The 57,474-nt window shown below is 62.1% G+C and carries 59 protein-coding genes (2 of these 59 only partly in view); 25 read left to right on the top strand and 34 right to left on the bottom strand.

The genetic code is table 11. The annotated features are described in order from the left end of the window. The 3 genes from mgtE to yaaA all read right to left on the bottom strand — a co-directional run. Positions 1-362: the 5' portion of a magnesium transporter gene (gene mgtE / locus ABIB36_RS10525; RefSeq protein WP_354559546.1), read on the bottom strand. Its footprint begins 985 nt before the window's first position; the window shows 362 of its 1,347 coding nt (coding positions 1-362); its start codon is at positions 360-362; its stop codon lies off the left edge, out of view. Positions 363-466: 104 nt separating this feature from the next. After that, positions 467-1,690 (bottom strand): DUF2786 domain-containing protein, encoded by a 1,224-nt coding sequence (locus ABIB36_RS10520; RefSeq protein ID WP_084348633.1) that lies wholly within the window; start codon positions 1,688-1,690, stop codon positions 467-469. After that, positions 1,687-2,430: a peroxide stress protein YaaA gene (gene yaaA, locus ABIB36_RS10515; protein ID WP_084348634.1), complete on the bottom strand. Its 744-nt coding sequence runs from the start codon at positions 2,428-2,430 to the stop codon at positions 1,687-1,689. The genes ABIB36_RS10520 and yaaA overlap by 4 nt, the downstream gene beginning before the upstream one ends. A 48-nt stretch (positions 2,431-2,478) precedes the next feature. On the opposite strand from yaaA, the gene ABIB36_RS10510 reads away from it, so the two are divergent. Together ABIB36_RS10510 and ABIB36_RS10505 are read left to right on the top strand one after the other, a co-directional pair. Beyond that, the gene (locus ABIB36_RS10510; protein ID WP_084348635.1) at positions 2,479-4,230 is read left to right on the top strand and encodes a proline--tRNA ligase; all 1,752 of its coding nucleotides are present in this window, start codon (positions 2,479-2,481) and stop codon (positions 4,228-4,230) included. A gap of 72 nt (positions 4,231-4,302) precedes the next feature. Continuing rightward, positions 4,303-6,024, top strand: a complete 1,722-nt coding sequence (locus tag ABIB36_RS10505; RefSeq protein WP_354559548.1) for an acyl-CoA dehydrogenase family protein — start codon at positions 4,303-4,305, stop codon at positions 6,022-6,024. Between the two features lie 21 nt (positions 6,025-6,045). Here the strand turns inward: ABIB36_RS10505 and ABIB36_RS10500 are convergent, their stop codons facing one another. Further along, a complete protein-coding gene (locus ABIB36_RS10500; protein ID WP_354559550.1) occupies positions 6,046-6,486 on the bottom strand; it encodes a ferritin-like domain-containing protein in 441 nt (146 codons plus the stop codon). Continuing rightward, positions 6,483-7,037: a hypothetical protein gene (locus tag ABIB36_RS10495; RefSeq protein ID WP_256895914.1), complete on the bottom strand. Its 555-nt coding sequence runs from the start codon at positions 7,035-7,037 to the stop codon at positions 6,483-6,485. The genes ABIB36_RS10500 and ABIB36_RS10495 overlap by 4 nt, the downstream gene beginning before the upstream one ends. A gap of 101 nt (positions 7,038-7,138) precedes the next feature. Here ABIB36_RS10495 and rimP point away from each other — a divergent pair, with 101 nt between their 5' ends. The 8 genes from rimP to ABIB36_RS10455 all read left to right on the top strand — a co-directional run bounded on the left by rimP (position 7,139) and on the right by ABIB36_RS10455 (position 15,408). Next, positions 7,139-7,714, top strand: a complete 576-nt coding sequence (rimP, locus tag ABIB36_RS10490) for a ribosome maturation factor RimP (RefSeq protein WP_084348638.1) — start codon at positions 7,139-7,141, stop codon at positions 7,712-7,714. Continuing rightward, entirely contained in the window at positions 7,711-8,721 is a 1,011-nt protein-coding gene (gene nusA / locus ABIB36_RS10485; protein WP_084348639.1) for a transcription termination factor NusA, read from the top strand. Before rimP ends, nusA begins: the two co-directional genes overlap by 4 nt. Before the next feature lie 44 nt (positions 8,722-8,765). After that, a complete protein-coding gene (locus ABIB36_RS10480) occupies positions 8,766-9,128 on the top strand; it encodes a YlxR family protein (protein WP_179142408.1) in 363 nt (120 codons plus the stop codon). Between the two features lie 97 nt (positions 9,129-9,225). Then, positions 9,226-12,144 carry a translation initiation factor IF-2 gene (infB, locus tag ABIB36_RS10475; protein WP_354559552.1) on the top strand — a complete coding sequence of 973 codons (2,919 nt, stop codon included), beginning with the start codon at positions 9,226-9,228 and terminating at the stop codon, positions 12,142-12,144. Positions 12,145-12,269: 125 nt separating this feature from the next. Then, a complete protein-coding gene (locus tag ABIB36_RS10470; protein WP_084348950.1) occupies positions 12,270-12,560 on the top strand; it encodes a DUF503 domain-containing protein in 291 nt (96 codons plus the stop codon). A gap of 29 nt (positions 12,561-12,589) precedes the next feature. Then, positions 12,590-13,057, top strand: coding sequence for a 30S ribosome-binding factor RbfA (gene rbfA, locus ABIB36_RS10465; RefSeq protein WP_084348641.1), 468 nt, complete (start codon positions 12,590-12,592; stop codon positions 13,055-13,057). 5 nt (positions 13,058-13,062) lie between these two features. Next, entirely contained in the window at positions 13,063-14,058 is a 996-nt protein-coding gene (locus ABIB36_RS10460; RefSeq protein WP_354559554.1) for a DHH family phosphoesterase, read from the top strand. A 27-nt stretch (positions 14,059-14,085) separates the two neighbouring features. After that, on the top strand, positions 14,086-15,408 hold the full coding sequence (locus tag ABIB36_RS10455; RefSeq protein WP_354559556.1) for an MATE family efflux transporter: 1,323 nt from the start codon (positions 14,086-14,088) through the stop codon (positions 15,406-15,408). On the opposite strand, the gene ABIB36_RS10450 is transcribed toward ABIB36_RS10455, so the two are convergent. The 4 genes from ABIB36_RS10450 to ABIB36_RS10435 are packed head-to-tail and all read right to left on the bottom strand — an operon-like array spanning position 15,390 to position 17,945. Continuing rightward, the gene (locus tag ABIB36_RS10450; RefSeq protein WP_354559558.1) at positions 15,390-16,457 is read right to left on the bottom strand and encodes a sulfate/molybdate ABC transporter ATP-binding protein; all 1,068 of its coding nucleotides are present in this window, start codon (positions 16,455-16,457) and stop codon (positions 15,390-15,392) included. The genes ABIB36_RS10455 and ABIB36_RS10450 overlap by 19 nt on opposite strands. Further along, a complete protein-coding gene (locus ABIB36_RS10445) occupies positions 16,454-17,299 on the bottom strand; it encodes an ABC transporter permease (RefSeq protein WP_084348645.1) in 846 nt (281 codons plus the stop codon). The genes ABIB36_RS10450 and ABIB36_RS10445 overlap by 4 nt, the downstream gene beginning before the upstream one ends. Then, positions 17,296-17,706 (bottom strand): TOBE domain-containing protein, encoded by a 411-nt coding sequence (locus ABIB36_RS10440; RefSeq protein WP_084348646.1) that lies wholly within the window; start codon positions 17,704-17,706, stop codon positions 17,296-17,298. Before ABIB36_RS10440 ends, ABIB36_RS10445 begins: the two co-directional genes overlap by 4 nt. Before the next feature lie 44 nt (positions 17,707-17,750). Further along, a complete protein-coding gene (locus tag ABIB36_RS10435) occupies positions 17,751-17,945 on the bottom strand; it encodes a hypothetical protein (RefSeq protein WP_084348647.1) in 195 nt (64 codons plus the stop codon). 128 nt (positions 17,946-18,073) lie between these two features. Here ABIB36_RS10435 and ABIB36_RS10430 point away from each other — a divergent pair, with 128 nt between their 5' ends. The 3 genes from ABIB36_RS10430 to truB are packed head-to-tail and all read left to right on the top strand — an operon-like array spanning position 18,074 to position 20,631. Beyond that, on the top strand, positions 18,074-18,997 hold the full coding sequence (locus ABIB36_RS10430) for a metallophosphoesterase family protein (RefSeq protein WP_354559561.1): 924 nt from the start codon (positions 18,074-18,076) through the stop codon (positions 18,995-18,997). Continuing rightward, complete coding sequence (gene npt, locus ABIB36_RS10425) at positions 18,994-19,662, top strand: 4'-phosphopantetheinyl transferase Npt (protein WP_354559562.1); 669 nt, start codon at positions 18,994-18,996, stop codon at positions 19,660-19,662. The genes ABIB36_RS10430 and npt overlap by 4 nt, the downstream gene beginning before the upstream one ends. A 42-nt stretch (positions 19,663-19,704) precedes the next feature. After that, the gene (gene truB, locus ABIB36_RS10420) at positions 19,705-20,631 is read left to right on the top strand and encodes a tRNA pseudouridine(55) synthase TruB (RefSeq protein ID WP_084348650.1); all 927 of its coding nucleotides are present in this window, start codon (positions 19,705-19,707) and stop codon (positions 20,629-20,631) included. Here truB and ABIB36_RS10415 read toward each other — a convergent pair. The 4 genes from ABIB36_RS10415 to ABIB36_RS10400 all read right to left on the bottom strand — a co-directional run bounded on the left by ABIB36_RS10415 (position 20,628) and on the right by ABIB36_RS10400 (position 24,030). Further along, positions 20,628-21,305 carry a metal-dependent transcriptional regulator gene (locus ABIB36_RS10415; protein WP_179142438.1) on the bottom strand — a complete coding sequence of 226 codons (678 nt, stop codon included), beginning with the start codon at positions 21,303-21,305 and terminating at the stop codon, positions 20,628-20,630. The genes truB and ABIB36_RS10415 overlap by 4 nt on opposite strands. Before the next feature lie 156 nt (positions 21,306-21,461). After that, positions 21,462-22,340 carry a metal ABC transporter permease gene (locus ABIB36_RS10410; RefSeq protein WP_354559564.1) on the bottom strand — a complete coding sequence of 293 codons (879 nt, stop codon included), beginning with the start codon at positions 22,338-22,340 and terminating at the stop codon, positions 21,462-21,464. Between the two features lie 2 nt (positions 22,341-22,342). Next, positions 22,343-23,107: a metal ABC transporter ATP-binding protein gene (locus tag ABIB36_RS10405; RefSeq protein WP_354559566.1), complete on the bottom strand. Its 765-nt coding sequence runs from the start codon at positions 23,105-23,107 to the stop codon at positions 22,343-22,345. Beyond that, the gene (locus ABIB36_RS10400) at positions 23,104-24,030 is read right to left on the bottom strand and encodes a metal ABC transporter substrate-binding protein (protein WP_502944880.1); all 927 of its coding nucleotides are present in this window, start codon (positions 24,028-24,030) and stop codon (positions 23,104-23,106) included. Before ABIB36_RS10400 ends, ABIB36_RS10405 begins: the two co-directional genes overlap by 4 nt. Before the next feature lie 142 nt (positions 24,031-24,172). On the opposite strand from ABIB36_RS10400, the gene ABIB36_RS10395 reads away from it, so the two are divergent. The 6 genes from ABIB36_RS10395 (at position 24,173) to ABIB36_RS10370 (ending at position 30,851) form a co-directional block, all read left to right on the top strand. Beyond that, positions 24,173-25,144, top strand: coding sequence for a bifunctional riboflavin kinase/FAD synthetase (locus ABIB36_RS10395; protein WP_084348654.1), 972 nt, complete (start codon positions 24,173-24,175; stop codon positions 25,142-25,144). A 115-nt stretch (positions 25,145-25,259) separates the two neighbouring features. Then, positions 25,260-25,529, top strand: a complete 270-nt coding sequence (gene rpsO / locus ABIB36_RS10390; protein ID WP_084348655.1) for a 30S ribosomal protein S15 — start codon at positions 25,260-25,262, stop codon at positions 25,527-25,529. 355 nt (positions 25,530-25,884) lie between these two features. Continuing rightward, complete coding sequence (locus ABIB36_RS10385) at positions 25,885-28,137, top strand: polyribonucleotide nucleotidyltransferase (protein ID WP_354559569.1); 2,253 nt, start codon at positions 25,885-25,887, stop codon at positions 28,135-28,137. Then, a complete protein-coding gene (locus ABIB36_RS10380) occupies positions 28,091-29,491 on the top strand; it encodes a M16 family metallopeptidase (protein WP_179142409.1) in 1,401 nt (466 codons plus the stop codon). Before ABIB36_RS10385 ends, ABIB36_RS10380 begins: the two co-directional genes overlap by 47 nt. Before the next feature lie 102 nt (positions 29,492-29,593). Then, on the top strand, positions 29,594-30,265 hold the full coding sequence (locus tag ABIB36_RS10375) for a lysophospholipid acyltransferase family protein (RefSeq protein WP_084348954.1): 672 nt from the start codon (positions 29,594-29,596) through the stop codon (positions 30,263-30,265). Positions 30,266-30,365: 100 nt separating this feature from the next. Further along, a complete protein-coding gene (locus ABIB36_RS10370; protein WP_354559571.1) occupies positions 30,366-30,851 on the top strand; it encodes a WKL family lipoprotein in 486 nt (161 codons plus the stop codon). Here ABIB36_RS10370 and ABIB36_RS10365 read toward each other — a convergent pair. From ABIB36_RS10365 to ABIB36_RS10280, 18 genes are all read right to left on the bottom strand, one after another. Beyond that, positions 30,825-31,568 carry a polyprenol monophosphomannose synthase gene (locus ABIB36_RS10365; protein ID WP_084348955.1) on the bottom strand — a complete coding sequence of 248 codons (744 nt, stop codon included), beginning with the start codon at positions 31,566-31,568 and terminating at the stop codon, positions 30,825-30,827. The genes ABIB36_RS10370 and ABIB36_RS10365 overlap by 27 nt on opposite strands. A gap of 215 nt (positions 31,569-31,783) precedes the next feature. Continuing rightward, positions 31,784-31,981, bottom strand: coding sequence for a hypothetical protein (locus tag ABIB36_RS10360; RefSeq protein WP_354559573.1), 198 nt, complete (start codon positions 31,979-31,981; stop codon positions 31,784-31,786). Positions 31,982-32,045: 64 nt separating this feature from the next. Continuing rightward, complete coding sequence (locus ABIB36_RS10355; RefSeq protein WP_354559575.1) at positions 32,046-33,008, bottom strand: endonuclease/exonuclease/phosphatase family protein; 963 nt, start codon at positions 33,006-33,008, stop codon at positions 32,046-32,048. Between the two features lie 39 nt (positions 33,009-33,047). After that, positions 33,048-34,655, bottom strand: a complete 1,608-nt coding sequence (gene nuoN, locus ABIB36_RS10350; protein ID WP_354559577.1) for an NADH-quinone oxidoreductase subunit NuoN — start codon at positions 34,653-34,655, stop codon at positions 33,048-33,050. Next, complete coding sequence (locus tag ABIB36_RS10345) at positions 34,652-36,217, bottom strand: NADH-quinone oxidoreductase subunit M (RefSeq protein ID WP_084348956.1); 1,566 nt, start codon at positions 36,215-36,217, stop codon at positions 34,652-34,654. The genes nuoN and ABIB36_RS10345 overlap by 4 nt, the downstream gene beginning before the upstream one ends. Then, positions 36,214-38,085 (bottom strand): NADH-quinone oxidoreductase subunit L, encoded by a 1,872-nt coding sequence (gene nuoL / locus ABIB36_RS10340; protein WP_354559580.1) that lies wholly within the window; start codon positions 38,083-38,085, stop codon positions 36,214-36,216. Before nuoL ends, ABIB36_RS10345 begins: the two co-directional genes overlap by 4 nt. Before the next feature lies 1 nt (position 38,086). Beyond that, on the bottom strand, positions 38,087-38,386 hold the full coding sequence (gene nuoK / locus ABIB36_RS10335) for an NADH-quinone oxidoreductase subunit NuoK (protein ID WP_084348661.1): 300 nt from the start codon (positions 38,384-38,386) through the stop codon (positions 38,087-38,089). Beyond that, positions 38,383-39,102: an NADH-quinone oxidoreductase subunit J gene (locus ABIB36_RS10330; RefSeq protein WP_084348662.1), complete on the bottom strand. Its 720-nt coding sequence runs from the start codon at positions 39,100-39,102 to the stop codon at positions 38,383-38,385. Before ABIB36_RS10330 ends, nuoK begins: the two co-directional genes overlap by 4 nt. Beyond that, positions 39,099-39,602, bottom strand: coding sequence for an NADH-quinone oxidoreductase subunit NuoI (nuoI, locus tag ABIB36_RS10325; RefSeq protein WP_084348663.1), 504 nt, complete (start codon positions 39,600-39,602; stop codon positions 39,099-39,101). The genes ABIB36_RS10330 and nuoI overlap by 4 nt, the downstream gene beginning before the upstream one ends. Next, the gene (gene nuoH, locus ABIB36_RS10320) at positions 39,595-40,848 is read right to left on the bottom strand and encodes an NADH-quinone oxidoreductase subunit NuoH (RefSeq protein WP_354559582.1); all 1,254 of its coding nucleotides are present in this window, start codon (positions 40,846-40,848) and stop codon (positions 39,595-39,597) included. Before nuoH ends, nuoI begins: the two co-directional genes overlap by 8 nt. Then, positions 40,849-43,239: an NADH-quinone oxidoreductase subunit G gene (locus ABIB36_RS10315; RefSeq protein ID WP_354559584.1), complete on the bottom strand. Its 2,391-nt coding sequence runs from the start codon at positions 43,237-43,239 to the stop codon at positions 40,849-40,851. Next, complete coding sequence (gene nuoF, locus ABIB36_RS10310) at positions 43,236-44,534, bottom strand: NADH-quinone oxidoreductase subunit NuoF (protein WP_354559586.1); 1,299 nt, start codon at positions 44,532-44,534, stop codon at positions 43,236-43,238. Before nuoF ends, ABIB36_RS10315 begins: the two co-directional genes overlap by 4 nt. 1 nt (position 44,535) lies before the next feature. Then, positions 44,536-45,363, bottom strand: coding sequence for an NADH-quinone oxidoreductase subunit NuoE (nuoE, locus tag ABIB36_RS10305; RefSeq protein WP_084348667.1), 828 nt, complete (start codon positions 45,361-45,363; stop codon positions 44,536-44,538). Further along, positions 45,360-46,661 carry an NADH dehydrogenase (quinone) subunit D gene (nuoD, locus tag ABIB36_RS10300; RefSeq protein WP_084348668.1) on the bottom strand — a complete coding sequence of 434 codons (1,302 nt, stop codon included), beginning with the start codon at positions 46,659-46,661 and terminating at the stop codon, positions 45,360-45,362. The genes nuoE and nuoD overlap by 4 nt, the downstream gene beginning before the upstream one ends. Further along, positions 46,661-47,293, bottom strand: coding sequence for an NADH-quinone oxidoreductase subunit C (locus ABIB36_RS10295; protein WP_256895951.1), 633 nt, complete (start codon positions 47,291-47,293; stop codon positions 46,661-46,663). Before ABIB36_RS10295 ends, nuoD begins: the two co-directional genes overlap by 1 nt. Positions 47,294-47,310: 17 nt before the next feature. Continuing rightward, positions 47,311-47,865, bottom strand: coding sequence for a NuoB/complex I 20 kDa subunit family protein (locus tag ABIB36_RS10290; RefSeq protein ID WP_084348670.1), 555 nt, complete (start codon positions 47,863-47,865; stop codon positions 47,311-47,313). A gap of 61 nt (positions 47,866-47,926) precedes the next feature. Further along, on the bottom strand, positions 47,927-48,286 hold the full coding sequence (locus ABIB36_RS10285; protein WP_084348671.1) for an NADH-quinone oxidoreductase subunit A: 360 nt from the start codon (positions 48,284-48,286) through the stop codon (positions 47,927-47,929). A gap of 124 nt (positions 48,287-48,410) precedes the next feature. Beyond that, on the bottom strand, positions 48,411-48,830 hold the full coding sequence (locus ABIB36_RS10280; RefSeq protein ID WP_084348672.1) for a response regulator: 420 nt from the start codon (positions 48,828-48,830) through the stop codon (positions 48,411-48,413). Positions 48,831-48,987: 157 nt separating this feature from the next. Here ABIB36_RS10280 and ABIB36_RS10275 point away from each other — a divergent pair, with 157 nt between their 5' ends. Further along, complete coding sequence (locus tag ABIB36_RS10275) at positions 48,988-49,173, top strand: hypothetical protein (protein WP_084348673.1); 186 nt, start codon at positions 48,988-48,990, stop codon at positions 49,171-49,173. 3 nt (positions 49,174-49,176) lie between these two features. On the opposite strand, the gene ABIB36_RS10270 is transcribed toward ABIB36_RS10275, so the two are convergent. Continuing rightward, a complete protein-coding gene (locus tag ABIB36_RS10270) occupies positions 49,177-49,722 on the bottom strand; it encodes a dihydrofolate reductase family protein (protein WP_084348674.1) in 546 nt (181 codons plus the stop codon). A gap of 104 nt (positions 49,723-49,826) precedes the next feature. Here ABIB36_RS10270 and ABIB36_RS10265 point away from each other — a divergent pair, with 104 nt between their 5' ends. Next, positions 49,827-52,505 carry an MGH1-like glycoside hydrolase domain-containing protein gene (locus ABIB36_RS10265; protein WP_354559589.1) on the top strand — a complete coding sequence of 893 codons (2,679 nt, stop codon included), beginning with the start codon at positions 49,827-49,829 and terminating at the stop codon, positions 52,503-52,505. Positions 52,506-52,530: 25 nt separating this feature from the next. After that, entirely contained in the window at positions 52,531-53,643 is a 1,113-nt protein-coding gene (locus ABIB36_RS10260) for a zinc-binding dehydrogenase (protein WP_084348676.1), read from the top strand. Here the strand turns inward: ABIB36_RS10260 and ABIB36_RS10255 are convergent. Beyond that, a complete protein-coding gene (locus tag ABIB36_RS10255; RefSeq protein WP_354559591.1) occupies positions 53,624-54,415 on the bottom strand; it encodes an ABC transporter ATP-binding protein in 792 nt (263 codons plus the stop codon). The genes ABIB36_RS10260 and ABIB36_RS10255 overlap by 20 nt on opposite strands. Positions 54,416-54,571: 156 nt before the next feature. Here ABIB36_RS10255 and dapB point away from each other — a divergent pair, with 156 nt between their 5' ends. Genes dapB through ABIB36_RS10240 form a run of 3 tightly spaced genes read left to right on the top strand, consistent with a single transcriptional unit; the run spans position 54,572 to position 56,257 of the window. Next, the gene (gene dapB, locus ABIB36_RS10250) at positions 54,572-55,330 is read left to right on the top strand and encodes a 4-hydroxy-tetrahydrodipicolinate reductase (protein WP_084348957.1); all 759 of its coding nucleotides are present in this window, start codon (positions 54,572-54,574) and stop codon (positions 55,328-55,330) included. 10 nt (positions 55,331-55,340) lie between these two features. After that, positions 55,341-55,808, top strand: a complete 468-nt coding sequence (locus ABIB36_RS10245) for a tetratricopeptide repeat protein (protein WP_084348678.1) — start codon at positions 55,341-55,343, stop codon at positions 55,806-55,808. After that, positions 55,805-56,257, top strand: coding sequence for a flavodoxin family protein (locus ABIB36_RS10240; RefSeq protein WP_354559594.1), 453 nt, complete (start codon positions 55,805-55,807; stop codon positions 56,255-56,257). The genes ABIB36_RS10245 and ABIB36_RS10240 overlap by 4 nt, the downstream gene beginning before the upstream one ends. Positions 56,258-56,269: 12 nt before the next feature. Here ABIB36_RS10240 and ABIB36_RS10235 read toward each other — a convergent pair whose 3' ends face one another. Further along, a protein-coding gene (locus ABIB36_RS10235) for an HNH endonuclease signature motif containing protein (protein WP_354559596.1) crosses the window boundary here: on the bottom strand, positions 56,270-57,474 show its 3' portion. 610 nt of this gene lie beyond the right edge of the window; 1,205 of the gene's 1,815 nt are visible here — the last part of the coding sequence; its start codon lies beyond the right edge, outside the window; its stop codon occupies positions 56,270-56,272.

The following is a 57,474-nucleotide window of genomic DNA, read 5'->3' as shown; positions in this document are numbered from 1 at the left end:
TCTCGTTCGCCGGCAGACAACCCTTGCATGAGTCTTCGTGCGACATTGGATGGCAGTTCGTCGACCAGTTCGACTCGGTTCTCGGGGCCGAGTTCCTCGAACAGGGTGATCACATCGTTTTCGCGTAGACCGCCGAAGAGCTCTCCGCGAACCGAGGCATCGAATCGGTCGAATACGTCGAGCGCCAGATCCTTCGGAAGCAATCGATACAGCACTGCTCGTTCGGCTGGATCTGCTCGTTCGAGTATTCGTGTGGCATCCGAAGGCGACAACCCCGACACCAGTGCGGACATCCCGGCAAGATCCTTGTGTCGAAGCAGTTCGGATGCGCGGTTGATCGTATGGTCGAAGTTCGAGAGCACCAGGCCATTCTGCCTGCCGGAACCTGCCAACCGAGCCGAGGCGGTACACGCTGCTCGGCACAACCGGTTTTTCCACGAGACTCGTGAGATGAAACATCGGGCCGCTACGACAGTTTCGCGTCGTCCGCTGCCGCGTGCCCCGATTCCCATCCTTCGGCATCCAACCTCGGACCCCGCATGGTCCGCACTCGTGGGAAGAGTCGGTCGAATTCTTGCTCCACAGCTACGGTCTGAGCCGCCAACATCGGTAGTAGGTTGCCGGACTGTTCCGACGCTTCCTCCACCGCGTGGGCATCGGCCTCGCCGAGCCGTTCGCCGATCCTGACTGCGTACGCATAGAGGAACGCCTTGCCGAATGCCGCCGAAGCAGAACCCTTACGTCGCTTGGCTGTGGGGGAGTGCGACAGTGAGCGCGTCGCCTGGATCAGCAACGAGGTGAACATGATCTCCGTCTGCTCGATGTCGACGGGTGAACCGACGAGCGTTGCGATCGCGTACTCCGGATCCCAGATACTCTTGACTCGGTTGACCGTGCTCACCGCATGCAGCAGTTGGGCTTTGGGCGGAGCGTGGGGGTTGTCGACATGCAGACGTCTGCTGATCACATCGACATTTCCTTCGGTCAGCAACAGCGAATCGATGGAATATCTGGTCATCAACTCCTGCGCCTTGGCGGTGAGTGTCTCCGCCTCTTCCTCGAAATCGGTAGCGTCGGCCTTGGCGAGCAGGCCACGAATCTTACCGAGCATCTTGGTGTTCGGAGATCCGCTCACCGGCCCGGACTTCGCAGTTCGGCCGGCCCGCCGAACCGGCCACTGCGACGGAAAGGGTCCGATCCGGGGCCACCGCGGAAGCGTCTGCCATTGGCCCAGCAACGCAAGTACCGCAATCCACTGATCGTTGGAGGCGATGTAATCCGTTTTGCCACTCGACTTCAGCAGTGCAGCAAGAAAATTCGGTGAGGCTGTCAGTGGCCCTGCAGCTTTCGGGTATGCGGCACAGATGTCGGAGAGCTGGTCGACCCAGTTCTCGGGCGCCCGTTCGTGTGCGCTCGTCAGATCCGATTGATGAAGCAGGACCGCAGCGGCGAGCGAGGTTACCGCGAGCGTCTGCTGACGCTTGACGATATGCAGAAGGTCGAACGGTTGCCAGCCCGCCTCGTACATCGTCTCGATCATGTTCGTCAGCGCCAACGATGCCAGTGCCGAGGCGTCGTGGTCTTCCAACGCGATCAGCCGATCGACGACTTCGTCCACGCGCCGCAGATCCCGACTCTTGCCATAGGACACGTCGGCGCCTTGCCGGAGTAGATCCGGGACCGGGTTCACTTGGTGAGGACGATCAGTTCGGTCGCCGAGGCGACTTCCACGCTCAAGCCGGCTCGCGATGCGACTCGGGCCACCGCACGCACGTCCTTCGGCTCGGCGGTCGTCAGGGTCAGCGCACGCGCCAGCACGCCCTTGTGATGCTTGTTGAAGTGGCTCACGACCGATCTGCTGCCATCGGGTTTCTCGGTCAGCACCGTTGCCGTGACGGCGCCGGGGACCGGGCCGAGTTGCTGGTACGTCCCCGAGCGCAGGTCGACGACCAGTTCATCGGACTGCGCAGCCACGGCGTCCGCCAACTCGGGCTTCCAATGCGAACGTAGGGTGCCGAAGCCAGGGATCGTCGATCCACCGGACAGCCGGTAGTACGGAATCGGATCGTATGCACGTACTGCTCCGAACAATGCAGATCCGATCCATAACCTCGCCGCCGCCCGTGCTCGACCGGCCTTCGTGAACGAACGCGCGTCGAGAGCGTCGTAGAGAACCCCGGTGTAGCGGCTCAGCGCGGGTGTCGTGGGTGAACTCCACAGGGCGGCGTTGCGTTCGACTTCTTCGGTCTGGGTCGGTCCGAGACCCAGCGCGGTCGCCGATGCCTCGCGATCGCCGGCCAGCTCCACGAGCGCGTCCGCCAGCTTGTGTCGGAGGGGATTGAGCTCGGGGAGGGACAGAACTTCCAGATCCAGGGGAGAGCCGTCGCCGCCGCCCGACTTCGTCTCGGATGGGGGCAGCAGAATCAGCACGGGGAGCAACGTTACCCACCCGCAGAGCACCGACTACGCTTGTACCCCGTGATCACCCGTCTTTCGCAGCTCTTCCTCCGCACTCTTCGTGACGACCCCGCCGACGCCGAAGTCGACAGCCACAAGCTGTTGGTTCGTGCGGGTTACGTTCGTCGTATCGCGCCGGGTGTGTACTCCTGGCTGCCGCTCGGCCTGAGAGTGCTGCGCCAGATCGAACGAGTCGTTCGTGAAGAGATGAACGCGATCGGTGCGCAGGAGATCTCGCTACCGGCGTTGCTGCCCCGCGAGCCGTACGAGACCACCAATCGATGGACCGATTACGGCGACGCGCTGTTCAAGCTGAAGGACCGCAAGGGCAACGACATGTTGCTCGGTCCCACCCACGAGGAACTGTTCGCACTGACGGTGAAGGGTGAGTACAACTCGTACAAGGACCTGCCGGTCACGCTCTATCAGATCCAGACCAAGTATCGCGACGAGGAACGCCCGCGCGCGGGCATTCTGCGCGGACGCGAGTTCGTCATGAAGGACTCCTACTCGTTCGACATGGACGAGGACGGGCTGAAGCGGTCCTATGCGGCACACCGTGAGGCCTACCAGAAGATCTTTGCTCGGCTCGGGGTCAAGTACGTCATCGTGGCGGCGACGTCCGGCGCGATGGGTGGAAGTGCGTCCGAGGAATTCCTTGCCGAGAGCGACATCGGGGAGGACACCTACGTGCGGTGCATCGAATCGGGATACGCGGCGAACGTCGAAGCCGTCACGACTCCCGCGCCGCCGTCGTTGCCGATCGAGGGGCAGCCTGCTGCCGTCGATCACGAGACGGGCGACACACCCACCATTGCCACGTTGGTCGAGTGGGCCAATTCGATCGACCTGGGCCGCACCGTCACCGCCGCGGACACGTTGAAGAACCTTCTGCTCAAGGTGCGCAACGCAGACGGGGAGTGGGAGTTGCTCGCTGTAGGTCTGCCCGGCGACCGTGAGGTCGACGAGAAGCGCCTCGAAGCGTCTCTCGAGCCGGCCGAATTCGCGCTGCTCACCGACGCCGACTTCGAGGCCTACCCGTTCCTGGTGAAGGGCTACATCGGACCACGTGCGCTGCAGGCCAACGGAGTTCGCTACCTCGTCGACCCTCGTGTCGTCGAGGGGACGTCGTGGATCACCGGAGCAGACGTCACCGGCAAGCATGTGGTGAACCTGGTAGCCGGCCGCGATTTCACTCCTGATGGCACCATCGAAGCTGCCCAGGTACGGGACGGCGATCTCTCCCCGGACGGTCGCGGCGCGCTCGTCAGCGCGCGCGGTATCGAGATCGGTCACATCTTCCAACTCGGTTACAAGTACACGGACGCGTTCAGTGTCGACGTGCTCGGTGAAAGCGGAAAACCCGTGCGCCTCGTGCAGGGTTCGTACGGCGTCGGTGTCTCTCGCCTGGTCGCCGTCGTCGCCGAGCAGATGCACGACGACAAGGGTCTGCGTTGGCCGAGTGAAGTATCGCCTGCAGATGTACACCTGGTCATCGCCAACAAAGACGAAGCTGCACGTGCCGGCGCCGAGTCCATTGCGGCAGCACTCGACTCGCAGGGTCTCGACGTGCTGTTCGACGATCGGAAGGCGTCGCCGGGCGTCAAGTTCAAGGACTCCGAACTCATCGGAGTGCCGGTCGTCGTCGTCGTCGGTAGGGGATGGGCCGAGGGCAAGGTCGAACTCCGTGACCGCTTCACCGGTGAGAGCCGTGACCTCGATACCGAGACCGCTGTCGCCGACATCGTCGAAACGGTACGTGGGAAAGTGTGATCGCGTGGTTTGGCGGTTCGGGTCGGTTACCCACTGGTAGCTTCGGGGCAGCCGACTAGGAAAGGTGACAACATGGCCCACCTCACGTTGTTCGATCCCGCGACGTACGATCCGACCCAGTTCGACGACGAAACGCGGCGCCAGTTGCGATCGCTGATCGACTGGTTCGAGGATCGAGGCAAGGCCAGATTGCTCGCCGACGACCTCGAAGCAGTCTGGACCAGCGACTTTCTCGACTTCGTTGCCAAGGAGAAGCTGTTCGCGACGTTTTCGACACCGGCAGCCTATGCCGATGGCGACGCCGACAAGCGCTGGGATGCGTCCCGCAATGCTGCTCTGAGCGAGATCCTCGGCTTTTACGGACTGTCCTACTGGTACGCCTGGCAGGTCACCGTACTCGGACTCGGGCCGATCTGGATGAGCGAGAACGAGGAGGCCAAGCGCCGTGCAGCGCGGGCGCTGAACGGCGGGTCCGTGATGGCGTTCGGGCTGTCCGAGCGCGCCCATGGTGCCGACGTCTACTCGACGGATATGTTGCTCCGGCCGTCCGAGGAAGAGGGCGTCGAGTTTCTGGCGTCGGGGGAGAAGTACTACATCGGCAACGGCAACGTCGCGGGCATGGTCTCGGTGTTCGGTCGCCGCACCGACCGCGATGGGACGGATGCCTACGTGTTCTTCGTCGCCGACAGTAGTCATTCCCGATATGTGCTACGTGACAACGTGATTCACGGCCAGATGTTCGTCAGTACGTTCACCCTCGAGGACTACCCGGTCCGAGCCGAGGACATTCTGCACACTGGTGCAGACGCGTTTTCCGCCGCACTCAACACCGTCAACGTCGGTAAGTTCAACCTCTGCACGGGTTCGATCGGAATCACCGAGCATGCGTTCTACGAGTCGATCACGCACGCGCACAACAGGATTCTCTATGGCAACCGGGTCACCGAATTTCCGCATGTGCGTGCAAGTTTCGTCGACGCCTATTCGCGACTGATCGCGATGAAGCTCTTCAGTGGGCGGGCAGTCGACTACTTCAGGTCCGCAAGCCTCGAGGATCGGCGCTACCTGCTGTTCAATCCGATGACCAAGGCCAAGGTGACCTCCGAAGGCGAGACCGTGGTTCGGTTGCTGCACGATGTGATCGCAGCGAAGGGGTACGAGAAGAACACGTACTTTCGTGAGGCCGCGCAGATGATCGGAACCCTGCCCAAGCTCGAAGGCACAGTGCACGTCAACGTCGCCCTCATGCTCAAGTTCATGCCGGCGTACATGTTCGCCCCGATGGACTACCCCGACGTCGTGACACGTGACGACGCTTCCGACGACGCGTTCTTCTTCGCTCAGGGCCCCGCACGCGGAGCGGGGAAAGTGCGATTCCACGACTGGGAGTCGACGTACGAAAAGTTTTCGCATGTTCCCAACGTCGCGCGGTTCTACGAGCAGGCTTCGGCCTTCAAGACGTTCCTGACCGACACCGCACCGGATGAAGCACAGCAGAAGGATCTGGACTTCCTACTCAACGTAGGGCACCTGTTCTCGTTGGTCGTCTACGGTCAGCTGATTCTGGAATCGGCCGAGAAGGTCTCCACCGAGTTGCTCGATCAGATCTTCGACTTTCAGATTCGTGACTTCTCCGGTTACGCAGTTGCTCTGCACGGAAAGCCGTCCTCTACCGAGGCGCAGCAGGCGTGGGCACTTGCGGCGATCCGCAAGCCGGTTGCCGATCTCGCTCGCTTCGACGCAGTGTGGTCCGAAGTAGTGTCCTACGACGGCGCATACGAGATGAGGGCCTGACTCAGCGGAGTCGGCGGTCGTTCACGGTTGACCTGGGAACGGGACGGTCGGCGGAGCTACACCAAGGATTTCACGCCAGTTCGCCAGTCGTAACGCGGCTTCTGTGAGCGCAGTGACTCCGGTCTCCCGCGTGGGGCCGGACTCGCTGCGCTCGATGACCGACCTCCACGCGATCGAGGTGTCGATCTCTGCCTGGGCGGCAAGCTGCGCCGACGTGACGGGATCGCCGACCGGAAACGGGATGGAATATGCCGGGCCGGCAAGCGGCGGGGTCACGCTCGCGGCGCGCAACGCATCGAGGGTTGCGTCTCGACGTGCGCGGTGCGCTGCAGCGTCCGCGGCGATGAGGCCCCCACGAGCCGGATTCGAGAATGCGCCGACGACGCCGTACGCAAAGATCGCGGCGTACTCGGCGTTCAACGCGTCGACGAGTGCTTGTTGTTCGATGCCGAGATCGCTCATGGCAACACCACCGCCAGTTCGACGGCGCAGGCGGCGCTGATCGATCCCAACAGGCCTGCGCGATAACCGGATTCGCTTTTCGCCGAGTCCGCGGCACCACGCTGAGATTCACTGAGATCGGCCTTGAGTTCCTCCATGGTCGGCGGCGGCACCGCAACCGGTGTCGCTGTGGTCGAGGTAGCTGCGCTCTCCTCCTCGGTGTGACCTGCGACGCGGTCGATCTCTGCGGCCAGGGCGTCGGCGTGTGCCGTTCGTTCGGTCTGCACCACACTGAGGGGCCCGGCCAGCGTCGGGCTCAACGCGATCAGGGCGCCTGCGGCGGCCGCGTCGCGACGCGCAAGCCGGAGGTGGCCGGTGAGGGTGTCGAGTTGCGGCCCAGGGGCTGTGTCGGACGAACATCCGGCAGTTGTGGCGAGTCCGACTGCGGTGAGAGCGGCGCCACCGGTCAAGCGCAGGGCGCCACGGCGGCTGAGGGTGCGGGGGAGAGCGAACGTCGACACGGGAACATCGTGCCAGGTGCATTCTGCATCTTGTGCACCCAGGCTGGTCACGAACGCTTCCCGTTGGCGTTAGGCTGTGCGTTCGCCACTTACGGATTCGATCACACTTCTGGTCGGGTCCGACCACAACTGAACGAGGAGTTTTCGCAACGATGCCTGTTCCGTCCAAGGAGAGGGTCATCGCACTCCTGTCCGACCTGGTGACCAGCCGTGGGTTCGATTTGGAAGATGTCAACGTGGTCTCGGCAGGTAAGCACAGTGCCGTACGCATCATGGTCGATCGCGAAGAAGGCATCGACCTCGACACGTTGCCGTCGCTCAGCCGTGAGATCTCCGACATATTCGACGCGGTGTCGGACTTCGGTGATGCTCCTTACACCCTCGAGGTAACCACTCCTGGAGTCGATCGTCCGCTTACCGAGGATCGCCATTGGCGGCGCGCACGCGGGCGGATGGTCCGATTCAAGCTCGACGACGAAAAGTTCGACGCACGTGTCGGTCACCTCGATGGCCGATCGCTCACGGTGGTCACTCGTGACAAGGGTGTTCTCGCGACCCGAGTGGTGGAACTCGATGACGTTGTGAAGGCTGTTGTGCAAGTAGAATTCTCGAAGCCGAAGGCAGACGAGATGGAGCTGACGGGCGGCGTTGTCGACGGTAGGCCTGCTCCTGCTGACAACGACGAGATAGTGAACGTGGAAACACCGGAAGAAGGGTCCGACAAGTGAATATCGACATCGCGGCGTTGCGCGCCATCGAAGCGGACAAGGGAGTGTCGATCGAGACTGTCATCTCGACGATTCAGTCCGCCCTGTTGACCGCTTACCGGCACACCGAGGGCCATCAGCCCCACGCGTGGATCGACGTCAACCGTAAGACCGGTTCGGTGCGTGTGATGGCAAAAGAGATCGACGGTGACGGCAACACCATTTCGGAGTGGGACGACACCCCTCGAGGGTTCGGCCGAATTGCTGCGACAACCGCCCGGCAGGTGATCCTGCAGCGTCTGCGTGATGCCGAGCACGAGCGCTCGTACGGCGAGTATGCGACGCACGAGGGTGAGATCGTGGGCGGGGTCATTCAGCGGGATACCAGAGCAAATGCCAAGGGCACGGTCATCGTGAGGATCGGCAGCGATGCGAACGGCGCAGACGGCGTGCTGCCGCCTGCCGAGCAGGTGCCGGGTGAGAGTTACGAGCACGGCGAGCGAATCAAGTGCTACGTAGTCGGAGTCGCCCGGGGCCAGCGCGGACCGCAGATCACCCTCTCGCGTACCCACCCCAACCTCGTACGCAAGCTGTTCGCACTCGAGGTGCCGGAGATCGCCGACGGGTCGGTCGAGATCGTCGCCGTTGCGCGCGAGTCCGGTCACCGGTCGAAGATCGCGGTCAAGTCCACGGTGTCGGGTCTCAACGCCAAGGGCGCATGCATCGGGCCGATAGGTCAGCGTGTGCGCAACGTGATGAGCGAACTGGCCGGCGAGAAGATCGACATCATCGACTTCGACGAGGATCCCGCTACCTTCGTCGGGAATGCGCTGTCTCCGTCGAAGGTTGTGTCGGTCACGGTCGTGGATGCCGAGGCTCGTGCCGCACGTGTGGTCGTGCCGGAATATCAGCTGTCGCTCGCCATCGGCAAAGAGGGACAGAACGCCCGGCTGGCAGCTAGGCTGACTGGCTGGCGCATCGATATCCGCAGCGACGCGGCCACGGCACCCGAGTCCACCAGCGCGTAAGGGTGGAATGCGGAGTTCGAGGCAATACAGCGGTAGAGTGGTCGATGGTTCGGAATGAACTCTCTGCCCTGAGTCATGAGAGCATCGGTTCGGCGGCAGTTCGTCAGCCGGTGAGAACATGTGTCGGGTGCAAGGAGCGAGCTCCGGCCGCCGGTCTGCTGAGAGTTGTGGTTCGCGATCGAGATTCTTCGGGATCGGCGATCGTGCCCGATGTCGACCACCGGCTTCCCGGTAGAGGTGCATGGTTGCATCTCGACCCGAGATGTCTGGAGAATGCAGAGCGGCGCCGTGCATTCGGTAGAGCGCTACGCGTGTCGGGATCTATCGACTCGTCAGCGGTCGTCTCCTTTCTCGAAGGAGTCGACGACAGAGATTCACCCCTCGAGAAGAACAGGCAACAGCACTGATGAGCACACCGTGAAGCACCAACGATGAACGTCCATCGGAGATAACCCGAGGTCGTGCGGGCACCAATCCTCGCTCGGCCTCTCAGTGAGGAGAGCAGTGCCAGGTAAGGCCCGCGTACACGAGTTGGCTAAAGAACTCGGTGTCACCAGTAAAGAACTACTCGCACGGCTCAAAGAGCAAGGCGAGTTCGTCAAATCCGCATCATCCACGGTAGAGGCGCCAGTAGCGCGTCGTGTCCGTGAATCCTTCCCGGCCGGCAAGCCGGATTCCGCTCCGGCCACCGGTGCTTCCAATGGCGAACAGGCCAGTGGCAGCGCACCGGTTTCTGGCAGCGCACCGAAGCCTGCTTCGGGCGCCAAGCCCGGCGGACCCCGTCCGGGACCGAAACCGACCCCGCGCCCGACTCCTGCTGCTCCCGTGGCGCAGGAACCAGTGGCTCCAGTCGCAGCCGAGGCTCCCGTAGCGCCGGCCTCGACTCCGGCGCCCGCACCCGCCGCTCCGGCACCATCCGTCCCGGCGCCCGCTGCTCCGGCAGAACAAGCTCCCGCAGCATCGGCCGTCGTAGCTCCAGAGGCCGCAGCGGCGCCTGCCCCGGCAGGTCCCAAGCCAGGCGCACCCGGCCCCAAGCCGGGCCCCAAGGCTCCGCGTGTCGGTAACAACCCGTATTCGTCCGCTCCCGCCGAGCGTCCTGCCCCGCGCCCCGCGCCGGGCGCACCACGCCCGGGTGGTAGCAGTCGACCCGCTCCGGGTCAGGGTGGACCTCGTCCGGCAGCAGCGGGTGGTGCACGTCCGGCCGCTGGTCAGGGCGCACCTCGCCCAGCAGGCCCCGGCGGGCCTCGTCCGAGCCCGGGTTCTATGCCCCCTCGTCCCAACCCCGGCGCAATGCCGACCCGCTCGGCACGCCCGAGCCCAGCGGCAGGTCGCCCCGGCGGCCGTCCCGGTGGTGCTCCAGGTGGTCGTCCCGGTGGCGCAGGCGCCGGCGGTTACCGCGGTGGCGGCGCACCGGGTGCTCCAGGTGGAGCTCCCGCTGGTGGTGCTCCCGCAGGTGGCTTCCGCGGTCGTCCCGGCGGCGGTGGCCGTCCAGGTCAGCGCGGCGCAGCTGCAGGTGCTTTCGGTCGTCCCGGCGGAGCAGTTCGTCGTGGCCGCAAGTCGAAGCGGGCAAAACGCGCCGAGTACGAGAGCATGCAGGCACCCGCTGTCGGTGGCGTCAGGTTGCCACGCGGCAACGGTGAGACCATCCGTCTCGCCCGCGGCGCGTCGCTGTCGGATTTCGCAGACAAGATCGATGCGAACCCAGCAGCACTCGTACAGGCATTGTTCAACCTCGGCGAGATGGTCACTGCCACTCAGTCCGTGAACGACGAAACCCTCGAACTGCTCGGCGGCGAGATGAACTACGTCGTTCAGGTCGTCAGCCCCGAGGACGAAGATCGCGAACTGCTCAACGCGTTCGACCTCACCTATGGCGAGGACGCCGGCGGTGAAGAGGACTTGGAACAGCGGCCTCCCGTCGTCACGGTCATGGGTCACGTCGACCACGGCAAGACGCGACTGCTGGACTCGATCCGAAACACCACGGTCCGCGAAGGCGAGTCCGGTGGCATCACCCAGCACATCGGTGCTTACCAGGTGCTTACCGAACTCGAAGGCAACGAGCGTCTGGTCACCTTCATCGATACACCGGGTCACGAGGCCTTCACGGCCATGCGTGCTCGTGGTGCCAAGGCAACCGACCTCGCGATCCTGGTTGTTGCAGCCGACGACGGTGTCATGCCGCAGACGGTCGAAGCGATCAACCACGCGCAAGCTGCAGATGTCCCGATCGTGGTGGCGATCAACAAGATCGACAAGGAAGGCGCGAACCCGGACAAGATCCGGCAGCAGCTGACCGAGTACGGGCTTGTGGCCGAGGAATACGGCGGCGACACGATGTTCGTCGAGATTTCGGCGAAGCAGGGCACCAACATCGACGCACTTCTCGAAGCTGTGTTGCTGACAGCAGATGCCTCACTGGATCTGCGTGCCAACCCGGACATGGACGCTCAGGGTGTCGCCATCGAGGCGCACCTCGACCGTGGTCGTGGACCGGTTGCCACCGTGCTCATCGCCCGCGGAACCTTGCGTGTCGGTGACTCGATCGTCGCCGGTGACGCCTACGGTCGCGTCCGTCGAATGGTCGACGAGCACGGCGAAGATGTCATCGAAGCACTGCCGTCCCGTCCGGTACAGGTCATCGGCTTCACGTCGGTGCCCGGCGCAGGCGACAACCTGTTGGTCGTCGACGAGGATCGCATTGCCCGTCAGATCGCCGATCGACGCAACGCTCGCAAGCGCAATGCGCTCGCCGCGAAGTCTCGTAAGCGCATCAGCCTGGACGATCTCGATGCAGCGTTGAGGGAGACTTCCCAGCTGAACTTGATCCTCAAGGGTGACAACTCGGGAACCGTCGAGGCGCTCGAAGAGGCACTGGTCGGTATTCAGATCGACGACGAGGTCGAACTGCGCGTCATCGACCGCGGCGTCGGCGGCGTCACGGAGACCAACGTCAACCTGGCGTCGGCATCGAACGCGATCATCATCGGATTCAACGTTCGAGCGGAGGGCAAGGCCACCGAGCTGGCCAACCGTGAAGGCGTCGACATCCGGTACTACTCGGTGATCTACCAGGCCATCGACGAGATCGAAAGCGCGCTCAAGGGCATGCTCAAGCCGGTCTACGAAGAGGTTGCGCTCGGCCAAGCCGAGATTCGTGCAATGTTCCGTTCTTCGAAGGTCGGAAGTATTGCCGGTTGTCTCGTCACCTCGGGTACCATCCGTCGCAATGCGAAAGCACGACTGCTGCGTGACAACAAGGTGGTTGCCGAGACCGTCACCATTTCCTCGCTCCGGCGGGAAAAGGAGGACGTGGTCGAGGTGCGCGAGGGCTACGAATGCGGTCTTACGGTGACGTACTCGGACATCAAGGTGGGCGATGTCGTCGAGGCGTACGAGCTCCGTGAAAAGGCTCGCGACTAGTCGATTCGCAGCAGTAGTGCCGTAGTGGAGCATTGGGGAGTAACACTGCACTAGATCGAGGGGCCGGCGGCGGTATGTCAGTACCGCCGCCGGCTCTTCGCTCGAACCTGAGTAAGGATGGCCGCGTGTATCTGGGGGCGCTCGAGTTGGACGTGTTATTGGGCGACGTTCGTTCGCTCGCTGAGAAGCGTTCGAAGGTCGATCCTGTTCTCACGGAGTTACACCGCTTCGGGGTTTCGGCTGAGGAGACGGGTGAGCTAGGGCGTTTTCGCCGGTCGTTGTTCGGAATTGCAGCTGCCGGTTCGGATATCGACGGATTGCACGACAAGCTCGACGAATGCGAACGGCATATCGCGGAGCGGCAAGATCTGGAATTGTTGGCGGTCAGAAGAAGAATTTTCGGTCCCGAGGACTGACTCGGAACCATATGAGGAGCGTGATTGACATGGTGGATCCAGCGAGAGCTCGCAAGCTCGCCAAGCGAATTGCCGCCATCGTCGCCACGGCGATCGATCATGAGATCAAAGATCCCCGTCTGGCGTTCGTGACCGTCACCGACTGCAAGGTGACAGCGGATCTGCACGACGCAACCGTGTATTACACGGTGATGGGCGAAGACTTGGATACTGCCCCGGATCTGCAGGCTGCATCTGCGGGGTTGGAGAAGGCCAAAGGTGTACTTCGGTCGAAAGTCGGTGCAGGGACCGGTGTTCGCTTCACGCCGTCGTTGACGTTCGTGACCGATACCGTTCCGGACACTGCTCGGCACATGGAAGGTCTCCTCGAGCGCGCACGCCTCGCCGACAGCGAAGTCGCCAGAGCGGCAGCATCGGCCAAGCCTGCCGGTGAGGCAGATCCGTACAAGGCGCCGCGGGAGACGGTCGACGGTTCCGAGTCGACCGACGTGGACTGATAGAGGTGACGACGACTCCGGGGGCCCGGCCTGAGGCCGATGGGCAGGACGAATTCGCTCATGCGATAGATCTGTTGGAGGCAGCCGAATCCGTCACCGTGCTGTGTCACATCCATCCGGATGCCGACACCATCGGTAGCGGTCTCGCGTTGGGTTTGGTTCTGGCGCGTCGCGGAGTGGACGTGCAGGTGTCGTTTGCGGCGCCTGCCGAGCTGCCGGGGTCGATGGACGCGCTACCGGGCCGCGAGCTTTTGGTTCCGGCCGGCGACGTCCGGGTCGACGTCGATCTCGTGGTCACTGTCGATGCCGGGAGCAAGGGTCGCCTCGGGGCGCTGTCCGACCGAATCGATGCTGCACATGCCACTCTCGTCATCGATCATCATCGGTCCAATACTCGGTTCGGCACCTGGAACGTGGTCGACGAGAATGCAGTGTCGACCACTGAGGTGATAGCTCGACTGTTCGACGCATGGAATGTCGACATCGATCGGGATCTGGCCGAATGCCTGTTTGCCGGACTCGTCACCGACACCGGGTCGTTTCGGTGGGTGCAGCCTGGTTCTCATACCCTTGCCGAACGCCTTCTTGCGACCGGTATCGACGGCGCTGCGCTGACGCAGAAGTTGCTCGATACGCATCCGTTCGCGTGGTTGCCGATGCTGGGATCGGTTCTCGGAGCGGCAGAGCTGGTCTCGGACGCGGCGGGCGGACGGGGGCTCGTCTACACCGCGATTCTGCGCGAAGACTCCGCGGGCCTTCGCTCGGAAGAGATCGAGAGTGTCATAGACATCGTCCGCACCGCGAGCGAAGCCGAGGTAGCGGCGGTTTTCAAACAGCAGAGTGGTGATGACTGGACGGTGTCGTTGCGCGCGAAGACACAGGTCGACGTTTCCCTTGTGGCAACGTCTCTCGGTGGGGGAGGTCATCGTAAAGCGTCGGGCTATACCGCTACTGGTTCCAAGTCCGACGTCGTCGCGTCCCTGATCGCCGCACTCGGTTGATCGATCTTGGTTGAATCTACTGCGCCAGTGGAGGCATCTCCACGCAGAATTCTCGGTTTGGCCCTCCCCGCACTCGGTGTCCTTGCCGCTGAGCCGCTGTACTTGCTTTTCGACGCGGCAGTGGTGGGCAGGCTGGGTGCACTTCCGCTCGCTGGACTGGCCGTCGGCGGTCTGGTTCTGACTCAGGTCAGCACGCAGCTGACGTTCCTGTCGTACGGCACAACTGCGCGTGCCGCTCGAATGCACGGTGCAGGACGCGAGAAGGATGCGGTCGGTGAGGGCGTCCAGGCGACGTGGCTGGCCGTTGCGCTGGGTGTGGCGATCGTTGCCGTGATGCAGTTGCTGGCAGCTCCGATTCTCTCTGTCATCGGCGGCGGCGGTGAGATCGCCGAGGAAGCTACCGCGTGGTTCCGGGTCGCTGTCTTCGGTGTTCCTTTCATCCTGATTTCGCTGGCGGGCAACGGGTGGATGAGAGGTGTTCAGAACACCAGGAGGCCGCTTCGTTTCGTAGTTTTCGGGCTGTTGGTCTCGGGCGTGCTGTGCCCGATGTTGGTACACGGTCTGCTCGGGTTTCCGCGACTGGAACTTCTCGGGTCGGCGGTAGCGAATCTGGTGGGCCAGTCGATCGCAGGGTGTCTGTTCATCGCCGCGATTTCGCGTGCAGGAGTTCCGCTTCGGCCCAGGTGGTCGGTGATGCGAGTGCAGTTGATTCTCGGTCGCGATCTTGTCCTGCGTAGCCTGGCGTTCCAAGCGTGCTTCTTGTCGGCTGCGGCAGTGGCATCCCGGTTCGGAGCCGCTGCTGTCGCTGCCAATCAGGTTGTTCTGCTGCTGTGGAATCTCGTGTCGTTGACTCTCGATTCTTTGGCCATCGCGGCTCAAACACTCGTCGGTGCTGCTCTGGGCAAAGGCGACGTCCGTGGCGCCACCAAGCTGGGTTGGCGATTGACCGCGTGGTCCACCATATTTGCGATCGTCCTGGCGGCGGTGTTCGCGGCCGGTATGCCGGTGATTCCCGAGCTGTTCACCACAGACCCAGCCGTGGTGGATCAGATGCACTCGATTTGGTGGATATTCGTGGCCATCATTCCGATCGCCGGAATCGTGTTCGCCCTCGACGGAGTTCTGTTGGGTAGCGGCGACGCAGCCTTCCTGCGGACCGCCACACTGGTATGCGCCCTGCTGGGGTTTCTGCCCTTCATCTGGTTGTCGCTGGCGCTGGACTGGGGATTGACCGGAATCTGGGTCGGTCTCGGAGTTTTCGTGTCGCTGCGGGCGATCGCGGTGGTGCTGCGGACACTCTCGGGTCGGTGGGCGCTCGCGGGCGCCGACATTCAACGCGACGCCGGATGAATAGCAACTTCCTGGCTCTTGACGACGAAGTAGACCTCCATGCCCGGTGACAGATCCAATTCCGAGACCGCCGCCGCTGTGACGTCCGCGACGAGACTCTGGCGGCCGTGGGTACCCCGAACACGAACCGTTGCGCCGTGTACGTCCATTGCGGCGATCGTGACGGGGAGTACGTTGCGAGGGCTAGCATGCGGTTCGGTGAGATGCACTGCCACTGCGGACGGGCTGAAGACAGCCACTGCCTCGGCACCCGATGGCGTCTTACTGTGTCCGTGAACCGTCAGGCTCTGCGCGGTAATCGACGAACCTGAAGAATCAGCAGCGCCGAGAACCAAGTTGACCCCGGCGATCCGAGCGGCGAATTCGCTGCGAGGTGCGGTGAGAATGTCTGTGGTCGGCCCACGCTCGACGATTCGGCCGGCCTGCACGACGACAATCGTGTCGGCCAATGCGAGCGCATCGAGGAGGTCGTGAGTGACGATGAGTGCGGTGCGTCGTTGCTCTCGCAGGACGGTTCGAAGCAGTCGGCGCAGCACGGGTGCGGTGGCTATGTCCAATGCGGCCATCGGCTCGTCGAGGAGTAGTACTCGTGGCTGCGCTGCGAGTGCGCGCGCGAGAGCGATGCGTTGTGCTTGCCCACCCGAGAGTTGCGACGGCCGTCGGTCCGCAAGATCGAGTGCATCGACTGCGTCGAGCCAGGTTCGTGCAATCTCTCTTCCTTTGCGACGACCGACCCCTCGACTGCGGGGCGAAAACGCAACGTTGGCCTCGGCGTCGAGATGAGGAAACAGGAGGGCGTTCTGTGACAGCGTGGCCACGCCACGCGCATGCGCTGGAACGAATGTGCGTTCGGCGGTGTCGGTCACTACGTCGTCACCGATGGTGATCCGTCCGGAGTCGGGCCGGAGCAGACCTGCCACGAGCGAGAGCAAAGAGGACTTTCCGGCCCCGTTCGGTCCGAGAATCGCGATGACCTCGCCGTCCTCGACATCGAGGGTGAAGTCGAGGTTGCGGTCGTCGACCTCGGCGACGAGGCGAATGGAGCTCACAGCGCCCCGGCCAACCGGCGCCCACGGGCGGCGACGACGATTACTGCCGCCACCACGATCAGGAGGAGCGACAGCGCCACGGCGGCGTCGGGATCGGTTTCACGCTGCAGGTAGATCTCCAATGGCAAGGTTCGCGTGACTCCCTCGAGCGAGCCCGCGAACGTCAACGTCGCACCGAATTCGCCGAGGGCGCGGGCGAATGCAAGAACGGCACCCGACACCAGACCCGGCAGTACCAGCGGGAGCGTCACCCTTCGCAGCACCGTCGTCGGACGAGCCCCCAAGGTGGCGGCGACCGTCTCGTATCCACGTCCCGTGCTGCGCAGTGCTCCCTCGAGGCTGACGACCAGAAAGGGGAGCGAGACGAACGTCTGGGCCAGCACCACCGCCGTCGTCGAGAATGCGATGCCGATGCCCCACGCCTCCAGTTGCTCGCCGAGTAGGCCGAGTCGACCGAAGGTGTACAGCAATGCAATTCCGCCGACGACGGGTGGAAGGACGAGTGGAAGCAGCACCAACGCTCGGAGAATGGACTGACCAGGAAACTTCGATCGGGCCAACACCAGTGCCATCGGTATACCGATGACGATGCACACGGCGGTGCTCGTAGCTGCCGTCCGGAGACTGAGAAGTAATGCCGTTCGCGATGACTCCGAGGAGACGAGGGAGATGAAGTTCGGCCAATCGATCTTCAACAGAATGGCCAGCAACGGGGTGACGACGAACAGCGCACCCAACGCTGCGGGTACGAAGATCCACCTGGGTAGACCGACTCGGACCTCGTTGCCGCCGCGTATTCCTCTTCCAGAGCGAGTCGGTTTCACCTCGATAGTCGCGCTCATTGTTCTTCGAGTCCTGCTTCGACGATGACCGTTGTCGCCTTGACCACGGCCACAGCGATTCTGCCCGGCTCGAGGCCCAGGGTGCGGACCGATTCGGTGCTCATGAGCGAGACGACGGTGAACGGTCCGCATTGCATCTCGACCTCGCTCATCACGGTGTCGGACGTCACGGCGGTCACCAGCCCGACCAATCGATTGCGGGCCGAACTTCCCGAGCCCGTCGGATCCGGGGGAGGCGTTGCCTGCTCGCGGGCGAATGCTGCCAAGGCTGCACCGTCGACTACTTTTCGACCAGAGTTGTCCTTGTATGCGAGAAGTGTTCCGCTGTCGATCCATCTACGCACGGTGTCGTCGCTGACGCCGAGGAGCGCGGCCGCGTCTTTGATTCGAATCCGTGAATGCGGCATGAACAGAACTCTAGAGCAGCAGGCGCGTAAAGGATCGAGGCGAGCTATCGACGTCGACGGGTATTGACGAAGCGAGCGAGGAACGTTGCCGCAAGCAGTGCGATCGCGCACACGATTGCGGTGATCACAAAACCGGAGACGAAGTTGTCCGAGGCGATCCCCGCCAGAACGGAGGCCATGACAGTGAGGACCAGTCCTGCTGTGAGGCCGGATTTCTCGGATGCGGAAAAGTTGTTCATAGGTCGACAGTGTCTCATCCGGCACCCTGTTCGATACCGCTCGGGAATCCGAAGGGAAGATGGGGTGTTGGTGTCGACCGAATCGACAACCAGATCAGAAGACCATTCATCGGGAAGGAACACGGCCTGTGACAGCAAAGCTCTGGGCAGTGAGTGACATCCACATCGGTCACCGAGGAAATCGTCCGGTCACCGAGGATATTCACCCCGAATCACCGGAAGATTGGTTGATCGTCGCGGGAGACGTTTCGGAGAAAACCGACGACATCAAGTGGGCACTCGAGTTGCTCCGAAGTCGATTCGCCAAGGTCATCTGGGTACCCGGCAACCACGAGTTGTGGACGACGGTCAAAGATCCAGTGCAGATTCACGGTGCCGCGCGCTACGAGTACCTGGTGAATCTGTGCCGTGAGATCGACGTCGTCACGCCCGAGGATCCCTATTTGTTGTGGGAGGGCGAAGGCGGACCGGCGAGATTGGTGCCGATGTTCTTGCTGTACGACTACTCGTTTCTCCCTCGTGGGGCCGTGGACAAGGAACACGGGCTTGCGATCGCGCGAGAAAAGAATGTCGTCGCAACCGACGAGTTCTTGCTCTCGTGCGAGCCCTACGCCAGCCGAGACGCATGGTGTCGAGCCCGCATCGAGAGCACCAGGATCAGACTCGACGCGCTCGATCCGTCGATCCCCACGGTGTTGATCAACCATTTTCCGTTGGTGCGACAGCCCACCGAGGTGCTTTTCTATCCGGAGTTCGCGCTGTGGTGCGGTTCCACTCTGACCGCCGACTGGCACACCCGCTACAACGCCCTGTGTGCGGTGTACGGACACCTCCACATCCCTCGCACGACGTACTACGACGGGGTGCGATTCGAGGAAGTCTCGGTTGGATATCCACGCGAATGGCAGCGTCGCGGGCTGCCCGACAACGTGCTCAGACAGATACTTCCCGTGCCGGAGTATCCCGAGGGAACTTTGAACAAGTGGGGCGGACACTTCAAGGTGACACCCGAGATGGAAGCCGAAGTCGAGAAGATGAGGTCTGAGCAGTGATCGAGTCGATCCTTCCCAATGGCGTCGTCGCCGCCGAGTTGTTCGCCGACCCGCCGGGGTTGGAGCCGCATCCGCTCGAAGCTCACCTGGTCGCCAAGGCCGTGGACAAGCGCAAGCGTGAGTTCAGCTCTGCGCGCCACTGCGCCCGCCTGGCGATGGGCAAGCTGGGTGTGGATCCAGCGCCGGTCATGCGAGGAAGTTCGGGCGCACCGCAATGGCCGAGGGGAGTGGTCGGGAGCCTGACGCATTGCGACGGATATCGCGGTGCAGTCGTGGGGTATTCGATGCAGGTTCGTTCCGTCGGAATCGATGCCGAACCACACGATGCACTACCCGACGGAGTTCTCGATGCCGTCAGTCTCGAGGCCGAACGAACATGGCTACGCACCGCGTCCGGTGATACGGAGGTGCACTGGGATCGTTTGCTGTTCTGCGCCAAGGAAGCGACGTACAAGGCGTGGGAACCTTTGACCGGTCGATGGTTGGGTTTTGAGGATGCGCACATCACGTTCGAGCGCACCGGTTCCGGCGGCGACGTCTCCGGAACCTTCCACTCGCGCCTCCTCGTGTCCGGTGAAACCATCGACGGCCCGCCACTGACATCGTTCGACGGCAGATGGCTCGTCGCCGACGGTCTGATCGTCACCGCGATCGCAGTGACGTAGCGATCCACCCGGAGCAGAAGCCGCCTGGCACAATGAACTCTCGTGTCTTCACGCGGAAAGTTGTCCTCCGGTCTCGTCGGTGCCGGGTTGTTGATCGTGGACAAGGGGCCAGGGGTCACCAGCCATGACGTAGTCGCCTCCTGTCGCAAACTTCTGCACACTCGGAAGGTGGGGCACGCGGGCACGCTGGACCCGATGGCAACCGGTGTGCTCGTCCTCGGGATCGAACGCGCCACGAAGATGCTGGGGCTTCTCGCGTTGACCACCAAGGCCTACACGGCAACGATCCGACTCGGGCGCAGCACCACCACCGACGATGCCGAGGGTGAGACCATCGCGGATGCGTCGGCGCACTCGGTGAGCGATTCGGCGCTTCGAGAGCAGATCGCACTTCTATCCGGGGACATCGAGCAGATTCCGGCGAGCGTCAGTGCGATCAAGGTCGACGGGCAACGCGCCCACAAGCTGATACGTGCAGGTGAGGAGTTCACCCTGCCTGCTCGAAAGGTCAGCGTGACGAAATTCGACCTACTTGCCCGGCGAGACGTACCCGATACCGGTTTCGTCGATCTCGATGTCGACGTCGAATGCTCTTCGGGAACCTACATTCGCGCGCTCGCGCGTGACCTCGGTGCCGCTCTCGGTGTCGGCGGCCATCTGACCGTGCTGCGGCGCACGCGAGTGGGACCGTTCACGCTCGAGCATGCTCGCACGCTCGAGGAGCTCGCGGAGAACCCTGGAGTCAGCCTCGACATCGACGAGGCCGCGCGCACAGCTTTTCCGCACCGGCAACTCGACGCCGAGGAAGCGGAATCGGTCAGCCAGGGGAGATGGTTGGATCCAGTGGGGATAGATGGCGTGTATGCAGCGATCGATCCATCGGGGCACACCATCGCCCTGCTGCAAGAAAAGGGCAAGCGTGCAAGCTCGGTGCTGGTCGTTCGCCCCGCAACCTTGCGCGGTCACTAGCGGGTCGGGATCATCCAGATCGCTTCGGCTGCGCGTTGACCGAGATCGATGACGCCCTTGTCGGCACCGTGATGGTCCAATTCGATTTCCACCGTTCCTGCGTAGTCGCGTCGTTCGAGGACGGCGATCGGCAGATCGAGCGTGATGCCCACCGAGTCGAAGTAGCGCAGCATCGCCGGATCGGCATCGGAAATCCGGGCGACCAGCCCGCGTTGGCCGTCTGCGTAGTCGCTCAGGCGGGTGGCTTCAGGTGACGCGATTTCGCCGTCCACCGACGGAATCGGGTCGCCGTGTGGATCACGTTCCGGGAAGCCGAGTTTCGCGTCGATTCGCGACATCATCAGGTCCGAGACCGCATGTTCGAGTATTTCTGCCTCGTCGTGCACTTCGTCCCAGCCGTAGCCGAGTTCTTGCACGAGGTAGGTCTCGATCAGTCGGTGCCGTCGAACCATGGCAATGGCCGCGGTGCGTCCTCTGGCGGTGAGAGAGATAGCCCCGTAACGAGCGTGGTCGACCATGCCTTGATCGGCCAGCTTGCGAATCGCCTCGGACACCGTCGAAGCGGAGACGCCGATGCGTTCGGAGAGCATCTTGGTACTGACAGCGTCTTCGGTCCACTCGCCGGCGGTCCAGATCACTTTGAGATAGTCCTGCGCGACAGCCGACAGCTGCAATTCTTCCGCGAGGTTGACTGCTGCAGCCTTGTTACCTGCAGCCTTGTTATCTGCAGCCTTGTTACCTGCAGCCTTGTTACCTGCAGTAATTTTGTTACCTGCAGTGTTTTTGCCGCCGGTGTCCGGACTGACCGTTTGCTCCACCACGCGACGAGTTTAGCTTCCCGCCGGTTGGCGCGCCGCCACGTCGTCGGAGCGTCGGAAATAGCGGGTGATCAACCCCTGCGACGGGCTGAACAGATAGGCGAGGATGAACACGAAGCCCTGCGACAACACAACCGTGCCGCCCGAGGACACGTCGAGATAGAAGCTCACATAGATGCCGACTATCGCGCAGCCGACGGCGATGCTCGGGGCGAGAACGAGCATCCGCCGGAAACGATTGGTCAACAGATAGGCCGTCGCTCCTGGCGTGATCAGCATCGCGACGACGAGAATGACGCCGACTGCTTGGAGTGCGACCACCGTCGTCAACGCGAGCAATGTCAGCATCGTCGCCGAGATGACCGTGGGCGAGATACTTACCGCACGCGCTTGCGTGCGATCGAAGGCGAACAGCGTGAAGTCGCGACGCTTGAGGACCATCACCAGCAGCGCGAGACCGCCGAGGATGAACACTTGCAGCATGTCCGATTGCGATACTCCGAGGAGATTGCCGAAGAGGATGTGGTTCAGGTCGATCTGGCTCGGGAACTTCGAGATCAGCACGACTCCGAGCGCGAACAACGTCGTGAATACGACGCCGATGGCCGCGTCTTCCTTGACCAGAGTGGTGTTGCGGACGAGCCCGATAGCGCCGACGGCGACTAGCGCGAACAGCAGTGCCCCGATCGCGAAGGGGGCGCCGAGCAGATACGAGAGCGCGACGCCAGGCAGTACCGCGTGCGAGACCGCGTCGCCCATCAACGACCAGCCGATGAGGACCAACCAGCAACTGAGTACGGCACAGACGATGGACGCGGTGACCGTCACGAGCATGGCGCGTTGCATGAATGTGTACTGCAAAGGTTCGACGAAGAAGTCGACGAGGTCCATGGTCAGCTCACGTCCGAGGTGTGGGAGGTAGTGCGTGAAAGTGGATCGACACCGAAGGCCAATGCGAGGTTCTCCGGTTTCAACACCTCCTCCGGTCTTCCGTGCATCAACACTCGTTGCTGCAGCAGGACCGCCTCGTCGCACAGGTCCGGCAGCGCGTGGAGATCGTGCGTGGATACGAGTACCGAAGCGCCTGCCGCGGTGAGCTCACGCAGCAATCGGGTGATCGTGGCTTCGGTTCGCTTGTCGACCCCGGCGAAAGGCTCGTCGAGGAGCAGCAGCGAGGCTTCCTGGGCGATGGCTCTGGCAACGAAGGCCCGTTTGCGCTGGCCACCCGACAGCTGTCCGATCTGGCGGCCGGCGAGTTCGGTCAGGTCGACTCGATCGATTGCGTTCTCCACCGCCGAGCGATCGCGTCTGCGCGGGCTTCGCATCCAGTTCTGTTTCCCGTAGCGGCCCATCATGACGACGTCGCGGACGCTGATCGGGAAGGACCAGTCCACTGTCTCGCTCTGCGGCACGTAGCTGACCGTGCCGGCCTTGCGGGCGTCGGCAGGGGCTCCGCCGAAGATGGAGATGGTGCCGGTGTCCGGTCGCACTACACCCATGATGGCCTTGAACAGTGTCGACTTTCCCGACCCGTTCATCCCCACTAGGCCGCAGACGCGACCGGCCTCGAGCGTCAAGGATGCGTCGACAAGTGCGGTGATGTCTCGATATCGGACGCCGACCCCGGTGACTGTCAGTGCGGCAGGCTTCGTGTTCATCGTCGTGTCCCCAATAGCGCATCGGTGATGGTGCGGGCGTCGTAGGTCAGTAGGTCCAGATAGGTGGGAACGGGTCCGCCCTCCTCGCTCAGCGAATCGACGAAGAGGGTGCCGCCGAAGCGCGCACCGGTGTCCTCGGCGACCTGTCGCTGAGCTTTGTCGGACACCGTCGATTCGCAGAACACCGCCGGTACGTCGTTGTCTCGAACGAAGTCGATGGTGGCGACGACCTGCTTCGGGGTGCCTTCCTGTTCGGCATTGACCGGCCATAGATATGCCTCTTGGAGGTCGAAGTCGCGTGCAAGGTAGCTGAATGCGCCCTCGCACGAGACCACTGCTCGTTCGTTGGGGGGCAGTGTGTCGAGGTCGACCCGGAGTCGGTCGCCGACCTTTCGAAGCTGAGCTTTGTAGGACTCGGCGTTGGCGCGATAGTCCGCGGCGTGCAGTGGATCGAGATCTTCGAATGCGGACGCGATGTTGTCGACATAGACCTCCGCGACCTTCGGTGACATCCACGCGTGTGGATTGGACTTCCCCGCATAGGCATCGGCACGGATGTAGACAGGTTCCACGCCGTCGCTCACCACGGCATGTGGGGCGGGGACGCGCTCGATGAACTTCTCGAACCACGCTTCGAGTCCCAGACCATTGTCGAGGATCAGTTCGGCTTGTTCGGCGGTACGGAGATCGCCGGGGGTCGGTTCGTAACCGTGAATTTCCGCGCCCACCTTGGTGATCGACTCGATGAGGAGATGCTCGCCTGCCACGTTGCGCGCCATGTCGGCGAGAACGGTGAATGTCGTGAGGACCAACGGTCGGGTGTCCTCTGTGATGGCAGAGTTCTCGTCACCGACAGTTCTAGCGCACCCTGCGAGCGCGCCGACCGACATGAACACGGCCGTGACAAGGCTCAACGCGGACATCGTCGAAAATCTTCCATGGCGAAGAAATAAGTTCGGCACACCGAAATATTGACAGAACCCCGAGACATTTGTCTACACCTGAGTCGAGCGACACACCGATCCGGAAGTGACCCCGAACTCGACGGCCCGTAGGCTTCCCCTCGTGCAGAGATGGCGAGGTCTCGACGATGTACCTGCCGACTGGGGCCGTTGTGTTCTCACGATCGGAGTTTTTGATGGCGTGCACAGGGGGCACGCGCAATTGATCAGCCGTGCGGTGAAGTCTGCGCGGGAGCGCGGCATTCCCAGTGTGCTCATGACATTCGATCCGCACCCCATGGAAGTGGTCCGGCCTGGAACGCATCCGGCGCAACTGACGACGCTTACCCGACGGGCAGAGCTGGCCGAGGAACTCGGTGTCGACGTGTTTTTCGTCATGCCGTTCACGCCCGAGCTGATGAAGCTCACCCCGGAGCGCTACGTCCACGAGATTCTGGTCGAGCGACTTCACGTCGCCGAGGTGGTCGTGGGGGACAACTTCACGTTCGGCAAGAAGGCGTTGGGCAATGTGGATCTGCTTCGTGCAGTCGGCGAGCGATTCGGTTTCGCGGTCGACGGCGTCAGCCTTCTCGCAGAGCATGCGGTCACGTTCTCGTCCACCTACATTCGCTCGTGCGTCGATGCCGGCGATGTCGCTGCGGCTGCGCTGGCACTCGGTCGTTCGCATCGGGTGGAAGGTGTCGTCGTGCACGGCGACGGCAGAGGTCGCCAGCTGGGCTACCCAACCGCGAACGTGGCACCCCCCATGCATTCGGCGATTCCCGCCGATGGCGTGTACGCAGCCTGGTTCACCGTCCTCGGTCCTGGCGAGATGATCGGGACCGTGACGCCGGGCAAACGGCAACCGGCAGCGGTGTCCGTCGGGACCAACCCCACGTTCTCGGGGCGGACGCGCACCGTGGAAGCCTTCGTTCTCGACAGCAACGCGGACCTGTACGGCCAGCATGTGGCAGTGGATTTCGTCGAAAGACTCCGAGGGATGGAGAAGTTCGATTCGGTCGACGATTTGATCGCGGAAATGGGACGAGACTCCGATCGGGCCCGGTCGATTCTGTCGCAACTGCAGTCCTGGTAGTCTTCTACGTTGGTGCATGCTGCGGTCCGTGGTGGCTGCACCCGATTCGGTATCTCGCATGCGAGATCACTCGAATTCCCTTTCACGCGGACGTCAGTGATCAGGAGTAGTACCAGTGGCATTGACCACCGAACAGAAGAAGACCGTTCTCGGCGAGTACGGCTTGCACCCGACCGATACGGGTTCACCCGAGGCTCAGGTCGCGATGCTCACCAAGCGCATCGTCGATCTCACCGAGCACCTGAAGATGCACAAGCATGACCACCACTCCCGCCGCGGCCTGTTGCTGCTGGTCGGACGTCGTCGTCGCCTGCTCAAGTACATCGCCAAGGTGGACGTCACCCGTTACCGCTCGCTGATCGAGCGTTTGGGTCTGCGTCGCTAGTTCGACGTCGACGTGCCCGCTCGAGTGCGCGGTCACCGCAATAGTGCAGAAGCCAACGAGGCAGTGCTTAGACTGTCCTCGTTGGCTATCTGTGTATGACCCGAAGTTGTATGACCCGAAGTACAGATAGACCAGCAACACTGCGAGTGCATGGGTATTCGCATACCGCCGTGTGTGCCTGAGACGACGTGGCGTCGGTCTTCGGTAGTGGCCTGTCGGGCAAGTGTCCGGCCGGCTTCGATCGATGGCCGCCTCCGCTCGCACCGCTGTCGGAGTTCGAAGGAACACGAGGTTCCCGAGGAGCCGACAGAAGGTTCAGTGGACACGGCAAAGACGAGAGGACGAGAAGAAAAGAATGACCGAAACCACAACGTTGGATGCCGAAGAAGGCATCTTCGAAGCTACCGCCATCATCGACAACGGTACATTCGGCAAGCGAACGATCCGATTCGAGACCGGTCGGCTCGCGCAGCAGGCAGCAGGCGCTGTCGCGGCGTACCTCGACGAAGACACGATGTTGCTGTCGGCCACCACGGCAGGCAAGCACCCCCGCGAAGGATTCGACTTCTTCCCACTGACGGTGGATGTCGAAGAGCGCATGTACGCAGCAGGACGCATTCCCGGATCGTTCTTCCGGCGCGAAGGTCGCCCGTCGACGGACGCGATCCTGACCTGCCGCCTCATCGACCGCCCACTGCGTCCGACGTTCGTCGACGGACTCCGCAACGAGATCCAGGTCGTCATCACGGTCCTGAGCCTCAATCCCGCGGACCTCTACGACGTCGTCGCGATCAACGCTGCGTCTGCGTCCACACAGATCGCCGGCCTGCCGTTCTCCGGCCCGATCGGTGGCGTCCGCGTCGCTCTGATCGGGAAGCAGTGGGTTGCATTCCCCACCAACGAGCAGCTCGAGAAGGCCGTGTTCAACATGGTCGTCGCCGGCCGCATCGTCTCGGGCTCGGGTGCTGACGCCGATGTTGCGATCATGATGGTCGAGGCAGAAGCAACCGAGAACGTCATCGAACTCATCGAAGGTGGCGCCACCGCCCCCAACGAGGCAGTCGTTGCCGAGGGCATCGAAGCATCCAAGCCGTTCATCGCTGCTCTGTGCACCGCGCAGCAGGAACTGGCAGCCAATGCTTCCAAGCCGACCGGCGACTACCCGGTGTTCCCGCCGTACCAGTCGGACGTCTTCGAGGCCGTCGAGTCCGCTGCGAAGATTCCGCTGAACGAGGCATTGACCATCGCAGGCAAGGCCGAGCGTGAGGCCAAGCTCGACGAGGTCAAGGCTCAGATCCTCGCGCAGGTTTCCGACAAGTTCGAAGGCCGCGAGAAGGAGATCGGCGCCGCGTTCCGCGCCCTCACCAAGAAGTCTGTCCGCCAGCGGATCCTGACCGATCACTTCCGTATCGACGGCCGCGGTGTCACCGACATCCGTTCGTTGTCGGCAGAGGTCGCGATCGTTCCGCGCACACACGGCAGCGCACTGTTCGAGCGTGGCGAGACCCAGATCTTGGGCATCACGACGCTGGACATGGTCAAGATGGCCCAGCAGATCGACTCCCTCGGGCCCGAGACCAGCAAGCGTTACATGCATCATTACAACTTCCCGCCGTACTCGACCGGTGAAACGGGACGCGTCGGTTCGCCGAAGCGTCGCGAGATCGGACACGGAGCGCTCGCCGAGCGTGCACTGTTGCCGGTGCTCCCGAGCCAGGCAGAGTTCCCGTATGCAATCCGTCAGGTATCCGAGGCACTGAGCTCCAACGGCTCGACGTCGATGGGCTCGGTATGTGCCGCGACTCTGTCGCTGCTCAACGCCGGTGTGCCGTTGCGTGCACCGGTTGCCGGTATCGCCATGGGTCTCGTATCCGACGAGGTCGACGGAGAGACTCGCTACGTTGCGCTCACCGACATCCTCGGTGCCGAAGATGCTTTCGGCGACATGGACTTCAAGGTCGCCGGAACCAAGGACTTCGTCACGGCGCTCCAGCTCGACACGAAGCTCGACGGGATTCCGTCGAAGGTCCTCGCCGGCGCACTGTCGCAGGCCAAGGATGCTCGTACGACGATCCTCGAGGTCATGGCGGAAGCCATCGACACCCCCGACGAGATGAGTCCCTTCGCGCCTCGTGTCACGGCGATCAAGGTCCCCGTCGACAAGATCGGCGAGGTCATCGGACCCAAGGGCAAGATGATCAACTCGATCACCGAGCAGACCGGTGCCAACATCTCCATCGAAGATGACGGCACTGTCTACGTCGGTGCAGCGGACGGCCCGTCCGCGCAGGCTGCGATCGATATGATCAACGCCATTGCCAATCCGCAGCTGCCGAAGGTCGGCGAGCGTTTCCTCGGAACTGTTGTCAAGACAACAGCTTTCGGTGCATTCGTCTCGTTGCTCCCGGGTCGCGACGGCCTGGTTCACATCTCCAAGCTGGGTAGCGGCAAGCGGATCAACAAGGTCGAAGATGTCGTCAGCGTCGGGTCGAAGCTTCGCGTCGAGATCGCCGACATCGACAACCGCGGCAAGATCAGCCTCGTGCCGGTCGAGGACGACAATGCCGCTGTGGCAGTCGACGTCCCGACGGAGTCACCCGCTGAGTAAGAAGACTCAGGACCGAACGGTACGTCCCCTCGGGACGTACCGTTCGGCCGTTTCGGATCACACCGAGCAGTCGCAGGGCGTTCGGCGAACAACGCTGCCCGGTGGTCTTCGCGTAGTCACCGAATTCGTTCCCGGCGTACGTTCGGCGTCCGTCGGTGTCTGGGTCGGTGTCGGTTCGCGCGACGAACAGCCCAGCGTTGCCGGTGCAGCGCACTTTCTCGAACACCTGTTGTTCAAGTCGACGCCCACACGATCAGCACTCGAGATCGCTCAAGTGATGGATGGCGTGGGCGGCGAACTCAACGCGTTCACCTCGAAGGAAAGTACGTGCTTCTATGCGCACGTGCTCGATGAGGACCTCGGCATGGCCATCGACTTGGTCAGCGACGTGGTCCTGCGGGGGCGTTGTCGCACAGCCGATGTCGATGTGGAGCGTCAAGTGGTGCTCGAGGAGATATCGATGCGCGACGACGATCCCGAAGACCTGCTGGGAGATCTGTTCCTCGAAGCCATGTTCGGCGATCATCCCGTCGGGCGACCGGTGATCGGAACCGTCGAGTCGATCGAGGCGATGACTAGATCTCAGCTGCGGTCGTTTCATACGCGTCGTTACACACCGGAGCGCATGGTCGTCGCGGTGGCGGGAAATGTCGATCATCGCCGAACCGTCGCCATGGCCAAGCGCGCATTCGCCGGGCACCTCGAGTCGGGAGTCACCTCGGTGCCTCGGCGTGAAGGCGGAATGCGGTTGCGTACTCGGCCCGAGTTGAGATTCATCGCTCGGGACAGTGAGCAAGCGCACCTGTCGCTCGGAGTTCGGGCGTTCGGTCGACACGAGGGTCATCGGTGGGCACTGTCGGTCCTGAACACCGCTGTCGGCGGCGGTTTGTCCTCGCGTTTGTTTCAGGAGATTCGCGAGGAACGAGGGTTGGCGTATTCGGTGTACTCCTCGGTCGATACTTTCTCGGACTCGGGCGCGTTCTCGGTATATGCGGGATGCCAACCGGAGAATCTTGCGGAAGTGACGACGGTTGTGCGTGAAGTCCTCGCAAGCGTTGCCTCCGACGGAATCAGTGACGACGAGTGCGCCAGGGCGAAAGGCTCTTTGCGTGGCGGTTTGGTTCTAGGACTGGAAGATTCTGGATCGCGAATGAACCGCATCGGACGAAGTGAACTCAACTACGGCAACCATCACGACATCACCGACACACTCGCACGGATCGATCAGGTCACCAACGACGAGGTTCGCGAGGTTGCTCGGGTGCTTCTGTCGAGGCCGTTCGGGGCAGCCGTCGTCGGACCGTACAAGAGCGTTCGCCAACTACCGGCCTCGGTCAAGTCACTCGTACGTTGAGGTGTAGTCGCCGCCGAGAGACGATGTCACAGTAGAAAACGGCGGCGACTGCATCAATTCCCCTGGCCAGGGACTGTGCCCGACGGAAGGTGAGTGGATCTCGTGTGGTATTGGATCTTCAAGTACGTTCTGATCGGGCCGGTATTGAGGGTCCTCGGGCGACCTCGGATCGAGGGCGGCCACAACCTACCTTCCACTGGTCCGGTGATTCTGGCCGGGAATCACCTCACCGTGGTGGATTCGTTCTTTCTGGTTCTCGTCGTGCCTCGTCGGATCAAATTCGTCGCCAAGAGTGAATACTTCTCGGGTCATGGGATCAAGGGTCGCCTCATTCGCTGGTTCTATACCAGCGCCGGACAGGTTCCCATCGATCGGTCGGGGAGCGGTGCGGGAGAGCCTGCACTCGAAGCCGCGCGGAAGATATTGTCCGACAACGGCATCTGGGCCATCTATCCCGAGGGGACCCGCTCGCCGGACGGCCGGCTGTACAAGGGCAAGACTGGAATGGCGCGGGTTGCCCTCGAGCTCGGTGCGCCCGTGATTCCTGTCGTGATGTTCGGAACCGAGAAGTTCAATCCGGTCGGAACAAGGCGGTGGCACCCATCGAAGATTGTCGTGCGGTTCGGCGAACCGTTGGATTTCTCGCGGTACAGCGAGCATGCAACACATCGAGCGGTAGTTCGATCCGCGACAGACGAGGTCATGTACTCGCTCATGAAGATGTCCGGGCAGGAGTACGTGGACATCTACGCTGCCGCCGCGAAGGCGACCTGATCGAACAGTATGTAAGACGCTGGTGAGAATCCTCGGTGACGACTCTGTGAATCATGCTGCCTATCAGTACATTCGACCATTGCTGCGCTAGTTTCGGTGAATGAAACTCACCATTGGGCCTTTCGTTCTTGTTGCAGCCGTGACCGCTCTCGTCTGCGGATGTAGTGATGGCGGTGACGACAAGAGCCCTTCGGCTCCATCCGTGGTCATTCCCACAGCGTCCGCGTATCCGCCGGTTCCGTCGGCGGCAGATCTGAACGAGGAACTGAAGCGGGGCTTCGATCCAGCGGTTCCATCGGCAGAGAAGGCTGTCTTCATTCAGGGTGCGGAAGAGGATCCCTCATTGATCGACCAAGTCGTCTCTGCAGCCGTCACGAACGATGCAACCGTAGAAATTACCGGCGTCGACGATCTAGGCGATGGAACACTCAGTGCTGGGGCAACATTGACTATCGGTGGCCAGCCGAACCCGACGACGATGATCTTCGTGGCCGAGAACGGGGTGTGGAAGCTCAGCCGCGACAATGCCTGCGCACTGGTCGGACTTGCTGGGCTTACGTCAGCGGCGTGCCCGGCCGGCGAGTAGCTTCCACGGCACCAGTGCCGATTCGAGTTGTACTGCCAGGCTCATCTTCGATTCGCCGTCGCTGCGCTCCTCGAACTTGATCGGCACCTCGGCGATTTTCAGTCCGCGTCGGACGGTGCGGTAGTTCATCTCCACCTGGAAGGCATAACCGTTGCTTTCGACCGAGGAGACGTCGATTGCCCGAAGTGTCTTCGCATGCCAAGCCTTGAAGCCTGCCGTCGCGTCTTTGACTTTCAGGCGCAGAATTGTGTTGACGTAGAAGTTCGCCCAAGCCGAGAGAGCCTTCCGGTGCCAGGGCCAGTCGCTCGCCACTTCACCGCCTGGCACATATCGCGACCCGAGCACCACCGCAGCGTCTGTGGTGGTCAGTGTCTCGATCATTGCCGGTATCACTTCGGTCGGATGGGACAGATCGGCATCCATCTGTATGACGATGTCCGCCCCGTCGTCCAACGCTTTGGACATACCTGCGACGTAGGCGCGGCCGAGCCCGTTCTTCTCGGTGCGATGCAGAACAGCAAGGGGGAGCGGGCCGTTCTCGGCCAGTTCGTCGGCAACCTTGCCGGTCCCATCCGGTGAGTTGTCGTCCACGACGAGAACGTGCAGATTCTCTATGCCCAGATCCGCGAGCAGTCCCACCAGCTTGGGAAGGTTCTCGCGCTCGTTGTACGTGGGTACGACAACGGTTGTCTTCGGGGCGACGCTTGGATAAGTCACGCTCGTATGATCCGTGATCGGGGTAGCAAGAACCAAATCACAGTCGTCCAACGTCGGTGAACACGCCGGATCGGTGAGCAGGAACGGCGTTGTCGGTGTCGATCTCGTTCGTCCTCGCGGACTGCCATCGGCTAGCTATCGCGTCGCTGCCTCGTACTCCCCGGTCGAACCGGCCGTCGTACGGAAGTGGTCGGTGCGTAGTTCACCGGCTCAGATCACAGCGGGGAAGGTGAGGTGATCTGCAGTACATACGACATAGATTCGGGGGTGTCGTATGGGGAAGGTCCTTCGGGTGGACCGAGTATCTGCCGCACGATCAAGGTGACGATCGCAGCGAGAACTGTCACCGCGACAACCACGGTGACGACGATCAGCAGCCGTTTGGGTCCTCCGAAGAGATCATTCGAACTCATGGGTTCATCATGCACTCAACGGTGCCGTCGACAACAATCGCAAGTGCTTCTTCAGGGGTCGGGGCTAACCGGTCGTTTTCAGTTCGGCGACGATTCCGTGATGGTCGGTGCCGTCGACAGTGATCCGCTCGAGAGATGTCGCCTGCATGCCGCGGCTGAGGATGTGATCGATTCCGACGAGTGCAGGGTAGGCCTTGTCTGTGGGATACGTAGGGATCACACCGCCGCCGGTGCTTTCTGCTGCGTCGGTGTAGCCCACATCCACGATGTCTCGAAACCTGCTGTGCGACCAGGTCGAGTTGAAGTCGCCGCTCACTATCACTCGCGGTAGCTCCGCGGACGCCGTCACCTCTTGCTTCAGCAGTTGCATTTCCGAGGCCCATACCGGTGTGGGGGACGGGTATGGCGGTACCGGGTGCACCGAGTACACCCGGATGGGTGGGCCGGTGCCGACGTCGATGTCGGTGGACAGGTTCCACAGCAGGAATGTAGGTAGTTCTCGTTCGTTCTCGAGTGGGAAGCGGCTGTAGATGCCGGCGCCGCCTCCACCTTCGGGGGTGGGTCGGGTGAACTTGTAGGGCAGCAGATCTTCCAGACCCGCGGCGTCGAGGCCACTCAGGGCGTTGCTCGTGAGTTCTTGGACGGTAAGGATGTCGATATCACGATCGATCACTTCACGGACGATCTGATCGGGATCGGCCAGCCCGAGCATGAGGTTCGACTGCATGACTCGCAGTGCCGGGCCAGTGGAATCCTCCGATGCCGCGGCGGTCGAACCGGGGACGTACAAGGGAGCGAAAAGCCCGACTCCCGTCGCGAGAGCAGCCGCAGACGCTGCGAAGAGGATCCATCGTCGTCCGAATGCGGCAACCACAGCGCCGATCACCGACACGGAGAGAAGGAATGGTGTGAACGATGCGAGGGCCACGACATATCGGTTGTCGACCCGTGAAAAGTAGGCAAGTAACCCCAACACCGAGATCGACAGGCAGAGCCCTGCCACCAATCTTGTAACTATTGTCCGCATTGTGCGGATCCTAACCGCACCGTGTGCGAGTACACCGCCCTAGCTCAGGAAGACCGCTGCTCGGTCTGCCAGGTCGAGCAGCGGGCCGGGAAAAATACCGAAGACGACAGTGGCGCCCACACCGATTCCGATCGTCAAGGTGGTAGCAACACTCGGAGTCACTACAGTCGCTCGGCTGCTATCGGTGGAATCCGGCTCGGAGAAGAACATCAGCACGATCACCCGGATATAGAACACCGCAGCAATGGCGCTGCTCACGACACCAACCACGACGAGTGGCGCTGCGCCACCCTGCGCAGCTGCCTGAAAGACAGCAAACTTTCCGAAAAATCCACTGGTCAATGGAATGCCGGCGAACGCAAGTAACAACAGTGCGAAGACACCGGCGAGCAACGGTGACTGTTTGCCCAAGCCCGCCCAGCGTGAGATGTCGCCGACCTCACCGGACTCGTCACGAACAACCGTGACCACTGCAAATGCCGCGACAGTACTGAATCCGTAGACGAACAGGTAGAACAGCGTCGAGGACAGTCCGGCGGCGTCGACGGCGACGAGTCCGGTCAGAATGAAGCCGGCGTGCGTAATCGACGAATACGCAAGCATGCGTTTGATGTCGGTCTGTGTCACCGCCAGGATGGCACCGATCAGCATCGTTGCGATTGCCACAGCCCATAGCGCGGGTCGCCATTCGGAACGGAGATCCGGTAGCGCTACGTAGAAGACTCTGGTCATAGCGCCGAACGCGGCGACCTTCGTCGCTGCCGCCATGAATGCAGTGATCGGCGTCGGCGCGCCCTGATAGACGTCGGGGATCCACGAATGAAAAGGAATCGCACCGATCTTGAACAGGAGACCGACCCCCACCAGTGCGGTACCGAGTACCGCCAGGGCGTCGTTCCCGGTGCCTGCGGATACAGCATCACCGATATCACCCAGTGTGACGGAGCCTGCGTACCCGTACAGCAACGCCGATCCGAACAGGAAGAAGGCCGAAGAGAATGCGCCCAGAAGAAAGTACTTCAAGGCCGCTTCCTGTGACAGTAAACGCCTTCGCCGGGCGAGGCCGCAGAGAAGATAGAGCGGAAGCGACAAGACCTCGAGGGCAACGAACATGGTCAACAGATCGTTCGAAGCTGGGAACAGTAGCATGCCCCCCAACGCGAACATCGTCAGCGGGAACACTTCGGTCTGGGCGACGCCGGCTTGCGTTGCTTGGCGCTCGGCAAGTGACCCTGGAACAGTCGAGGCTTGTGGCGCAAAGGAATCCGCACGTGGTGGCGCATTCTTGGGCGCGGTGCCCAGGCTCGGTTCGACCCTTCGCTCGGCGATCAGTAATACCGAAGGGATCGCGATCAACAGCAGGGTTCCCTGCAAGAACAATGCCGGGCGGTCGATGACTACCGAACCCATCATGGCAAGGCTGCCGGCGGAATCGCTTCCGTCCAAGGACAACGCAAGCACGACAACCGCTACCAGAGCCGCGCCGATACCACCGATAGCGAGCGCGACATGCGCCGGATATCGGGCGGACCTGGGAAGAAATGCTTCCACGAGGACTCCGAGAACCGCGACACCGAAGATGATGAGCATCGGCGCAAGCTGGCTGTATTCGATACTCGGGGCCACCACAACTGCGTCGCCGGTCATCTGATTCCTGCCTGTTCGTCAGCGATGAAACCCTGTTGGTCAGCGGTGAGACCCTGTCCGTCAGCGGTGAGATCGTCGGACTCGACCGAGGTCACCGTCGTCGCTACCGCGGGCGAGATTATGTCGAGGATCGGTTTCGGGTACAGCCCCAACACGATCAGAAGCGTTATCAAGGGCACCATCACGGCCAGCTCGCGTGGAACCAGGTCGTGCACATCGGCGTTCTTCTTTTCGAGTGGACCGGTCATGACCCGTTGATAGAGCCACAGAATGTAGACGGCAGACAGAACGAGCGCTGACGTCGCGACGACTGCCGCAACCTGGTAGCGGGTGAACGTTCCGATCAGTACCAGGAATTCGCTGACGAAGGGCGCCAGCCCGGGGAGCGAAAGAGTCGCCAGACCGGCAATGAGAAAGGTGCCGGCGAGGACGGGTGCGACTTTCTGGATTCCGCCGTAGCTGTCGATCGCGCGAGTGCCGCGTCGCGACACCAGAAATCCGGCGACGAGGAACAATGCGGCCGTGGAGATTCCGTGATTGACCATGTAGAGCGTCGAACCGGTCTGGCCCTGACTGGTCATAGCGAAGATCCCGAGGATGATGAAGCCGAAGTGCGAGATCGAGGTGTAGGCGATCAACCGCATGACATCCGTCGAAGCGATGGCAAGGATTGCGCCGTAGACGATTCCGATCACTGCCAGCGTCACGACGAACGGTGCGAAATACGTCGACGCATCGGGAAAGAGTTGTAGACAGTATCGGAGCATGCCGAATGTTCCGACTTTGTCCACGACGGCCATCATCAACACCGCCGTTGCAGGTGTCGATTCGACTGCGGCTCCCGGCAGCCACGAATGGAACGGCCACAGTGGGGCTTTCACAGCGAAGGCGAACATGAAGCCGAGGAACAGTGCATTGAGCAGTCCAGGCGACATTCCGAGATCGCCGGCTGCCGCGGAAGCAGCTATCTCTCGAAAGCCGAATGTGCCTGTACCGACGTACAACCCGACGACGGCCGCGAGCATGACGAGTCCACCCAGGAGGTTGTACAACAGGAATTTCACTGCTGCGGATGCTCGGTGCTTGCCGCCGAACCCACCGATGAGGAAGTACATCGGAATGAGCATCGCCTCGAAGAATACGTAGAACAGCAGAATGTCGAGGGCACTGAACGACATCAACACCATCGATTCGACAGCGAGAATCAGCGCAACGTAAAGGTGTGCCGACCGTCCGATCCGTGGGTCGTTCCACCCGGCAACCAGAAGCAGTGGCAGCAGCACCGCGGTCAGGAGGATCAGCACCACGGCAATACCATCGACCCCCAGCTCGTAGCGGGCACCGAATGCCTCGATCCACGAATGGGATTCGACGAACTGGTACCTTGCGCCTCCAGGCTCGAACCGAACCGCCACGACTACGGCGACGAAGAGTGTGAGCAGCGACGCCACGAGCGCCACTACTTTCGCCCACCCTGCCCGTGCTTTCGGCATGGCAAGCGCAGCTGCCGCACCGATGATCGGCAACACCCACAATGTCGTCAACCAAGGAAAGGAATTCACCACACCATCACCGCCACCATCATCGCGAGAAACACAGCCGTGCCGAGCAACATCGTGAGCGCGTAGGTACGTACGAAACCGGTTTGCACGCGGCGGATTCGGGTCGATACCGCTCCGATGATGGACCCGAGAGCGACGGTGGCGCCGTCGATTGCGGTGTCGTCGAATACCTTCGTGGCCTGGGTGATCCTCTGGCCGGGACGCATCAGAGCGGCCTCGTTGAAGGCGTCGCCGTACAGATCCCGTCGTGCCGCCGTCGTCACCACCGAGACCGGTTCAGGCGCTGTGGTCGGTATCGGTGATCGTGCATAGCGGACGTACGCCACGAGTACTCCGACCGCGACGACAGCAAGCGCCATGGACGTCACCAGCCAGGCCGGAAGTGTGTGTGACTCTTCGACTTCGCCGAAGACCGGTTCCAACCATGACGTCAACGATCCTCCGAGGGTCAACAGCGCCCCCGCGCCGACCGACCCTATCGCGAGAACGACCATCGGACCGGTCATCACCGAAGGCGACTCGTGCGGGTGTGCGTCGGGGGACCACCGCGCAGTGCCGAAGAAAGTCATCAGCATCACCCGCGTCATGTAGAACGCCGTCAGACCAGCTCCGAACAGGGTGACGACGCCGAGCACGACGCCGGCCGCGCCACCCGCACCGAAGGCGACCTCGATGATCTTGTCCTTGGCGAAGAAGCCGGAGAAAGGTGGAACACCGATGATGGCGAGGTAGCCGAGGCCGAACGTCACGAAGGTGATCGGCATCGACTTCCGCAGCGCCCCGTATCGGCGCATGTCGACCTCGTCGTTCATACCGTGCATGACGGACCCGGCACCGAGGAAGAGACCGGCCTTGAAGAAACCGTGTGCCAGTAGGAGCATGATCGCGAACGTGTATCCGGCCGGGCCGAGTCCGGCGGCGAGCACCATGTACCCGATCTGGCTCATCGTCGATGCGGCCAACGCCTTCTTGATGTCGTCCTTGGCGCACCCGATGATCGCACCGAACACAAGCGTCACCGCGCCTACGATGACGACCGCGGTCTGAGCGGTCGGGGCTGCGGTGAAGATCGGCCCCGACCGAATGATCAGGTACACACCTGCTGTCACCATCGTGGCCGCGTGGATGAGTGCCGACACCGGGGTCGGCCCTTCCATGGCGTCGCCGAGCCAGGATTGAAGCGGCACCTGGGCCGACTTTCCACACGCCGCAAGGAGCAGTACCAAACCGAGTGCGGTCAGCGTCGACTCGCTCGCCGCATCTGTCCCCGTCAGGACCTCAGAAAAGGACACGCCACCGAACGTGGAGAACATGATCATCAACGCGATCATCAATCCGATGTCACCGACGCGATTGACGACGAACGCCTTTTTCGCTGCTGCTGCAGCCGAGGGCTTGTACTGCCAGAATCCGATGAGCAGATACGACGCGAGGCCCACACCCTCCCACCCGACGTACAAGCCGAGGAAGTTGTCGGCCATGACGAGCAAGAGCATCGCGGCCAGGAAGAGATTGAGGTATGCGAAGAATCGTCGACGATCGGGGTCTTCGCGCATGTAACCGATCGCGTAGATATGGATGAGTGAACCCACCCCCGTGATGAGCAATACGAAACACATCGACAACTGATCGAGTTGCAGACCGAAATCGACCTGCAGGTCGGCAACGGGAATCCACCTGAACAAGGTCTGGCTCACGGCGCGGTCCTCGGCGCTTCGGCCGAGCATCTCCACGAAGAAGATGACCCCGACGACGAACGACGCAGACGCCACGGCCGTGCCGAAGATATGTCCCCATCGGTCAGCGCGCCGCCCGCACAGCAGCAGGATGGCCGCGCCCAGTAACGGGAGGGTCGGTAGTAGCCACATATCAGTACTTCAGCAGATTCGCGTCGTCGACAGAGGCAGATCGGCGAGTACGAAAAATCGTCATGATGATCGCGAGCCCCACGACGACTTCTGCAGCGGCAACGACCATGGTGAAGAACGCGAACACCTGACCGTCGAGATTGCCGTGCATGCGGGCGAAGGTCACGAACGCGAGATTGGCAGCGTTGAGCATCAACTCGATACACATGAAGACCACGATTGCGTTGCGCCGAAGCAGTACTCCCGCAGCGCCGATCGTGAAGAGCAACACGGCGAGGTACAGATAGTTCTCCGGATTCATGGCGCCTCACCTCGGTGTCCACGGTGCATCGGGTTGATCGAGAGCTCCGACGGTGATCCGTCCGGCAACCGAGCCGGCCAATCGACGGCATTGTGCCTGGCATACACGCCGGGGCTGGGCATGGGCGTGACGTGTGTGCCGTCGCGGAATCGCTGCTCGGACAACGCCCGTTGGCCCTTGCGGGGGTGAAAGTGCTCTCGATGGGCCAGCACCATTGCACCGACCGTCGCGATGATCAGTAGTGCGCCGGTCAATTCGAAAGCCCAGAGGTAGCGGATGAAGATGAGCTCGGCCAGGCCCTCGACATTGCCACCCGAATTCGCTTCGTCGAGTCCGAGAAAATCGGGTCTGCCCGACTCCACCGATGCGTTGCCGATAGCGCCGATCAGTACGAGGCCGAACCCGATTCCCGCCGCGATGGCGGCAGGGCGCTGCCCGGTCAATGTTTCGACCAACGAGTCTGCGGAATCGACACCGACGAGCATCAGGACGAACAAGAACAGCATCATCACTGCGCCGGTGTAGACGACTATTTGGACGACACCGAGGAAGAGCGCTCCCTGAGCGATATAGAAGATGGCAAGGATGATCATCGTCACGGCCAGAAAAAGAGCCGAATACACTGCTTTGGAGGCGCACACCATCGCGAGTGCCCCGAGAATGGCAAGCCCACCGAGCAGCCAGAATTGGACGGCCTCGGCGGTCGATGTGGTCACTGGATCGTGCCGCGGTAGTAGTCCGCGGCCGTTGCATTGTCGGCCATAGGGTGAGGGGCCGGTTCCATCCCAGGCTCCAATGGTGCCAACAGGCGGTCCTTCTCGTAGATCAGATCCGCTCTGTTGTCGTCCGCGAGTTCGTATTCGTTGGTCATCGTCAATGCCCTCGTCGGACACGCTTCGATGCACAACCCGCATCCGATGCAGCGCAGATAGTTGATTTGATACACCTGGCCGTACCGCTCACCAGGAGAGAATCGCTCCTCCTCGGTGTTGTCGGCGCCTTCGACGTAGATCGCATCGGCCGGGCACGCCCAGGCACACAGTTCGCAACCGATGCACTTCTCGAGCCCGTCGGCGTACCGATTGAGTTGATGCCGACCGTGGTAGCGACGCGCGGTCGGAACCTTTTCCTCCGGGTAGAACTCGGTGACCGGCTTTTTGAACATCGTCGCAAACGTCACGCCGAATCCGGCTACGGGACCTAGAAATTCAGGCATCGCTTCGCTCCTTGTCATCGGTCGGAAGATGCTGTCCTGGCATCGGTGGTACCGGGAAGCCGCCGGCCATCGGATCGAACGGTGGGGGACCAGCGGCCTCGGTCGGTGGCGGCGGTGACGGCTTGCGTCGCCGCCGCCGCACAAGAGCGACGACGGCGAGGGCGGCAACTACTGCGCCTGCGACGAACAATGCGACCGTCCACGATCGGTAGCCTTCGATTCGCAAAGCGCGGACCGTCGCGACGAGCATGATCCATACCAGGGACACCGGAATCAGGACCTTCCAGCCGAGATTCATGAACTGGTCGTATCGAAGTCGCGGAAGGGTCGCGCGGAGCCAGATGAACAAGAACAGGAATCCCCACACCTTGAGGGTGAACCACAGCACGGGCCACCAACCGGAATTCGCGCCGTCCCACAGGTTCAGGGGGAAGGGTGCATGCCAACCGCCGAGGAACAAGGTCGTCGCGAGAGCCGACACAGTGACCATGTTGACGTATTCGGCGAGCATGAACATCGCGAAGTTGAGCGAGGAGTATTCGGTGTGGAAGCCGCCCACCAGCTCACCTTCGGCTTCGGGAAGATCGAAAGGGGCGCGGTTGGTTTCGCCGACCATCGATGTCAGATAGATGAGAAACGATGGGAACAGCAGGAAGATGTACCACGTGTTCGATTGTGCTGCCACGATTCCCGACGTCGACATGGTGCCCGCATGGAGGAACACGGCGGTGAAAGACAACCCCATCGCAATCTCGTACGAAATGACCTGAGCGGTGGACCGAAGTCCGCCGAGGAGAGGGTACGTGGAGCCGGACGACCATCCGGCCAGCACGATTCCGTAAACACCCACCGACGTGACAGCCAGGATGTACAGCACCCCGACGGGTAGGTCGGTGAGCTGGAGCGGTGTTGTGCGGCCGAAGATCGAGACTTCGGGGCCGAACGGTATGACCGCGAATGCCATGAATGCCGGGACGGCGGCAATGACCGGCGCCAGCAGGTAGATCGGTTTGTCGACGCCCTTGGGGACGATCCCTTCCTTGAGGGCCAACTTCACGCCGTCGGCCAAACTCTGCAGTATGCCGCCAGGTCCGACCCGGTTCGGTCCGACGCGCATCTGCATGCGCGCCATCACCTTCCGTTCGATGAGAATTGCCATCAACGGTGTCAGGATGAGGAAGACGAAGATGGCCAACGCTTTGGCGATCACGAGCCACCAGGGGTCGAGTCCGATTCCGGGAATCACCTACATCACCTCGTTCGCTGCTTCGATACGCACGACGGTTCCGGTGCCGGATCCCAACTGGGTGTACACGTGGGATCCGGCAGAACGCATCGGGACCCACACCACCCGATCGGGCATATCGGTGATCGTCAACGGAAGTGTCACCGTGCCCCTCCTCGATCGGACTGTGACGAGATCGCCGTCGACGACCGAAATCTCCCGCGCAGTCCCGACCGAAAGCCGCACGACGGGTCGACGTGCGGTACCGGCCAGGTGCGGTTCCCCGTCCTGCATTCGTCCCGAATCGAGGAGCATCCGCCAGGTCGTCAGGACCGCTTCGCCGATGCCCGCAATACGGGGCTCATCGAGAGCGGCATGATGGTCCGGCGGCGACGCCGGCTCACCCTTCCACGTCGACAAGGCCGCAATCTCGGCTCTGATGGTCGCGACATCGGGGGTGCCGAGGTCGATTCCCATTTCGGCGGCCAGAGCATGGAGAACCCGACTGTCCGGCAGAGCCCGAACGTCGGTCAGTGCCGCCTCGAACGGCCGTGCCCGTCCCTCCCAATCGAGGAATGTCCCGGCCTTCTCTGCCACCGTCGCGACGGGGAATACGACATCGGCCCGCTCGGTGACGTCGCTGGCTCGAATTTCGAGACTGACGACGAACGACGCATTGTCGACCGCTACGGCAGCTGCGGCAGGGTCGGGAAGATCTGCCAGTTCGACGCCGCCGATTACGAGCGCACGAAGGGACCGAGTGGATATTGCGTCGAGTAGCTCGCTCGAGCCGAGTCCGACGGCAGCGGGTAGCCCGCTGGCACCCCACATGTCGGCCATCTCTGCCCGAGCCGCCTGATCGATCACTGGTCGCCCGCCCGGCAACATATTCGGCAGCGCGCCGGCCTCGACAGCGCCGCGATCACCCGCTCGACGGGGAATCCAGGCCAGTTTCGCGCCCGTCGACTCCGCGAAACGGAGAGCTGCCGACAGTCCGCCGGGTGTACTCGCGAGTCGTTCGCCGACGATCACGACTGCGCCGGCCTGACGGAAGAGGTCGCCCTCTTTGCGGTTCGACAGTGCCTCGAGTACTCCGACCTCGTCGGACGGAACGCACTGTAACAGCTGGGCGCCAAGCTTTTTCACGCCTGCGGACGCATACGGCGCGATCGAGACCACGTGTTGGCCACGGGTTCGCACGGCTTTGCGCAAACGCAGAAATACGATCGGCGATTCCTCTTCCGGCTCGAAGGCAAGAAGGAGAACTGCGGGCGCATGCTCGAGATCCTCGTACGTCACCGCCAACGACCGCCCGGCGACGCATGCTGCAAGGAATTCGCTTTCCTCCACCGAATGGGCCCGCGCTCGGAAATCGATGTTGTTGTTCTCCAGCACGATTCGAGTGAACTTCGAGTACGAGTACGCGTCTTCGTGGGTCACCCTACCGCCGACGAGAACTCCTACGTCACGTCCGGCCGTGGCCAGGCCACGAGCAGCCACTGCCAGAGCCTCCGACCACGACGCCGGTTCCAACGCGCCGTTGATATCTCGAACCAGGGGAGTGGTGAGTCGGTCGCGTTCGGTTGCGTACGCGAATGCCCAGCGGCCCTTGTCGCAGTTCCATTCCTCGTTCACTGCCGGATCGTCACCGGCCAAGCGGCGCAGCACTTTTCCGCGACGGTGGTCGGTGCGCTGGGCGCACCCGCTCGCGCAATGCTCGCAGGTGCTGGGCGTGGAGACCAGGTCGTAGGGGCGTGCTCGGAAGCGATATGCAGCGCCGGTGAGCGCACCGACGGGACACACCTGAACGGTGTTGCCCGAAAAATAGGATTCGAACGGTTCGTTCTCGTAGATTCCGACCTGTTCCAGCGCGCCGCGCTCGAGTAACTCGATGAAGGGGTCCCCGGCTATCTGCTGAGAGAAGCGAGTACACCGTGCGCACAGCACACACCGTTCACGATCGAGCAGCACTTGCGAGGACAGCGGTATCGGCTTCTGGAAAGTGCGTTTGACCTCGATGAATCTGGACTCGGAACGGCCGGCGGACATCGCCTGGTTCTGTAGCGGACACTCACCGCCCTTGTCGCAGACCGGGCAATCGAGCGGGTGGTTGATGAGCAGTAGCTCCATGACACCTCGCTGCGCCTTGGCTGCTACGGGAGAGCTCTGCTGGGTATGGATCACCATGCCCTCGGTCACCGTGGTGGTGCACGAGGTGAGCAACTTACGTTGACCTTCCACCTCGACGAGACACTGACGGCACGCGCCTACCGGCTCGAGCAGCGGGTGATCGCAAAATCGGGGGATCTGGATTCCGCTCAGTTCAGCAGCTCGAATGACCAACGTGCCTGCAGGCACACGGACCTCGATACCGTCGATGCTGACCGTCACAGTCTCCGTTGCGGTGGTCATGAGGTGAGCGCTCCCGCCATCAGGGTCGAACGATGTGGCTCGAACGGGCACGGCTTACCCAGGTGTTCGAGGTATTCGTCGCGAAAGTACTTCAGCGAGGACGTGATCGGACTGACTGCGCCGTCGCCGAGCGCGCAGAACGCCTTGCCGAGGATGCTGTCGGAGACGTCGAGCAGGGTGTCGAGGTCGGCGAGTGTGCCCTGCCCGGTCTCGAGCCGCGCGTAGATCCCGACCAGCCAGTAGGTGCCCTCCCTGCATGGCGTGCACTTGCCGCAGGACTCGTGCGCATAGAACTCCGTCCATCGTCTCACCGCGCGGACCACACAGGTGGTTTCGTCGAAGATCTGCAGCGCTTTGGTTCCGAGCATCGAACCGGCGGCGCCCACACCTTCGTAGTCCAAGGCGACGTCGAGGTGTTCGTCGGTGAATATCGGTGTCGAGGACCCACCCGGTGTCCAGAACTTCAGCGTGTGCCCCGCGCGGACTCCGCCCGCGTAACCGAGCAACTCGCGCAAGGTGATTCCGAGCGGAGCCTCGTACTGGCCGGGTTGGGTGACGTGGCCCGACAACGAGTACAGGGTGAAACCCGGCGACTTTTCGGTCCCCATCGACCTAAACCAGTCGACGCCGTTGCGTAGGACGGCGGGAACGCTGGCGATCGACTCGACGTTGTTCACCACAGTCGGACGCGCGTAGAGACCGGCGACGGCAGGAAACGGTGGTCGGAGGCGCGGCTGCCCGCGTTTGCCTTCGAGCGAATCCAATTGAGCAGTCTCCTCGCCGCAGATATAGGCGCCGGCGCCGGCGTGCACGATCACCTCGAGATCGAAACCGCTTCCCAAGATGTCGCGTCCCAGATATCCCGCCGCGTAGGCCTCGGCAACGGCGGCATGCAGTCTCCGCAGTACCGGAACCACCTCGCCGCGAACGTAGATGTACGCACGATGCGCCCGAATTGCGTAGGAAGCGATGACGATTCCCTCGAGCAACACCTGCGGGGTCGCCAAGAGCAGCGGCATGTCCTTACAAGTCCCGGGCTCCGACTCGTCCGCGTTGACCACCAGGTAGTGCGCCTTACCGTCCTCCTGCGGTATGAAACTCCACTTCATTCCCGTCGGAAAGCCTGCACCGCCGCGACCTCGAAGACCGGAATCCTTGACCGTGGCGATGACGTCGTCCTCGGGCATCGACAGCGCTCTACGCAGACCCTCGTAGCCGCCGTGGCGCAGATAAGTTTCCAGGGTCCACGATTGCGGATCGTCCCAGTAGTCGCTCAGAACCGGAGTGAGAGGCACGTCACTTTCCCTTCTCGGGAGGTACTGATTCGCCAGGTGCAGGCGCGGGCTTGTTCTTGGTCGTTTCCGCTGCGGCAGCATCCGTCGACCCGAGGGGCGCCGCACCCTCGTCCGAGGGTTCGTGCGCCGTAGGGGCGGTCATCGACAGTGCGCGTGCGACCCGCAGGCCGGCGAGGGTCGGGCCGCCCGCAGTACCACCGGCCTCTACTGCACCGGGGCGTTCGTCGGGAAAACCCGCAAGGATTCGCTCGGTCTCCCGGAACGTGCAGAGCGATGCACCTCGGCTCGGAACGACCTCGCGGCCCGAACGCAAGTCGTCGAGAAGGGTGCGCGCAGATTCGGGAGTCTGATTGTCGAAGAATTCCCAGTTGACCATCACTACCGGTGCGTAGTCGCAGGCAGCGTTGCATTCTATGTGAGTCAACGTGATGGGGTCGTCGACGCCTCCGGGGTGGTCCTCCAGAGCTTCGAGGATGGCATCGCCGCCCATCACCGCGCACAACGTGTTGGTACACACTCCCACCAGATAGTCACCGGTCGGTTCGCGCCGATACATGGAGTAGAAAGTCGCTACTGCGGTGACTTCGGCGCCGGTCAGGCCAAGCCGATGTGCGCAGAACTCGATACCCGTCGGAGTGACGTACCCGTCCTCGGCCTGGACCAGATGCAGAAGCGGAAGAAGTGCCGACCGGGCCATCTCCGGGTCGACATCCCCGGGCGGGGTGTACCTCGCGACGATCCTGTCCGCATCCAGCGACAACCGAGCCGCTGTGTCCGGTGGGTACTGGGCCGCGCGGGTGGTCAGTTGCACGTAGACGGGTTCGCTCATCGGTCCACACCCCCCATCACCGGGTCGATACTTGCCACAGCAGCGATGACATCGGCGACCATGCCGCCCTCGCAGGTGGCTGCAACCGCTTGCAGGTTGGTGAAGGACGGATCTCGGTAGTGCACCCGAAACGGTCTCGTACCACCGTCGCTGACCATGTGGACGCCGAGCTCACCGCGCGGCGATTCGACTGCGACATACACCTGACCCGGTGGGACCCGAAAGCCCTCGGTGACGAGTTTGAAATGGTGGATCAACGATTCCATCGAGGTATCCATGATCTCGCGGACGTGTTCGGCAGAATTGCCTAGGCCGTCCGGTCCGACGGAAAGATCGGCAGGCCACGCTATTTTCTTGTCATCCACCATGATCGGCCCTGGTCGAAGCCGGTCGAGGCACTGTTCGGCAATCTTGAGCGATTCCTTCATCTCGTCGATACGCACGAGGTATCGACCGTAGGCATCGCAACCGGTGTCCGTGCACACCTCGAATTCGTAGTTCTCATATCCGCAATAGGGTTCGGAGACGCGGAGGTCATGAGGGAGGCCGGTGGAGCGAAGCATCGGACCGGTGATTCCGAGAGCCATACAGCCCGTCAGGTCGAGATAACCGATCCCTTTGGTCCTGGCCTTCCAGATCGAATTCTCGTTGAGCAGATTCGACATGTCACGGAGGCGAACAGGCAGAGTTTTCAGCAACTCTCGCACTTTCGCCACCGCGTCTTCGGGTAGATCCTGGGCGAGTCCACCGGGTCGAATGAACGCGTGGTTCATCCGCAATCCGGTGATCATCTCGAATACGTCGAGAATCAACTCGCGCTCACGAAACCCGAACAGCATCGCCGTAACTGCACCCAATTCCATTCCGCCCGTGGCCAGAGCGACGAGGTGAGAAGAGATGCGATTGAGTTCCATCAACAGAACCCGGACGACGGTCGCACGTTCGGGTATTTCCTCGGTGATATCGAGAAGCTTTTCGACACCGAGACAGTACGCAGTTTCGTTGAAGAAGGGGGACAAATAGTCCATCCTGGTCACGAAGGTGACGCCCTGCGTCCAATTTCGAAATTCGAGATTCTTTTCGATTCCGGTGTGCAGGTAGCCGATTCCGCATCGCGCTTCGGTCACGGTTTCGGCTTCGATCTCGAGAATCAAGCGAAGCACCCCGTGCGTCGAGGGGTGCTGTGGCCCCATGTTGACGACGATGCGTTCCTCGGAGGCGCCTGCGGCCGATTCTGCTGCAGCAGCGACTATGTCGTCCCAGTCCTGCCCAGAGACGGTCAACGATCGTTCGCTCATCACTTGTACCCCCGTCGTTGGTCCGGCGGAGGAATGTTCGCACCCTTGTACTCGACCGGGATTCCTCCGAGTGGATAGTCCTTGCGTTGCGGATGGCCTTCCCAGTCGTCGGGCATCTGAATTCGAGTCAACGAAGGGTGACCGTCGAATTCGATTCCGAAGAAGTCGTAGGTTTCGCGTTCGTGCCAGTCGTCGGTCGGATAGATCTCGACCAGCGACGGCAGGTGCGGATCGACATCCGAGACCGTTACTTCGAGTCGAATTCGACGATTGTGGGTTATCGACATCAGCGGAAATACCGCGTGCAGTTCTCGGTCGACCTGCTGGGGATAGTGGACGCCACTGACGCCCAGGCACAGTTCGAATCGAAGTTCCGGCTCGTTCCGAAGGGTGGTCGCCACCGCGAGAAGGTGTTCGCGTCGAATGTGCAGGGTGAGCTGGCCGCGGAAGACCACGACCGCTTCCACTGCTTCGTCGAACGTCGTGTCCAGCCGGGGGAGTGCGCGCTCCAATTCATCGGCAATCGCATCGAAATACCCGCCGTAGGGACGGGATGTGCTCTCCCGCAGCAGCGTAGGCGGCACCAACCTCCCATACCCGGATGTGTCACCGGTACCCTTCGCCCCGAACATTCCACGTCGATCGGACGTCACCGCAGCAACCCCTTGAGTTCGAAAGTAGGTGTCGACGCCAATGCGGCGGCTTCCGCTGCGCGGGCGACCGTTTCGCGGTTCACCCCGAGCGGCATCTCCTGTATTTTCTTGTGCAGTTCGAGGATTGCATCGAGCAACATTTCCGGTCTGGGTGGGCACCCGGGCAGGTAGATGTCCACCGGCACCACATGGTCGACGCCTTGGACGATCGCGTAGTTGTTGAACATCCCGCCCGAGGACGCGCATACTCCCATGGCCAGAACCCATTTCGGCTCAGCCATCTGATCGTAGATCTGCCGCAGCACGGGCGCCATCTTCTGGCTGACGCGGCCGGCGACGATCATCAGGTCTGCCTGCCGCGGGGAGGCACGAAATGCCTCCATACCGAATCGGGCGATATCGAATCGGCCGGAACTGGTGGCCATCATTTCGATTGCGCAGCAGGCGAGACCGAATGTCGCGGGCCAGAGTGAGCCTTTCCTGACGTATCCGGCGAGGCCTTCGACCGTACTCAGCAGGAAGCCACTCGGTAGCTTCTCTTCGAGACCCATATCTGACCCTTCCGATCCAAAGGTTTCTGAAAGTGGCGAAACGTTTCTGAAAGTGGCGAACCTAATCCCAGCTGAGCCCGCCGCGACGCCATTCGTAGGCGTAGGCGACTGCAGCGCTGACGACGAACAGTCCCATTGCGGCAAGCCCGAATACGCCGAGTGCGTCGAAATGCACGGCCCAGGGATAGAGAAAGACGATTTCGATGTCGAAAATGATGAACAGCATTGCTGTCAGATAGAACTTGACGGGGTAGCGACCTGCGCCCATCGGTTGCGCTGTCGGCTCGATACCGCATTCGTAGGCATCCATCTTCGCCCTGTTGTACCGCTTCGGGCCGACTACCGCGGCGATGACGACGGAGACGAGAGCGAAGGCGACGGCGACAGCGCCGAGGACAAGGATGGGAATGTACTCGTTCATGCTGTTCGCGCCTCCGTGCATGCCTTGTGGGCAGCCTGTAGGAATGTGAGCTGAAACACAGCCTACCGGTGTGATGCCCCGACGTGTCTCGGTTTCGGACTGTGCGGAAAGGGTGTCGGGTCCACTACGCGGGAAAAGTTTGGGACGGTGGCACTTTCGGTAGGTTTTCGAGTAGTTTCACGACCGTTTCCGTCAAGACGAACGGGTCCAGTGGATGTGACACTGCGGCGTCGGCACCGGACCAATCTGCCAACCATCTGTCGTCCGGTCGGCCGGTCAGAACCACCAACGGTGGACAGTGCGCGAGCTCGTCCCGCAGTTGCTTCGCCACTCCCATTCCCCCGGCCGGCGCTGACTCCCCGTCGAGGATGGCGAGGTCGATGCCCCCGGCGTCCAGATAGTGGATCACCATCGGGGCCGATGCGACTTCGAGATAGTCGAAGGCTCCGAGCGTCGCTTTCGGGTGTGTGCCGATAGCCGTCGTCACATACGTGCGCGTGTCGGAGTTGCTGCTGTACACGAGAATGCGGAGAGCAGGGGTCACGGGATCTGATGCTACGACCGGGCACGCAGGAGCCGTGGGCGATTCACGGTTCCGACAGCGTTCCACTTGGGATGGAAGTGTAACGTTCCTCGCTTGTCGAGGGATAGACCGTCGAACAGAGTCGCCACTGAGCGACAGGCGGCCGAAAGGAACTTCGATGCAGGATCAGCACGTTCCACAATCTCCGCACGTCTTCGGTCCGACCGAGGACGTGCTGACCGAGTTCGGTGTGAGTCGGCAGAGCTTCATGGCCCGATTGCGAGAGATTCTCCTGCAGGATCCACCCCCCAAGGGCCTCGATCGCACGGATGTCGCTGCACTGCTGAGAGTCTGTCGGGCCTGAGGATCAGGCTCTCGCATACTCCAGAATCGCGTTGCCCTTGGATGTCCTGCGCAAGCTCCGCAACTCGAGCTTGGTGAGCGGGTCACCGGGTTCGAACATCTTTCGACCCGAACCGGCGATCACGGGGTGCGTCATCAACGTCAGGGAGTCGAGGAGTCCAGCGAAGAACAGGTGGCGCACGATCGAAATGCCGCCGACCACGGCGATCTCTCCTCCTTCCGATGCCTTCAGATCGCGCACGAAGTCATCGAGATCCCCGTCGATGAGTGAGGCATTCTTCCAGTCGAGCGGACCGGTGAGCGTCCTGGAAGCGACATGCTTGGGGACCGAGTTGATGAAGCCTCCGAAGCCGTCCTCGTCCCCTGCGGTCGGCCAAGAACCCGACCACTGCTCGTAGCCGACTCGTCCGAGAATCACGGTGTCCACTCGTTCGATCATCGCCCCCAGCAAACCTCCCATTTCTTCGTCGAAACTATCGAACTGCCATTGATCGGGGGACTCGACCACTCCGTCGACAGAATGAAACAGACCTGCTGTCAGCATGCGCATGGGTGCTCTCTTTTCGTGGTTGTCCGGGCTCTTCTCGTTCGACCTGTGGGCTCGGTGAAACTCATCGGTGCGCGAGCGTGACTTCGAGGTAGCAGACTGGTGCCGTGACCGATGCCACCGAACCACCGCCCAAGCCGAGGACCGCAGAGCATTCGCGGCTCGCCGAGTCGCCCGGTGTGTCCGGGCCATGGCGTCAGTGGGGTCCTTATCTTGCCGGCCGCCAGTGGGGCACGGTCCGTGAGGACTACTCGACCGATGGGGACGCCTGGCAGTCCTTTCCCTTCGACCAGGCGCATGCACGGGCCTATCGGTGGGGAGAAGACGGATTGGGTGGCATCTGCGATCGTTTCGGGTTTCTCAACTTCGCTTTCGCGCTGTGGAATCGCAAGGACCCCGTCCTCAAGGAACGACTCTTCGGTCTCACCAACGGTGAAGGCAACCACGGCGAGGACGTCAAGGAGTACTGGTGGGTCGTCGACGGCACACCCAGCCACAGCTGGATGCAATGGCTCTACCGCTATCCGCACGCCGAGTACCCGTATCGGCAGCTTCGTGAGGAGAACGCGCAACGAGGACGAGACGAGCGGGAGTACGAACTCTCCGATACCGGAATTCTCGACGAGAACCGATTCTTCGACGTGCAGGTCACCTACGCCAAGGCCGCCCCGGACGACATCGCCATCGTCATCTCGATCACCAATCATGGCCCAGAGGCCGCGTCGGTGGATCTGCTGCCGCATCTCTGGTTGCGCAACACCTGGGCGTGGGGTCGCGACGACCGTGGCGGCTCCCTTTCGGAAATGACTGCTCTCGAATTGCAGTCCGGTCGAGTGCGCGCAATAGCGGCCGAACATGGCTTTCTCGGAAAGTACTATCTGAGCGCCGAAGGAGAACCCGAGGTCCTCTTCTGCGACAACGAAACGAACTCGGCGCAGCTCTGGGGTCAGGAGAATGTCAGCGCGTATTGCAAGGACGGAATCGGCCGACGCGTCGTCGAGGGAGACACCGGCGCGGTAAATCCTGAACGGACGGGTACGAAGTCGGCGTTCTGGTTTCGATTCGACGACATCGCACCCGGCGCTACCGTCGAGGTCAAGCTGCGACTGTCCCACAACGAGCCGGACGCGCAGACCTTCGGACGTGGATTCGACGCCATTGTCGCCGACCGACGTTCGGAAGCCGACGACTTCTATGGCGTCGTGATCGGGTCCGATCTGGACGAGAACGATCGCCATATTGCTCGGCGTGCGTACGCGGGGCTGTTGTGGACGAAACAGCTCTACCGTTACGACGTCGAGCAATGGCTCGAAGGCGACCCGGTGGGGGAGCCCGCACCGTCGTCACGGCTCGATGCGACGGCGCGCAACACCCACTGGCGTCATCTAGCTCTCGCGGACGTGATCTCGATGCCCGACGAATGGGAGTATCCGTGGTTTGCCGCTTGGGACTTGGCATTTCATACCATTCCGCTCGCACACGTCGATCCGGATTTCGCGAAAGAGCAGCTGGTGTTGATGTGCCGGGAGTGGGCGATGCATCCCAACGGTCAGCTTCCCGCTTACGAGTGGGAGTTCGGTGACGTCAATCCACCTGTCCATGCGTGGGCGGCGTGGCACGTCTACCGCATCGACGGCTACCGCGACCGAGAATTTCTGGTGCGTGTATTCACCAAGCTGCTGTTGAATTTCTCGTGGTGGGTGAATCGAAAGGACTCGGCGGGTTCGAACATCTTCGAGGGTGGCTTCCTCGGAATGGACAATATCGGCTTGTTCAACCGCTCTGCGCCCTTGCCTCCTGGATTTCGGCTCGAACAATCCGACGCCACGAGTTGGATGGCGTTCTACTGCCAACAGATGTTCAAGATTTCGCTCGAGCTCGCGCGTCACGACAATGCCTGGGACGACGTCGCGACGAAGTTCTTCTCGCACTTTCTGTCGATCGCGAAAGCTGTCAAATCATTTGGATCGCAACATATTTCACTATGGCACGAAGAGGACGGGTTCTTCTACGACGTTCTCGTTCCGCCAGAGGGCGACGCGGTACCGATGCGGGTACGTTCGATGGTCGGCCTGCTCCCGATTCTCGGTGCTACCGAGATTCCGTCGTGGGTCGAGAAGGAATGCCCTGATCTGACCGCTCGGCTGCGGTGGGTGCAGCATCGTCGACCTGACATGGTCAGTCCGCTGCTTGCGCGGAAGGACGGCGACGAAATTCGAGTGCTGCTGACCCTCGTCGAACCGGAACGACTCAAGCGTGTGCTGGCCAGGATGTTCGATTCGGAAGAGTTCCTGTCGCAGTACGGAATCAGGTCGCTGTCGGCGTCGTACCGGGACGGTGTCACGTTCGATGTCGACGGCCGCAGTCTGTCCATCGAGTACGAACCCGGCGAATCACGCACCGGCATGTTCGGTGGCAACTCGAACTGGCGTGGCCCGATCTGGTTCCCGGTCAACGTGTTGTTGGCCGATAAGTTGCGCGCATACGGACGTCACTACGGCGAATCGTTCACCATCGAGATTCCCACCGGGTCCGGCAATCACCGCACCTTGACGCAGGCAGCAGATTTGATCGACAGCGGGTTGGCGTCGCTGTTTCGGCCCGTGAACGGCAAGCGTCCCGCGGATGGCGCGCGAATCGAGGCGAGCGAGGACCCGTTGTGGAGCGTGCACCCCACCTTCAACGAGTATTTCGACGGTGACACCGGGGAAGGCCTGGGAGCATCCCACCAAACCGGATGGACGGGACTGGTGGCGCATCTGCTGAGGCCGCGTCTGCCGTTGTAGTGGCAGCGCGTCCTAGAGTGGGGAAATGAAGATTCGCGGCGCAGTGCTCGAGGAAATCGGACGGTCTCGGCCGTTCGCCCAATCTCGGCCGATCACGATCTCGGAACTCGATCTCGATCCGCCCGGCGAGGGCGAATTGCTCGTCCGAATCGAGGCGGCCGGCCTGTGTCATTCCGATCTGTCCGTGGTCGACGGCAATCGCGTACGACCAGTTCCGATGTTGCTCGGACACGAGGCAGCCGGTCGCGTCGAGGCGTTCGGGTCCGGGGTCGAGGACATCGCACTCGGCACCCGCGTGGTGATGACCTTCTTACCTCGATGCGGAGAATGTGCCGGCTGCCGGACCGACGGACAGATGCCTTGCGTGCCAGGCAGTGCGGCGAACAATGCCGGTGAACTACTCGGTGGCGGTGGCAAATTGGCGCGCGCGGGCCAGGAAATCAAACATCACCTCGGGGTCTCCGGATTCGCAACACACGCGGTAGTGAGCCGGAAATCGGTTGTAGCCGTCGACGACGATATTCCGGCCGACATCGCGGCGGTGCTCGGATGTGCAGTCTTGACCGGCGGTGGCGCAGTTCTCAACGCCGGTGCGCCCAAACCTGGCCAGTCCATCATGGTGGTCGGTCTCGGTGGCGTCGGAATGGCCGCTGTACTGACGGCTGTATCCGTGGGCGCCGGTGAGGTCATCGGCGTCGATGCAGTGGCTGAGAAGCTGGCAACCGCTCGCGAACTCGGTGCGACTCGGACGTATTCGCCTGCCGAGCTTCATGAGCTGGGTATCAAAGCAGACATCGTGATCGAGGCTGCAGGAAACGCGCGCGCCTTCGAAGCGGCCGTCGCGGCGACGGCACCCGGCGGTAGGACCGTCACCGTCGGCCTTCCCGCTCCCGACGCCAGATCCTCGATATCGCCTCTCGGACTCGTCGCCGAAGCGCGCACGATCATCGGCAGCTATCTCGGTTCTGCAGTGCCCGAGCGTGACATTCCAAAGTATGCGCAGCTCTGGCGTGAGGGCAGGCTACCTGTCGAGAAGCTGATCTCCTCGCGAATCCGGCTCGAGGACATCAACTACGGCATGGACGAACTCGCCGACGGCAGAGCCATCCGTCAGGTCATCACCTTCGACGAGCAGTAGCGACCCAGCGGCCGTTGCTGCGTCCGATTTCGATGGGATGGTCGAAGCATGCGCTGATGTTCTCGGTCGTCAGTACGTTTTCGACGAGGCCGTCGACCATGATGTGGCCGTCGCGGATGAGCACGGCATGCGTCGTGGACTTGGGAATTTCCTCCAGATGATGCGTCACGAGGATGCTCGACAATGATTCGTGCTGTGCGCGGAGATTGTCGAGTGCGGAGAGAAGCTGTTCGCGAGCAGCGAGATCGAGTCCGGTCGCGGGTTCGTCCAGAAGCAGAAGCGCAGGGTTGGACAGGAGCGCTCGCGCGATCAGCGCGCGGCCACGTTCGCCCTGCGAAAGTGTGCGCCAAGACGAGTCGCTGCGATCCTCGATACCGAGGGAGGCGATGAGCGAGCGGGCCCGGTCTTTCTGCTCGGAAGTGGCCGACCATCGCGGAATCAGATCGGGGGTGTTGGTGAGCCCGGTGAGGACAGTCTCGAACAGCGTCAATGGGGCCTCGATACGCAGTCGAGGATCGACGTGGCCGATATAGGTGCGCAGCTCGCGCATGTCGACACGGCCGAGTTGGTGACCGAGGACATGGACGGTGCCCCGAGTGGGGTGCACTGACGCGCCGAGCATGCTCAGCAACGTGCTCTTACCTGCTCCGTTGGCACCGAGCAGCACCCAGTGCTGCCCCTGCTCGACCCGCACCGATGCGCCGCGCAGTAGATGCCGTCCGCCTCTGACCAGGTCGACGTTGTGGGCGCGCACGACACTTTCCGTATTCACCGGTCGACAGTATCTTGACACCGAGTCCGGTTTGCGGCCTGCCCGACGACTACCGATCTGCAACCGGCGTAGTACGGGTACCTCGCAAGTCAGTAGGCTTGCCGAAGCCGTCAGTGTCAGCGAAAGCAGTGTCAGCGAAAGAGAGTGGAAACAGTCGTGAGTGCACAAGCGCCTATTCGAGTCGGCGTCCTCGGGGCCCGCGGCAAGGTGGGGCAAGCCATCTGTGACGCCGTCACGGCTGCAGACGGGCTCGAATTGGTTGCCACGGTCGATCACGGCGACCCGATTTCGACCTTCGTCGACGCAGCCACCGAGGTCGTCGTCGACTTCACGCATCCGGACGTGGTGATGGACAACCTGAAGTTCCTCGTGAAGAACGGTATTCATGCCGTCGTCGGAACTACGGGCTTCGACGAGGGACGCCTCGACACCGTCCGGTCATGGCTGGCGAACTCGCCCCGGACCGGTGTCCTGATCGCGCCGAACTTCGCTATCGGCGCCGTACTGACGATGCGCTTCGCCGAGCAAGCCGCACGATTCTTCGAGTCGGTCGAGGTAATCGAACTACATCACCCGAACAAGGCCGACGCGCCGTCCGGTACCGCGTACCGCACGGCCCAGGTCATCGCCGACGCCAGGAAGAAGGCCGGCGTAGGCCCGAGTCCGGATGCCACGACCACGGAGTTGGACGGTGCCCGAGGCGCTGAAGTCGACGGCGTTCGCATCCACTCCGTTCGGCTCGCCGGACTGATTGCCCACCAGGAAGTTCTGCTGGGAACGCAGGGGGAGACGCTCACCATCCGGCACGACTCGATGGATCGCTCGTCCTTCGCGCCCGGGGTTCTACTCGGTGTGCGTGAAATTTCCGGACGACCCGGGTTGACGGTCGGACTCGACCCCTTCTTGGATCTGTAGCGAGGTTGCGATGAACAAGGCCACCAAAGTTGTACTCATCATCGGCGTCATGGTGCTGGTTCTGGGCTTCTATTTCTACCTTCTCGGAAGTCGGGGACTGTCGCTGATTCAGACCGGCGGCCCGGTCAACATCGGTCTCGGAATAGGCGTCATTCTGTTGCCCATCCTCGGGGTGTGGATTGTCGGCGCCACCCTCAAAGCAGGGTTCGATCATCAGCATCTGGCCAGCCGGATGCGCGAGGAGAACCTCGAACTGGACGTCTCCGATCTGCCGACGATGCCGTCGGGTCGGATCGCCCGCGACGCGGCCGACGAACTCTTCCAACAGATCAAGGGTGAGTGGGAGAAAGATCCGGACAATTGGCGCAACTCCTACCGATTGGCGCGAGCCTACGACTATGCAGGTGACCGAGGCAGAGCCCGCGAGACGATGAAGCGGGCAGTAGAACTCGAACGGCAGGAATCCGCGGACCGATGACCGCCACTCTGCTCGTCGTCCACCACACACCGTCGCCGGCGACGCGTGAGCTTCTCGAAGCGGTGCTGGCGGGTGCGAATGATCCCGACATCGACGGCGTGACCGTTCGGAGCGTTCCCGCGCTGGGTGCGACGATCTCCGATGTCCTGGACGCCGACGGTTATCTTTTCGGAACACCGGCCAATTTCGGCTACATGAGTGGTGCTCTCAAGCATTTCTTCGACACCACCTACTATCCGTGTCTCGACGCTGTCTCCTCCCGCCCGTACGGCATGTGGGTTCACGGCAACAACGACACCGTCGGCGCTGTGTCGGCGATAACGAAGATCGCCACCGGGTGGGCGCTGGAAAACGTGTCCGCTGCACTGGAATTGACGACAGCGGACAAGGCCGCCAAGGATTCTTGCTACGAACTCGGCGGCACGTTGGCAGCAACTCTCATGAGCTGAACTCCCGTGTTTTCAGAACGGTGGGGGTTCGGCGCGCTCGCGTAGTCGAACGACTGCGCTGTGTTCGCGGAATCGGCGTCGTAGATTTCGGATTCGCGCACGCGCGACATCGGTCGCGGCGTCTCGGAGGTCCTTGGTCGTAGGTGGTTGAGTGCCGGGCGATTGGTTCTTTTCCCACCAGGTCAACGTGACCGGATCGGGCTCGGGTTCCGAACCTCGTTCTCCGCGTCGGTGGGTTCTGGGTAAGCCCAGCACTCCCGGATCAGGGAGGGAGATCCGGCGGTGTCCGGAGCGGCTCGTCCACAGGATCGCGCAGCCCCGCAGAAGGGCGACGGACCAGCTGCGCGACGTCTTGGCTTGGTGGTGGCAGGTGCAGACGGGGTGCAGGTTCGTCTCGATAGTCCACCCGCCGCGCTCGGGGTTGCTGTGGTCGAACGGGACGATGTGGTCGAGTTCGCACTTCGTGGAGGGGACATCGCAGTGTTCGAAGGTGCACGTCCGGTGCATCATCCGTACACGTGCGGCGGTCTCGGTCGAGGGCTTGTACGTCAGCGCGCCCGGCGGTGGGCAGGTAAGACCACCGTGTCCGTCGGGAAACAATCCCGCGGCCAGTATCGGGTTTTTCTCGATGGTGGCGAGTAGTTCGGCGGAGAGCTTGGCTCGGACCGATTCGCTGATTTCCGGTCGTTCAGGGCGGAACGTTCGGGTAAAGGCGCGGGGGACAATGCCACCCCGGCGCACCCGACCGCGTCCGATCAGGCGCTCCGAGAGGGGTTGATCGACAGTCGAATTCGACAACACAGCATGAGGGCGTCCACCACCCGGGGAAATATCGCTTGGTGGTGCTGTGACGCTGGGTGGTGCTGTGACACCCGAGGACGTCATGACGGTCACGAGTTCGGTCAGCAGCGCTTGCCACTGAGCATCCTTGGCGACCAGCCGGGCCAGGTCCGCGTCGAGGGGTGTCCCATCCGCCAGGACAGCCGGGCTCGAGGTCAGACCCAACAGGGTTTGCACATCGACGAGGATCTGAACGAGATGTCCACGTCGCGGAGGCGGTGCGTCGGTGTTGCCGTACGCCGGGCACTGTTCACCGCGGTCACAGTGGCATTCGAGAACTTCTTCGCTGTGTAGAAGGGCCAACAGTCCGTCGACACGCAGTTGCCGTAGCGACCTCGGATCGGACTCGCACACGGTACCGGCGATCTCCTCGATCA

The organism is Rhodococcus sp. UYP9 (assembly GCF_040547235.1).
Taxonomy (GTDB): Bacteria; Actinomycetota; Actinomycetes; order Mycobacteriales; family Mycobacteriaceae; genus Rhodococcoides.
Note: the sequence above shows the minus strand (reverse complement) of the source record. Positions and strands in the feature narration are given on the sequence as shown.

Excerpts from the sequence above, each read along its gene's own strand:
- ABIB36_RS10285 (WP_084348671.1), bottom strand. The coding sequence starts at position 48,286 with ATGAACGAGTACATTCCCATCCTTGTCCTCGGCGCTGTCGCCGTCGCC.
- rbfA (WP_084348641.1), top strand. The coding sequence starts at position 12,590 with ATGGTGGATCCAGCGAGAGCTCGCAAGCTCGCCAAGCGAATTGCCGCC.
- nuoD (WP_084348668.1), bottom strand. The coding sequence starts at position 46,661 with ATGAGCGAACGATCGTTGACCGTCTCTGGGCAGGACTGGGACGACATA.
- ABIB36_RS10290 (WP_084348670.1), bottom strand. The coding sequence starts at position 47,865 with ATGGGTCTCGAAGAGAAGCTACCGAGTGGCTTCCTGCTGAGTACGGTC.
- ABIB36_RS10260 (WP_084348676.1), top strand. The coding sequence starts at position 52,531 with ATGAAGATTCGCGGCGCAGTGCTCGAGGAAATCGGACGGTCTCGGCCG.
- nuoE (WP_084348667.1), bottom strand. The coding sequence starts at position 45,363 with ATGAGCGAACCCGTCTACGTGCAACTGACCACCCGCGCGGCCCAGTAC.
- ABIB36_RS10405 (WP_354559566.1), bottom strand. The coding sequence starts at position 23,107 with ATGAACACGAAGCCTGCCGCACTGACAGTCACCGGGGTCGGCGTCCGA.
- ABIB36_RS10410 (WP_354559564.1), bottom strand. The coding sequence starts at position 22,340 with ATGGACCTCGTCGACTTCTTCGTCGAACCTTTGCAGTACACATTCATG.
- ABIB36_RS10360 (WP_354559573.1), bottom strand. The coding sequence starts at position 31,981 with ATGAGTTCGAATGATCTCTTCGGAGGACCCAAACGGCTGCTGATCGTC.
- rimP (WP_084348638.1), top strand. The coding sequence starts at position 7,139 with ATGCCTGTTCCGTCCAAGGAGAGGGTCATCGCACTCCTGTCCGACCTG.
- ABIB36_RS10240 (WP_354559594.1), top strand. The coding sequence starts at position 55,805 with ATGACCGCCACTCTGCTCGTCGTCCACCACACACCGTCGCCGGCGACG.
- ABIB36_RS10400 (WP_502944880.1), bottom strand. The coding sequence starts at position 24,030 with ATGTCCGCGTTGAGCCTTGTCACGGCCGTGTTCATGTCGGTCGGCGCG.
- nuoN (WP_354559577.1), bottom strand. The coding sequence starts at position 34,655 with ATGACCGGCGACGCAGTTGTGGTGGCCCCGAGTATCGAATACAGCCAG.
- ABIB36_RS10435 (WP_084348647.1), bottom strand. The coding sequence starts at position 17,945 with ATGAACAACTTTTCCGCATCCGAGAAATCCGGCCTCACAGCAGGACTG.
- ABIB36_RS10445 (WP_084348645.1), bottom strand. The coding sequence starts at position 17,299 with ATGAGCGCGACTATCGAGGTGAAACCGACTCGCTCTGGAAGAGGAATA.
- ABIB36_RS10500 (WP_354559550.1), bottom strand. The coding sequence starts at position 6,486 with ATGAGCGATCTCGGCATCGAACAACAAGCACTCGTCGACGCGTTGAAC.
- ABIB36_RS10355 (WP_354559575.1), bottom strand. The coding sequence starts at position 33,008 with ATGCGGACAATAGTTACAAGATTGGTGGCAGGGCTCTGCCTGTCGATC.
- ABIB36_RS10480 (WP_179142408.1), top strand. The coding sequence starts at position 8,766 with ATGGTTCGGAATGAACTCTCTGCCCTGAGTCATGAGAGCATCGGTTCG.
- ABIB36_RS10270 (WP_084348674.1), bottom strand. The coding sequence starts at position 49,722 with ATGCGCATGCTGACAGCAGGTCTGTTTCATTCTGTCGACGGAGTGGTC.
- ABIB36_RS10440 (WP_084348646.1), bottom strand. The coding sequence starts at position 17,706 with ATGCCGCATTCACGGATTCGAATCAAAGACGCGGCCGCGCTCCTCGGC.
- ABIB36_RS10315 (WP_354559584.1), bottom strand. The coding sequence starts at position 43,239 with ATGACCACCGCAACGGAGACTGTGACGGTCAGCATCGACGGTATCGAG.
- ABIB36_RS10295 (WP_256895951.1), bottom strand. The coding sequence starts at position 47,293 with ATGTTCGGGGCGAAGGGTACCGGTGACACATCCGGGTATGGGAGGTTG.
- ABIB36_RS10275 (WP_084348673.1), top strand. The coding sequence starts at position 48,988 with ATGCAGGATCAGCACGTTCCACAATCTCCGCACGTCTTCGGTCCGACC.
- ABIB36_RS10370 (WP_354559571.1), top strand. The coding sequence starts at position 30,366 with ATGAAACTCACCATTGGGCCTTTCGTTCTTGTTGCAGCCGTGACCGCT.
- ABIB36_RS10385 (WP_354559569.1), top strand. The coding sequence starts at position 25,885 with ATGACCGAAACCACAACGTTGGATGCCGAAGAAGGCATCTTCGAAGCT.
- nuoL (WP_354559580.1), bottom strand. The coding sequence starts at position 38,085 with ATGTGGCTACTACCGACCCTCCCGTTACTGGGCGCGGCCATCCTGCTG.
- nuoK (WP_084348661.1), bottom strand. The coding sequence starts at position 38,386 with ATGAATCCGGAGAACTATCTGTACCTCGCCGTGTTGCTCTTCACGATC.
- ABIB36_RS10380 (WP_179142409.1), top strand. The coding sequence starts at position 28,091 with ATGCCGCTGTGGCAGTCGACGTCCCGACGGAGTCACCCGCTGAGTAAG.
- ABIB36_RS10505 (WP_354559548.1), top strand. The coding sequence starts at position 4,303 with ATGGCCCACCTCACGTTGTTCGATCCCGCGACGTACGATCCGACCCAG.
- nuoI (WP_084348663.1), bottom strand. The coding sequence starts at position 39,602 with ATGCCTGAATTTCTAGGTCCCGTAGCCGGATTCGGCGTGACGTTTGCG.
- ABIB36_RS10245 (WP_084348678.1), top strand. The coding sequence starts at position 55,341 with ATGAACAAGGCCACCAAAGTTGTACTCATCATCGGCGTCATGGTGCTG.